At 71.1% G+C, this 56,247-nt stretch carries 51 protein-coding genes and 2 tRNA genes (2 of these 53 cut by a window edge); 15 read left to right on the top strand and 38 right to left on the bottom strand.

Annotated features, from left to right (window positions below; genetic code table 11):
* The 3 genes in view from ehuD to ehuB are tightly spaced (each overlapping or abutting the next) and all read right to left on the bottom strand, a layout consistent with a single transcriptional unit that may run on beyond the window.
* A protein-coding gene (gene ehuD, locus ACZ5VC_RS05495; protein ID WP_469118760.1) for an ectoine/hydroxyectoine ABC transporter permease subunit EhuD crosses the window boundary here: on the bottom strand, window positions 1-486 show its 5' portion. The gene continues 165 nt to the left of window position 1, outside the view; 486 of the gene's 651 nt are visible here — the first part of the coding sequence; its start codon is at window positions 484-486; its stop codon lies beyond the left edge, outside the window.
* The gene (gene ehuC, locus ACZ5VC_RS05490) at window positions 483-1,142 is read right to left on the bottom strand and encodes an ectoine/hydroxyectoine ABC transporter permease subunit EhuC (RefSeq protein WP_469118759.1); all 660 of its coding nucleotides are present in this window, start codon (window positions 1,140-1,142) and stop codon (window positions 483-485) included. Before ehuC ends, ehuD begins: the two co-directional genes overlap by 4 nt.
* On the bottom strand, window positions 1,139-2,014 hold the full coding sequence (gene ehuB / locus ACZ5VC_RS05485; RefSeq protein WP_469118758.1) for an ectoine/hydroxyectoine ABC transporter substrate-binding protein EhuB: 876 nt from the start codon (window positions 2,012-2,014) through the stop codon (window positions 1,139-1,141). Before ehuB ends, ehuC begins: the two co-directional genes overlap by 4 nt.
* A 106-nt stretch (window positions 2,015-2,120) precedes the next feature.
* Here ehuB and ACZ5VC_RS05480 point away from each other — a divergent pair, with 106 nt between their 5' ends.
* Window positions 2,121-3,194, top strand: coding sequence for an LLM class flavin-dependent oxidoreductase (locus ACZ5VC_RS05480; RefSeq protein ID WP_469118757.1), 1,074 nt, complete (start codon window positions 2,121-2,123; stop codon window positions 3,192-3,194).
* Between the two features lie 222 nt (window positions 3,195-3,416).
* Entirely contained in the window at window positions 3,417-5,105 is a 1,689-nt protein-coding gene (locus ACZ5VC_RS05475; protein ID WP_469118756.1) for a glycosyl hydrolase family 18 protein, read from the top strand.
* 196 nt (window positions 5,106-5,301) lie between these two features.
* Here the strand turns inward: ACZ5VC_RS05475 and ACZ5VC_RS05470 are convergent, their stop codons facing one another.
* Window positions 5,302-7,233, bottom strand: coding sequence for a putative bifunctional diguanylate cyclase/phosphodiesterase (locus ACZ5VC_RS05470; RefSeq protein WP_469118755.1), 1,932 nt, complete (start codon window positions 7,231-7,233; stop codon window positions 5,302-5,304).
* A gap of 344 nt (window positions 7,234-7,577) precedes the next feature.
* On the opposite strand from ACZ5VC_RS05470, the gene ACZ5VC_RS05465 reads away from it, so the two are divergent.
* The gene (locus ACZ5VC_RS05465) at window positions 7,578-8,822 is read left to right on the top strand and encodes a M6 family metalloprotease domain-containing protein (RefSeq protein WP_469118948.1); all 1,245 of its coding nucleotides are present in this window, start codon (window positions 7,578-7,580) and stop codon (window positions 8,820-8,822) included.
* 82 nt (window positions 8,823-8,904) lie between these two features.
* Here the strand turns inward: ACZ5VC_RS05465 and ACZ5VC_RS05460 are convergent.
* The 7 genes from ACZ5VC_RS05460 to ACZ5VC_RS05430 form a co-directional block, all read right to left on the bottom strand.
* Window positions 8,905-8,978, bottom strand: a tRNA-Lys gene (locus ACZ5VC_RS05460).
* Entirely contained in the window at window positions 8,969-9,628 is a 660-nt protein-coding gene (locus tag ACZ5VC_RS05455; protein WP_469118754.1) for a bifunctional DNA primase/polymerase, read from the bottom strand. The genes ACZ5VC_RS05460 and ACZ5VC_RS05455 overlap by 10 nt, the downstream gene beginning before the upstream one ends.
* Before the next feature lie 145 nt (window positions 9,629-9,773).
* Complete coding sequence (locus ACZ5VC_RS05450; protein ID WP_468710737.1) at window positions 9,774-10,124, bottom strand: hypothetical protein; 351 nt, start codon at window positions 10,122-10,124, stop codon at window positions 9,774-9,776.
* A gap of 151 nt (window positions 10,125-10,275) precedes the next feature.
* Window positions 10,276-11,604 (bottom strand): AAA family ATPase, encoded by a 1,329-nt coding sequence (locus ACZ5VC_RS05445; RefSeq protein ID WP_469118753.1) that lies wholly within the window; start codon window positions 11,602-11,604, stop codon window positions 10,276-10,278.
* Window positions 11,601-13,193 carry a hypothetical protein gene (locus tag ACZ5VC_RS05440; RefSeq protein WP_469118752.1) on the bottom strand — a complete coding sequence of 531 codons (1,593 nt, stop codon included), beginning with the start codon at window positions 13,191-13,193 and terminating at the stop codon, window positions 11,601-11,603. Before ACZ5VC_RS05440 ends, ACZ5VC_RS05445 begins: the two co-directional genes overlap by 4 nt.
* A gap of 34 nt (window positions 13,194-13,227) precedes the next feature.
* Window positions 13,228-14,421, bottom strand: a complete 1,194-nt coding sequence (locus tag ACZ5VC_RS05435; protein ID WP_469118947.1) for a hypothetical protein — start codon at window positions 14,419-14,421, stop codon at window positions 13,228-13,230.
* Entirely contained in the window at window positions 14,312-15,280 is a 969-nt protein-coding gene (locus ACZ5VC_RS05430; protein ID WP_469118751.1) for a phosphatase PAP2 family protein, read from the bottom strand. The genes ACZ5VC_RS05435 and ACZ5VC_RS05430 overlap by 110 nt, the downstream gene beginning before the upstream one ends.
* 155 nt (window positions 15,281-15,435) lie before the next feature.
* Between ACZ5VC_RS05430 and ACZ5VC_RS05425 the strand changes: the two genes are divergently transcribed.
* On the top strand, window positions 15,436-16,041 hold the full coding sequence (locus ACZ5VC_RS05425; RefSeq protein WP_469118750.1) for a histidine phosphatase family protein: 606 nt from the start codon (window positions 15,436-15,438) through the stop codon (window positions 16,039-16,041).
* 478 nt (window positions 16,042-16,519) lie between these two features.
* Here ACZ5VC_RS05425 and ACZ5VC_RS05420 read toward each other — a convergent pair whose 3' ends face one another.
* Window positions 16,520-17,866, bottom strand: a complete 1,347-nt coding sequence (locus tag ACZ5VC_RS05420) for a tetratricopeptide repeat protein (RefSeq protein WP_469118749.1) — start codon at window positions 17,864-17,866, stop codon at window positions 16,520-16,522.
* A gap of 237 nt (window positions 17,867-18,103) precedes the next feature.
* On the opposite strand from ACZ5VC_RS05420, the gene ACZ5VC_RS05415 reads away from it, so the two are divergent.
* Together ACZ5VC_RS05415 and ACZ5VC_RS05410 are read left to right on the top strand one after the other, a co-directional pair.
* Window positions 18,104-18,574 (top strand): hypothetical protein, encoded by a 471-nt coding sequence (locus tag ACZ5VC_RS05415; RefSeq protein ID WP_469118748.1) that lies wholly within the window; start codon window positions 18,104-18,106, stop codon window positions 18,572-18,574.
* 46 nt (window positions 18,575-18,620) lie between these two features.
* A complete protein-coding gene (locus ACZ5VC_RS05410; RefSeq protein WP_469118747.1) occupies window positions 18,621-19,487 on the top strand; it encodes a spermidine synthase in 867 nt (288 codons plus the stop codon).
* A gap of 33 nt (window positions 19,488-19,520) precedes the next feature.
* Here the strand turns inward: ACZ5VC_RS05410 and ACZ5VC_RS05405 are convergent, their stop codons facing one another.
* A complete protein-coding gene (locus ACZ5VC_RS05405) occupies window positions 19,521-20,078 on the bottom strand; it encodes a hypothetical protein (protein ID WP_469118746.1) in 558 nt (185 codons plus the stop codon).
* Between the two features lie 68 nt (window positions 20,079-20,146).
* On the opposite strand from ACZ5VC_RS05405, the gene ACZ5VC_RS05400 reads away from it, so the two are divergent.
* The 3 genes from ACZ5VC_RS05400 to ACZ5VC_RS05390 all read left to right on the top strand — a co-directional run bounded on the left by ACZ5VC_RS05400 (window position 20,147) and on the right by ACZ5VC_RS05390 (window position 23,913).
* Entirely contained in the window at window positions 20,147-20,857 is a 711-nt protein-coding gene (locus ACZ5VC_RS05400) for a response regulator transcription factor (protein ID WP_469118745.1), read from the top strand.
* Window positions 20,854-22,281, top strand: coding sequence for a sensor histidine kinase (locus tag ACZ5VC_RS05395; RefSeq protein ID WP_469118744.1), 1,428 nt, complete (start codon window positions 20,854-20,856; stop codon window positions 22,279-22,281). The genes ACZ5VC_RS05400 and ACZ5VC_RS05395 overlap by 4 nt, the downstream gene beginning before the upstream one ends.
* 135 nt (window positions 22,282-22,416) lie before the next feature.
* Entirely contained in the window at window positions 22,417-23,913 is a 1,497-nt protein-coding gene (locus ACZ5VC_RS05390) for a glycoside hydrolase family 18 protein (RefSeq protein ID WP_469118743.1), read from the top strand.
* A 116-nt stretch (window positions 23,914-24,029) separates the two neighbouring features.
* On the opposite strand, the gene ACZ5VC_RS05385 is transcribed toward ACZ5VC_RS05390, so the two are convergent.
* From ACZ5VC_RS05385 to ACZ5VC_RS05365, 5 genes are all read right to left on the bottom strand, one after another.
* Window positions 24,030-24,776 carry an alpha/beta fold hydrolase gene (locus ACZ5VC_RS05385; protein ID WP_469118742.1) on the bottom strand — a complete coding sequence of 249 codons (747 nt, stop codon included), beginning with the start codon at window positions 24,774-24,776 and terminating at the stop codon, window positions 24,030-24,032.
* Between the two features lie 77 nt (window positions 24,777-24,853).
* Window positions 24,854-26,266, bottom strand: a complete 1,413-nt coding sequence (locus ACZ5VC_RS05380; protein ID WP_469118741.1) for a GH1 family beta-glucosidase — start codon at window positions 26,264-26,266, stop codon at window positions 24,854-24,856.
* A gap of 130 nt (window positions 26,267-26,396) precedes the next feature.
* Entirely contained in the window at window positions 26,397-27,242 is an 846-nt protein-coding gene (locus ACZ5VC_RS05375) for a carbohydrate ABC transporter permease (RefSeq protein WP_469118740.1), read from the bottom strand.
* 4 nt (window positions 27,243-27,246) lie between these two features.
* On the bottom strand, window positions 27,247-28,242 hold the full coding sequence (locus tag ACZ5VC_RS05370; protein WP_469118946.1) for a carbohydrate ABC transporter permease: 996 nt from the start codon (window positions 28,240-28,242) through the stop codon (window positions 27,247-27,249).
* 106 nt (window positions 28,243-28,348) lie between these two features.
* A complete protein-coding gene (locus ACZ5VC_RS05365; RefSeq protein WP_469118739.1) occupies window positions 28,349-29,683 on the bottom strand; it encodes an ABC transporter substrate-binding protein in 1,335 nt (444 codons plus the stop codon).
* A 249-nt stretch (window positions 29,684-29,932) separates the two neighbouring features.
* Here ACZ5VC_RS05365 and ACZ5VC_RS05360 point away from each other — a divergent pair, with 249 nt between their 5' ends.
* Window positions 29,933-30,955, top strand: a complete 1,023-nt coding sequence (locus ACZ5VC_RS05360) for a LacI family DNA-binding transcriptional regulator (protein ID WP_469118738.1) — start codon at window positions 29,933-29,935, stop codon at window positions 30,953-30,955.
* Between the two features lie 210 nt (window positions 30,956-31,165).
* Here ACZ5VC_RS05360 and ACZ5VC_RS05355 read toward each other — a convergent pair whose 3' ends face one another.
* From ACZ5VC_RS05355 to ACZ5VC_RS05325, 7 genes are all read right to left on the bottom strand, one after another.
* Complete coding sequence (locus tag ACZ5VC_RS05355) at window positions 31,166-31,324, bottom strand: hypothetical protein (protein WP_469118737.1); 159 nt, start codon at window positions 31,322-31,324, stop codon at window positions 31,166-31,168.
* Between the two features lie 74 nt (window positions 31,325-31,398).
* Complete coding sequence (locus tag ACZ5VC_RS05350) at window positions 31,399-31,740, bottom strand: hypothetical protein (protein WP_469118736.1); 342 nt, start codon at window positions 31,738-31,740, stop codon at window positions 31,399-31,401.
* 337 nt (window positions 31,741-32,077) lie between these two features.
* A complete protein-coding gene (locus ACZ5VC_RS05345; RefSeq protein ID WP_469118735.1) occupies window positions 32,078-32,257 on the bottom strand; it encodes a hypothetical protein in 180 nt (59 codons plus the stop codon).
* 305 nt (window positions 32,258-32,562) lie between these two features.
* Window positions 32,563-32,635 (bottom strand) — tRNA-His (locus ACZ5VC_RS05340).
* A 91-nt stretch (window positions 32,636-32,726) separates the two neighbouring features.
* On the bottom strand, window positions 32,727-33,329 hold the full coding sequence (gene orn, locus ACZ5VC_RS05335) for an oligoribonuclease (RefSeq protein ID WP_469118734.1): 603 nt from the start codon (window positions 33,327-33,329) through the stop codon (window positions 32,727-32,729).
* A 99-nt stretch (window positions 33,330-33,428) separates the two neighbouring features.
* On the bottom strand, window positions 33,429-34,637 hold the full coding sequence (locus ACZ5VC_RS05330) for a helix-turn-helix domain-containing protein (RefSeq protein WP_469118733.1): 1,209 nt from the start codon (window positions 34,635-34,637) through the stop codon (window positions 33,429-33,431).
* Window positions 34,638-34,989: 352 nt separating this feature from the next.
* Window positions 34,990-35,370, bottom strand: coding sequence for a hypothetical protein (locus ACZ5VC_RS05325; protein ID WP_469118732.1), 381 nt, complete (start codon window positions 35,368-35,370; stop codon window positions 34,990-34,992).
* Window positions 35,371-35,766: 396 nt separating this feature from the next.
* Between ACZ5VC_RS05325 and ACZ5VC_RS05320 the strand changes: the two genes are divergently transcribed.
* On the top strand, window positions 35,767-36,288 hold the full coding sequence (locus ACZ5VC_RS05320; protein ID WP_469118731.1) for a universal stress protein: 522 nt from the start codon (window positions 35,767-35,769) through the stop codon (window positions 36,286-36,288).
* Window positions 36,289-36,566: 278 nt separating this feature from the next.
* A complete protein-coding gene (locus tag ACZ5VC_RS05315) occupies window positions 36,567-37,133 on the top strand; it encodes an acetate uptake transporter (RefSeq protein ID WP_469118730.1) in 567 nt (188 codons plus the stop codon).
* A gap of 226 nt (window positions 37,134-37,359) precedes the next feature.
* Here the strand turns inward: ACZ5VC_RS05315 and glmS are convergent, their stop codons facing one another.
* On the bottom strand, window positions 37,360-39,177 hold the full coding sequence (gene glmS / locus ACZ5VC_RS05310; RefSeq protein ID WP_469118729.1) for a glutamine--fructose-6-phosphate transaminase (isomerizing): 1,818 nt from the start codon (window positions 39,175-39,177) through the stop codon (window positions 37,360-37,362).
* A 35-nt stretch (window positions 39,178-39,212) separates the two neighbouring features.
* Window positions 39,213-39,488: a hypothetical protein gene (locus ACZ5VC_RS05305; protein ID WP_468710692.1), complete on the bottom strand. Its 276-nt coding sequence runs from the start codon at window positions 39,486-39,488 to the stop codon at window positions 39,213-39,215.
* Between the two features lie 196 nt (window positions 39,489-39,684).
* On the opposite strand from ACZ5VC_RS05305, the gene ACZ5VC_RS05300 reads away from it, so the two are divergent.
* Window positions 39,685-41,298 (top strand): beta-N-acetylhexosaminidase, encoded by a 1,614-nt coding sequence (locus tag ACZ5VC_RS05300; protein ID WP_469118728.1) that lies wholly within the window; start codon window positions 39,685-39,687, stop codon window positions 41,296-41,298.
* A 48-nt stretch (window positions 41,299-41,346) separates the two neighbouring features.
* On the opposite strand, the gene ACZ5VC_RS05295 is transcribed toward ACZ5VC_RS05300, so the two are convergent.
* The 10 genes from ACZ5VC_RS05295 to ACZ5VC_RS05250 all read right to left on the bottom strand — a co-directional run bounded on the left by ACZ5VC_RS05295 (window position 41,347) and on the right by ACZ5VC_RS05250 (window position 54,292).
* Complete coding sequence (locus ACZ5VC_RS05295) at window positions 41,347-43,119, bottom strand: IucA/IucC family protein (protein ID WP_469118727.1); 1,773 nt, start codon at window positions 43,117-43,119, stop codon at window positions 41,347-41,349.
* On the bottom strand, window positions 43,116-43,664 hold the full coding sequence (locus tag ACZ5VC_RS05290) for a GNAT family N-acetyltransferase (protein WP_469118726.1): 549 nt from the start codon (window positions 43,662-43,664) through the stop codon (window positions 43,116-43,118). The genes ACZ5VC_RS05295 and ACZ5VC_RS05290 overlap by 4 nt, the downstream gene beginning before the upstream one ends.
* A complete protein-coding gene (locus ACZ5VC_RS05285) occupies window positions 43,661-44,923 on the bottom strand; it encodes a lysine N(6)-hydroxylase/L-ornithine N(5)-oxygenase family protein (protein ID WP_469118725.1) in 1,263 nt (420 codons plus the stop codon). The genes ACZ5VC_RS05290 and ACZ5VC_RS05285 overlap by 4 nt, the downstream gene beginning before the upstream one ends.
* Window positions 44,907-46,349: a pyridoxal phosphate-dependent decarboxylase family protein gene (locus ACZ5VC_RS05280; protein ID WP_469118724.1), complete on the bottom strand. Its 1,443-nt coding sequence runs from the start codon at window positions 46,347-46,349 to the stop codon at window positions 44,907-44,909. Before ACZ5VC_RS05280 ends, ACZ5VC_RS05285 begins: the two co-directional genes overlap by 17 nt.
* Before the next feature lie 156 nt (window positions 46,350-46,505).
* Complete coding sequence (locus ACZ5VC_RS05275; RefSeq protein WP_469118723.1) at window positions 46,506-47,345, bottom strand: siderophore-interacting protein; 840 nt, start codon at window positions 47,343-47,345, stop codon at window positions 46,506-46,508.
* Window positions 47,346-47,348: 3 nt separating this feature from the next.
* Window positions 47,349-48,389: an ABC transporter substrate-binding protein gene (locus tag ACZ5VC_RS05270; protein WP_469118722.1), complete on the bottom strand. Its 1,041-nt coding sequence runs from the start codon at window positions 48,387-48,389 to the stop codon at window positions 47,349-47,351.
* Window positions 48,390-48,578: 189 nt separating this feature from the next.
* The gene (locus tag ACZ5VC_RS05265) at window positions 48,579-49,745 is read right to left on the bottom strand and encodes an acyl-CoA dehydrogenase family protein (RefSeq protein ID WP_469118721.1); all 1,167 of its coding nucleotides are present in this window, start codon (window positions 49,743-49,745) and stop codon (window positions 48,579-48,581) included.
* Between the two features lie 7 nt (window positions 49,746-49,752).
* Window positions 49,753-50,712, bottom strand: coding sequence for a hydroxymethylglutaryl-CoA lyase (locus ACZ5VC_RS05260; RefSeq protein ID WP_469118720.1), 960 nt, complete (start codon window positions 50,710-50,712; stop codon window positions 49,753-49,755).
* Window positions 50,709-52,667 carry an acetyl/propionyl/methylcrotonyl-CoA carboxylase subunit alpha gene (locus ACZ5VC_RS05255; RefSeq protein ID WP_469118719.1) on the bottom strand — a complete coding sequence of 653 codons (1,959 nt, stop codon included), beginning with the start codon at window positions 52,665-52,667 and terminating at the stop codon, window positions 50,709-50,711. Before ACZ5VC_RS05255 ends, ACZ5VC_RS05260 begins: the two co-directional genes overlap by 4 nt.
* Window positions 52,668-52,675: 8 nt before the next feature.
* Window positions 52,676-54,292: a carboxyl transferase domain-containing protein gene (locus ACZ5VC_RS05250; RefSeq protein WP_469118718.1), complete on the bottom strand. Its 1,617-nt coding sequence runs from the start codon at window positions 54,290-54,292 to the stop codon at window positions 52,676-52,678.
* An 83-nt stretch (window positions 54,293-54,375) separates the two neighbouring features.
* Here ACZ5VC_RS05250 and ACZ5VC_RS05245 point away from each other — a divergent pair, with 83 nt between their 5' ends.
* Together ACZ5VC_RS05245 and ACZ5VC_RS05240 are read left to right on the top strand one after the other, a co-directional pair.
* Complete coding sequence (locus ACZ5VC_RS05245; RefSeq protein ID WP_469118717.1) at window positions 54,376-54,954, top strand: SACE_7040 family transcriptional regulator; 579 nt, start codon at window positions 54,376-54,378, stop codon at window positions 54,952-54,954.
* A 71-nt stretch (window positions 54,955-55,025) separates the two neighbouring features.
* Complete coding sequence (locus ACZ5VC_RS05240; RefSeq protein ID WP_468710672.1) at window positions 55,026-55,793, top strand: phosphatase; 768 nt, start codon at window positions 55,026-55,028, stop codon at window positions 55,791-55,793.
* 75 nt (window positions 55,794-55,868) lie between these two features.
* On the opposite strand, the gene ACZ5VC_RS05235 is transcribed toward ACZ5VC_RS05240, so the two are convergent.
* On the bottom strand, window positions 55,869-56,247 hold the end of the coding sequence (locus ACZ5VC_RS05235; RefSeq protein WP_469118716.1) for a cation diffusion facilitator family transporter. The gene runs 599 nt beyond the window's last position; the window shows 379 of its 978 coding nt (coding positions 600-978); its start codon lies off the right edge, out of view; the stop codon is at window positions 55,869-55,871.

The following is a 56,247-nucleotide window of genomic DNA, read 5'->3' as shown; positions in this document are numbered from 1 at the left end:
CAGCGGCGTGTCCTTCAGCATGGCGATCACGTAGTTGCCGAGCGCGGGCGCGATCCGGCGCAGGGCCTGCGGCAGGATCACCCCGAGCCAGGTGCGGTGCAGGGGCAGGCTCAGTGCCCGTGCGGCCTCCCACTGCCCGACAGGTACGGCGTCGATGCCGGCGCGGTAGACCTGCGCGGTGTAGGTCGAGTAGTGCAGGCCGATGGCGAGGGTGCCGGTCGTCAGCGCGGAGAACTGCACGCCCCACTCCGGCAGGACGAAGAAGAGGAAGAAGAGCTGCACCAGCAGGGGGGTGGTGCGGATGAACTCGGTGGCGACATGAATCGGCCACCGCACGAACCGGGACGGAGCCCGGAAGCCGAGCGCCCAGACCAGCCCGAGCGTGAACGAGATGAGCGAGCCGAGCACCAGGACCTGAAGCGTGACCTGGACGCCGTCCCAGAAACGTGGCATGAAGTCCGCCACCGCGGACCAGTCCCAGTTCACTTCGCCACCACCCCCAGGTTGGCCTTGGTCTTCCGTTCGAGGGCCTTCATCGAGCGTGTGAGGACGAACGCGATCACGAAGTAGATCACCAGGGTCACCGTGTAGATACCGGCGCTCTCCTGGGTGGCGAGCCGCACCAGATAGGCGGCGAAGGACACATCGCCGACGCCGAGCAGCGACACCAGCGCCGTGCCCTTGAGCAGCTCGACCAGCAGGTTGCAGAAGGGCGGGATCATCTCGGGCACGGCCTGCGGCAGCAGGACCAGCCGCATCCGCTGCCAGGGCGTGAAGCTGAGCGCGACACCCGCCTCCCGCTGGGCCTGGGGTACGGACTTCAGGGCGCCGCGGACGACCTCGGCGCCGTACGCCCCGTACGACAGGCCGAGCGCGAGGATCGCCGCCCACATCGGGACGAGCTGCCAGCCCAGGAGCGGCGGCACGACGAAGAACAGCCAGAACATCAGGATCAGCGCGGAGGTGCCGCGGAAGATCTCGGTGTAGAGGCCCGCGGCGAAGCGGACGGCGCGCGAGCTGTGAGTGCGGGCGATGCCGACCGTGAAGGCGACGAGCGCGGCGAGGGCGGCGCTGCCGACGAGCAGCTGGAGGGTGATCCAGATGCCGGGGAGGATCCAGTTCTGCCAGAGTCCGGCGGTCATCGGCACAGCTCCTCGGCGGTGAGCGTGGTCATCTCTGCCTGGGTGAAGCCGAACCTGCGCAGGATCCGGAAGAGTTCGCCGCTCTTCTTCATCCGGTGGATCTCGGCGTTGAAGGCGTCGCGGAGGGCGGTGTCGGTCGGGCGGAAGGCGAAGCCGCCGCCGTCGATCTTCTTCTTCCCGTCGACGACGGCGGCGAAGGGCTCGGTGGCCTCGGCCCGGCTGCTCTTGCGCACCACCTCGCGGGTGGTGAGCGCGGTCCCGGCGAAGACGTCGACCCGGCCGGTCTCGACCGCGTTCAGGCCGGCGACCTGGTCCTGGAGGATGACGATGTCCTTCTCGGGGTATCCGGCGGCCATGGCGTACTCGATCTCCGCGTATCCGCTGCCGGTGGCGAACCTCGCCCCGCTGCGGACCACGTCCTCGTACGAGCGCAGGTTCTTCGGGTTGCCCTTGCGGACGATGAAGGAGTCGAGCATCTGGTACTCGGGATCGGAGAAGATCACCTGCTCGCAGCGCTGCTTGTTGATGTACATCCCGGCCGACACGACGTCGAACTGCTGGGAGTTCAGGCCGGGTATCAGTGAGGCGAAGTCGGTGGCCACCGGCTGGACACGGGTGATGCCGAGTCTCTGGAAGACGACCTTGGCCAGTTCCGGCGCCTCCCCGGTGAAGGCACCCTGGGCGTCGACATATCCGTAGGGGACCTCCCCGGCTATGCCCAGGCGCACCGTGCGCTGCGATCTGAGCCGGTCGAGCGCGTCACCGGAGGCGACCCGGGAACATCCGGCCGCGCCGATCGCGGCGGCCGTGCCGAGGAGCAGCGTGCGGCGCTGGAGGTGGTGCGTCGTTCTCGTACGAGCTGTTCGAGCCATGGGCGCGCGGCTACCCGGGGGTCGGCGGACCATGCCAGGAATAAACGGAGACACCCTCCTGTTGTCGGACGTTGTACGTACTTCATGCGCAGGAAGGTCTTCACCGGTGAGCGACGCGATTCGAGGCACGGCGAACGGCACCGCACCCGTTCCCCTGTCCGTACTGGACCTGGTCACCGTCGGCAGCGGACGGACCGCCACCCAGGCGCTGGCCACCAGCGTCGAGATCGCCCGGCTCGCCGAGCGGCGCGGCTTTCACCGTCACTGGGTCGCCGAGCACCACTCCATGCCGGGCGTCGCCTCCTCCTCGCCGGCCGTGATCCTGGCGCACCTGGCCGCCCACACCGAGCGCATCCGGCTCGGCTCGGGCGGGGTGATGCTGCCCAACCACGCCCCGCTGGTGATCGCCGAGCAGTTCGGCACGCTCGAGGCGCTCGCCCCGGGCCGGATCGACCTGGGCCTGGGCCGCGCGCCCGGGACGGACGGCGCGACGGCTGCCGCGCTGCGCCGCACGGACCGTCCGCACGAAGGCGCCGACGACTTTCCCGAGCAGCTCGCGGAGCTGACCCGGTTCCTGGACGACGACTTCCCGGACGGGCATCCGTACGCCCGGATCCACGCGGTGCCCGGGCCGGTCCAGGGGCCGTCGGGCCGTCCGCCGATCTGGCTGCTGGGCTCGTCCGGCTTCAGCGCCCGGCTGGCCGGTGTCCTCGGTCTGCCCTTCGCCTTCGCGCACCACTTCTCGGCGCAGAACACCGTTCCGGCGCTCGACCTTTACCGGGACTCCTTCCGGCCCTCGGCCGTACTGGACGCGCCGTACGCACTGATCGGCGTCTCGGCGCTTGCGTCGGACGACGAGAAGGAGGCCCGTCGGCAGGTGATGACCGGCGCCCTGTCGATGATCCGGCTGCGGACGGGCCGGCCGGGTCTGGTGCCGACACCGGAGGAGACCGAGGCGTACGCCTTCACCTCCCTGGAGCGGGAGTTCGTGGACGGCTGGCTGAAGAACATCGTGCACGGCACGGCGGACGCGGTCCGCGCCGGCCTGGACGAGCTGCAGAAGCGGACGGGCGCGGACGAGCTGATGATCACGGCGAACGCACACGGCTCCGAGGCCCGTGTACGTTCCTACGAACTCATCGCCGACGCCTATGACTTGCCCGGAGTGGTCCAGTCCTGAATTGCCCCGCACAAGATCCCTAAGGGAGCCTTAAACCGCTCGTCACCGATGGTGGCGGGCGGTTCTTTTGTGTGCCTCGGTGCCTCCGCACCTCTCTGACAAGGGCTTTCTTGCGCAAATTGGTCTAGTCCTCATTTTGGTTCAGACCATTGACCGGGTGTTCGTCCGACGGCTATCACTTCTCCAACTCCTGTACCGCGCATCCCCCTTCGGAGGCCGCTCGTGCACCGCCGCAGACCCCTCACCGCCGCGCTCGCCACCACGGCACTCGCCGCCGGCGCGCTGGCCGCCTTCGCCGGCATCGGCCCCGCCCAGGCGGCCGCCACCGCATCCACGTCCGGGGGCGTCAAGATCGCCTACTACGACCAGTGGAGCGTGTACGGCAACGCCTTCTACCCCAAGCACCTCGACACCCGGGGCATCGCGGGCAAGCTGGACGTCATCAACTACTCGTTCGGCAACATCCACCCCACGGACCTGACCTGCTTCGAGGCGAACAAGGCGGCCGGCGACGACAACAACCCCAACGCCGGTGACGGCGCGGGTGACTCGTACGCCGACTACCAGAAGTCCTTCTCGGCGGCGGACAGCGTCGACGGCGTCGCCGACAAGTGGGACCAGCCGATCGTGGGTGTCTTCAACCAGTTCAAGGAGCTGAAGGCGAAGTACCCCAAGCTGAAGATCAACATCTCGCTGGGCGGCTGGACCTACTCCAAGTACTTCTCCGACGCGGCGAAGACGGACGCGAGCCGCAAGAAGTTCGTCGCCTCCTGCGTCAAGCAGTACATCGCCGGCGACCTGCCGGTCGAGGGCGGCTACGGCGGCGCGGGCAGCGCGGCGGGGATCTTCGACGGCATCGACATCGACTGGGAGTACCCGGGGTCGAGCGGCGGCCACCTCGGCAACCACTACGCGCCCGAGGACAAGCAGAACTTCACCCTGCTCCTCGCCGAGTTCCGCAAGCAGCTCGACGCGTACGGAACCGCCAACGGCGGCAAGAAGTACCTGCTGACGGCGGCCCTCCCGGCCGGCCAGGACAAGATCAAGTACATCGAGACGGACAAGATCGGCGCGTACCTCGACTACGCGAACATCATGACGTACGACATGCACGGCGCCTGGGACGGTGACGGGCCGACGTACCACCAGTCGCCGCTCTACTCGGGCGCGAACGACCCGACCGACCCGATCGCTCCCGGCACCGAGAAGTACTCCATCGACAACGCGATCGACGCGTGGATCGACGGCAAGCCGGCGTACGGCATCGCGGGCGGCTTCCCGGCCAACAAGCTGACCCTCGGGTACGAGTTCTACTACCGCGGCTGGAAGGGCGTCCCGGCCGGCACGAAGAACGGCCTGGCCCAGCCCGCCACCGGCGCGTCGGCGGTCCGCCCGGTCAGCCAGCAGGCGGGCATCGCGCACTACAAGGAGCTCGGCGGCATCGTCGACAACACGGCCACCACCTTCTGGGACGACGACGCCAAGGCGTCCTACTTCTACAAGGACGGCGAGTTCTTCACCGGTCTCGACAAGCGCGCCATCCAGGCCCGGGCGGACTATGCCCACCAGCGCGGTCTGGCGGGCGCGATGATGTACTCGCTGCTCGGTCTGGATGCCAACACGACGCTGCTCAACGACATCGTGACGGCGGTCGGCTCCTCCCCGACGGACCCGACCACCCCGCCCACGACCCCGCCGACCACTCCGCCCACCACGCCTCCGACGACACCCCCGACCACTCCTCCGACGACGGGCTGCACGGCCCCGGCGTACGTGGCCGGCACGGTCTACAACAACGGCAACCAGGTTTCCCACAAGGGCCACACCTGGAAGGCCAAGTGGTGGACCCAGAACGAGGAGCCCGGGACGACCGGCGAATGGGGAGTCTGGCTGGACCTCGGCGCCTGCTGACGCGGCCGTGCGTGGAGCCCCTGTCCCACCCGTGACCGCCGCACGCGGGAACGCCCCCGCATGACCACTGCCCCCGCCCGGAATCACCTTCCGGCCGGGGGCAGTTCCATGCGATCGCCTTCGCCGCTGCCGCTGCCGCTGCCGCTGCCGCTGCCGCTGCCGCTGCCGCCGGCGCTCGGTGCCGTACGCCGTGCGGTCACACCGACAGCGGACAGACCCCGATCATGCCCGCGATCCGCTCCGGGGCGACCGCGCGTGAGTAGAGCCAGCCCTGGCCCGTGTCGCAGCCGATGCGGCGCAGCCGGGTCGCCTGGCCCGAGGTCTCGACGCACTCCGCCGTGACGGTCAGGCCCAGCCGGTGGGCCAGCTGCACCAGGGCCTCCACGATCAGCTCGTCCGCCGGGTTCGCGTGCGCCTCGTCCTGGAAACCGCGGACGAACGAGCCGTCGAGCTTGAGGACCGAGACCGGCAGACGGCTCAGATAGGCAAGGTTCGAGTAACCCGTGCCGAAGTCGTCGATGGCGATCTGGACGCCCATGTCGCTCAGCGCCTGGAGCGCCTGGAGCGGCCGGCCGGCCGAGCCCATCACCGCGGACTCGGTGAGCTCCAGCTGCAGCAGATGCGGCGCGAGGCCCGTCTCGGCCAGGATGCCGGCGACGTCCGCCACCAGGTCGGAGTCCCACACCTGGCGTACGGCCACGTTGACGCTCACGAAGATCGGCCGGTCGCCCGGGTGGTCCTGCTGCCACTGGCGGGCCTGGCGGCACGCCGTCCGCAGAACCCAGCGGCCGAGCTGGACGATCGACCCGTCCTCTTCAGCAATTCCGATGAACCGATTCGGCGCAAGCGTTCCGAACTGCGGGTGGTTCCACCGGACCAGCGCCTCGACGCCCCGTACCGAACCGTCCGCCATCCCCACCAGCGGCTGGTACTCCAGCGCGAACTCCCCACGCTCCACTGCCGGTCGCAGCGTGGAGGACAGCGCCTGCCGGGTCATGCGGTGTGCGTTGCGCTCGGGGTCGAAGAGTGTCCAGCGGGCCTTCCCGTCCGCCTTCGCCCAGTACAGCGTGGTGTCCGCGGCCTGCATCAGCCCCGTCGCGGTCGTCCCGCTCGCATCCCTTTCCACCACACCGATGGACGCCGACACCGACAGGCGCTGCCCGGCCAGGTCGAACGGCCGCTGGAGCGCGCAGAGCACTGACTGCGCGAGATCCGCGACCTGTTCCGTGCCCGTCGAGTCCTCGACGAGGATGGCGAATTCGTCGCCGCCCAGGCGCGCCACCAGATGGCCCCCGCCGCTGCGGGCGTATCCGTCGCTGTCGGCGCACTCGGCGAGCCGGGCGGCGACGGCGGCGAGCAGCCGGTCGCCCACGCGGTGGCCGAGGGTGTCGTTGACCGCCTTGAAGCCGTCGAGATCGAGATAGCACAGGCCGATCCGCCCTGTTCCGCCATGCCCGTACGACTGATGCGATGCGTCGGGCCGGGGCGGCTGCCCCGGGTCTCCCGACTGCGCTGCCAGGTCCGGCCGGCCGGGCCGGCGCGACTGGCAGTTCTCCAGCGCGGCCGTGAGGCGCTCGAAGAACAGCGTCCGGTTCGGCAGCCGGGTCACCGGGTCGTGCATCTGCAAGTGGCGCAGCCTGGCCTGGAGTTCGCGGCGGTCGCTGATGTCCGTGATCGACAGCAGCACCCGGCGGCTGTCCGGTACGGGCGCCACTGTGATCTCCGCCCACAGCGACCGCCCGTCGGGGTGCTTGAGCCGGCGCGTGCAGCGGAACCGGGAGCGCCGGCCCCGGAGCACTTCGCGGTACGCGTGCCAGGTCCGGCCGTCCGAGGCGAGGTCGACGAGGTCGGCGGCGGCCTGCTCGTGGAGCGAGGCGGGTTCGGTGCCCAGGAGCGTGGCGAGCGCGTCGTTCGCGGCGACCACGACTCCGTCCTGGTCGATCACGGCCATGGCGAGGTGCGCGGCGCGGAAGGCGGCGCCGTAGTCACGCAGTTCGGCGGCGCTGCGGCCCACCCTCTCCCGCACGGACGGTTCATGACGCTCCGTAACCGTCGGCAGGGTGGCGCCGGGGGGCGTTCCGGCCGCGGGAACGGCCGCGGGTCCCGGTCCTTCGAAGGTTCCGCTCACCACTCGCTCCCGCAGTGCAGTTGGGTCGTACGGATGTGGTCGGAATGGTCGGCCAAGGAAAGTGTGCCGATCATAGAGGCTGCCCCGGCGGCCATTCCAGCTCCATCGCGGCGGGGGAGCGGGGCGGACGGCCCGAAGGGCCATCCGAGGGAACCCGGCCGATCGTTTCTGCACGGGTGTGGCCCGGGCTCGGTACCAGGCTGACCGATTGTGACTTTCCGTGAGCTGTTGCTGTGCCACGTCGTGTCGCGTCCTCACCCGAGTGGGGCAGCGGAACAGGGCGTAACACCACAAACCATCACAAGGTGGGTGGCGAGCCCCGCATTCGGCAGCCGGAGGTCTACGTGGAGGGACAGCAGACACCCGAGGGAGTGGACCGACCGCGTCTGCGTGCGGGCGCGGCGGCCTTCACCTCCTTGATCGCGCTCGCCGCGACCGGCCTGGTCGCGGGCCCCGCGGAGGGCGCCGCGTCGGCGGGGCCCTGTGCCCTGCCGCGCACCCCGGCCCACCACTCGCTGGGTGTGGACACCTGGAACACGTCCTACGCCAAGCCCGCCCGGACCCTCAACGCGGTCATGATCTTCCTGTCCTTCCCGGACTCGACCCCGATGATCTCTCCCAAGGAGCTCGTCGCCGACTACTTCCCGGAGACCAGCCGCTTCTTCCTGCGCGCGTCCTACGGCCGGTTCGCCCTGCGCCCGCATCCGCGGGCGGAGTGGATCCGGATGCCGAAGGCCTCCACCGCCTACGACATACAGCGCGACTGGTCGCTGGAGCGGCGGACCACCTATCTCCGCGACGCCGTGGCGGCCGCCGACCCGAAGGTCGACTTCTCCCGCTACGACGTCGTGTACCTGGTCGCCGACCCCGACGCGCCCGGCGTCGACTCCGACGCCACGAAGGTCGTGAACCTCGACCGGCCGCTCAGCGCGGACGGTACGGATCTGCGGCGGGTCGTCACCGTCTTCGAGCGGCACCCCCCGGACCGCAATGTCCTCGCGCACGAGACCGGGCACGTCTTCGACCTGCCGGACCTCTACCACCGGCCGACGGACGGCAAGGGCGACTGGGACACCCACGTGGGGGACTGGGACGTCATGGGCAGCCAGTTCGGGCTCGCCCCGGATCTCTTCGGCTGGCACAAGTGGAAGCTGGGCTGGCTGGACCGGCGCCAGGTCCGCTGCGTCCAGAGGGCAGGCACCAGCATGTTCACCCTGGAGCCGCTGGCGGCCGCCCCCGCGCCCGGCGGCTCGGTCGGCACCAGGATGGCCGTGGTGCGGACCGGGGCGGGCAGCGCCCTGGCCATCGAGGCGCGCGGCTCGACCGGCAACGACGAGGAGACCTGCACCGAGGGCGTACTGATCTACCGCGTCCGCAACGAGACCGCGTCCGGCGAGGGGCCGATCCAGGTGGTCGACACGCATCCGAGGACCGAGGCCTGCTGGGACCGCTCGGTGTATCCGCCGCTCGCCGACGCGCCGCTGGCCGAGGGGGAGACGTTCACGGTGCCGGGGACCCGGACACGGGTGGAGGTGGCGGACCGGACGGCGACCGGGGCCTGGACCGTCAAGATCACGGTCCAGGACTGACCCGAGAGGGTCACCGGTCCGACCTCGAGATCGAGCGGGTACGAAAAAGCCCCCCGCTTCCGCGAGGGGCCTTTTCCGTCTGTGCGCCGCCAGGGACTCGAACCCCGGACCCGCTGATTAAGAGTCAGCTGCTCTAACCAACTGAGCTAGCGGCGCCTGCTGACGTCGTAGACCTTAGCATCCTGATCGGCGGGAGGAAAAATCGATATCCGCACGTCGGCGGCGGACGCCGCACGGACGGCCCGGACGCAGGCCCAGAGCACCACCTCGGGTCCCGGAAGCCAGGGATGGCGGGTGTCGGGGGCGACCACCCAGCGCGGCTCGGCCGGGGTGCGGGGCGTCAGCGACGGGATGGTCACGGCGTCCCCGGTCCCGTGGCAGAGGATCGGCGGTACGGCTTCGCCCCACTCCTCCCAGTGGAGGAGGGACGGTAACCGCTGGGCCGTTCCCGGGGCGGCGAAGAGCAGCATCCGGCCGCGGTGGAGGGCGACCGGGCCGGACCCGGGGCCTTCCGACCAGAGCCGGTCCAGCATCCGGCGGCCGAAGATCGACTCCACGTTCACCACGTCGAAGGCCGTGCCGCAGGGCAGGACCGTGGGGGTGCCGGGCCGGTTCTCCCACAGGGTCAGGGTGGAGCGGGGGTGGGACGAGGCGGACGCGAGCCAGTCGGCGCCGGCGGCCGTGACCTGCTCGGTGTGGTGCCGGCCCTCCTCGCGGAGCAGCCGGAAGACGTCCAGCCGTCGTCGCTCGTCGGTGTCGCCGTGGGCCGGGCTCAGGGGGGATTCGTCTCGCAGCCATGCGCTCATGGCATTTACATGTACCGGGAGTGACAGCACCGTTTCGTAGAGTTGACGAAAACCCGGACACGGCGAGGTGCGGAGGAGTATCTTTCGCCCCGGCATATGCCAGAACACTTGTCCACTGGCGAGGAACCGGCCGGGCCGGGACCGGCTAGCGCTCGTCGGGCCGGTCGCCGCCGAGCAGGTCCTGGCCGAACTCGATCATCTTCCGGGCGTAGTCCTCGGTCCACTCCGCCCGCTCGGCGATGTCCGCCGGGGTCAGCCGGTCGAACCGGCGCGGGTCGCCCAGCTGCGCCGCCGCCATGGCCTGGAACTCCGTCGCCCGGTCCGTCGCCGCGCGGAACGCCAGCGTCAGCTCGGTCGCCCTGGCCAGCAGCTCGCGCGGGTCCTCGATCGACTCCAGGTCGAAGAAGTGCTCGGGGTCGGCGGTGGCCTCGGCAGGCTCGAAGATCAGCGGCGCGGGTTTCAGTCGCCGCTGCTCGCTCCGCTCGGGTTCCGCCATCTCAAGCTCCTCCTCGCACGACACGGCCCGAGGTCCGGACCACCCTCCATTGTCCCTTGCTGCGCAAGGGGGGCCCAGCTTCAGGGGGCGCACGCCTCCCGGTTCACGCGGGCGTCCCGCTCAAGGCGTCCAGCTCAAGCGGGCGTCACGCTCATGGCGCCCAGCTCACGCGGTGCTCCGCCAGACGGGACAGCACCGCGTGGTTCGCCTCCCAGCCGTCCGGGAACTTCACGGTCACACCCAGCTGCACCGGCTCCGTCGACGGGTGCTCGTCGAGCAGGTCCGCGACGCCGGCGCGGCACACCACGATGCAGGCGTGGCGGTGGCGCGAGGCCAGGACGCACAGTCGGCCCGTCTCCAGGTGGAACGCCGTCGCGTCCGGGCGCCCGGAGAGCGGGTGGAGGACGACGGTGACGTCGTACTCCCTGCCCTGGAGACGGTTGGCGGTGTCCACCGTCACACCCGTCACGCCCAGTTCCGCGAGCGCGGCCCGTACCGCCGCCGCCTGGTCGCGGTGGGCCGTGCCGACCGCGATCCGGTCCGGCGTGAGGGGTGCGGGGTCCGGGGAACGCTCACTGGTGGCCGCTCCGCCACGGTCCAGGAGGCGGCGCACCACCAGGGCCACCGCCCGGACCGCTTCGGGGTCCGTACGCGGGGTGTGCCGGGCGGGCAGCTCCAGCAGGCCCCAGCCCGCCTCGGCCGCCTCGTCGATCACCCGGTCCGGGCCCGAGCCGTCCGAAGGAACACCGAAGGACAGACGCCGGTCGCCGTGGTCCGTCCCGCTGCGGAAGGGCGTGTACGGGTAGAACGCGTCGGAGACGAGCTGCGCCGCCGACGCCGGAAGCCGCCAGGACACCGGCAGCCGGTGCTGCGGCAGCTCCGGATTGTGGGCGAGCAGCGTGGAGACCGCGCTGGCGGACGGATTGTAGGAGAGCCCCGCCCACTGGTCGGCGCCCACCACGCTGAAGGGGTCCAGCTGGCCCGGGTCGCCCACGAACAGCGCCCGCTCGAACAGCCCGGCCACCGCGAGCAGCGCGTCCGAGCGCATCTGGTACGCCTCGTCGACGATCGCGTGCGGCCAGGGATCCACGCCCTTCACATGGGCCCACTTGGCGGCGGTCGAGATCACCACGCCCAGCCCGCCGAGATCACCGGCCTTCGCGGACTTCCGTACGTTCTCCAGGTCGTCGAGGGCTTTGTCGTACGGGTCGGAGTCATTGCTGTGCAGCCGCCCGATCGGTAGCCCGGGCCGCTTCTCGGCAAGCCGCAGGACCAGGTCGTCCACCTGGGCGTTGGTCTGCGCGATCACCATCAGCGGGCGTCCCGCGTCGGCCAGTTCGAGCGCGGCCCGCACCACGAGCGTCGACTTGCCGGCGCCGGGCGGGGAGTCGACGACGACGCCCCGGGCACTCCCGCGCAGGGTGTTCTCGAGAATCTCGGCGGTGGCCCGCGCAGCCTCCGCGCCGGGATCGAACGTCACAGCAGGTCCTCCGGGGTCACGGGGTCGGGGCTCTCGCCGGCGTCGGAGCCGGAGGGAGGGCCGCCGTGCGTCCAGGGCGTCTCCTCCGGCTCCGGAAGCTTCGGGCCACCGCGCTGGTCGTGCTCGAACAGCGTCCAGGCGAGCCGCTCGCCCTTCTCCGGAACCGTCCCTTCCGCCGGGTCCCTTGACCGGCCCATCCGGTCGAGCAGCCGCAGCACCGGAGCACCGTCCTCGTCCCACCGGACGAACTCCGCCGTCTGCGGCTTCCCGTCCAGCGAGCGGTACACCTTCACCGAAGGACCCAGATGCGGCTGGTCGTCCGTGCGCACGGTCAGCAGCGGCCGCGGCGAGGGGCGCTTCGACTCCGTCCACGCCATCGTCACCTCGACGACCTCCGCGAGGAACGCCTCGCCTGACAGCCTGCGCCCGGCCAGCACCAGCGGATCGTCCAGCGCCTCCTGGGCCTCCAACTGCGCCTGCGCCGCCTCGCGCGACGCCAGCTTCCGAGCGGCCGTCACCGCGTCGTCGCGTCGCGGCTGCGGCGGCTCACCGGCGAGGACCCGGTCGCGGTGGCCGGTGAACGACCACCGGTCCCGGGTCCACCGGTCAGCCACCCGAGCCCCCGCCGGAAGCGCGCGCAGCAGGTCCAGACCCCGCCACACCGCGTCCCAGGTGGGCCTGAGCTGGGTCATCAGCAGACGGCGGATCTCCCGCTCGGCCGCCGACAGTTCGCCCAGAGACCGGTCCCCCTCCAGACCGTCCTCGGCGGCGGCCAGCGCCTGCCGGGCCCGGTCGTACCGCTCGATCGCGGGCGCGAGCAGCCGGTTGTCGAACGCCGGGTCCGTCGCCGGACCGGCCGGCGGGCACACCAACTGGCCGTGCCGGTCCCGGCCGAGCTCCGCCCGCAGCGCCGCCTCGGCCCCCGACTCGTCCTCGGCCGCGTCGATCCAGGCGAGCAGCGCCCCCAGATGCTGGTCCTCCAGCGACGACTGCCCCGTCGCCCAGTGCCGGTTGAGCAGATCCGTCGCCGACAGCAGCAGCGACGAGCCCGGCACACGCGCCCGCTCCCCGAAGTGCGTCAGCCAGCGCCCGAGCAGCGGCACGCGCGGCGGCGCCGGGTAGGGCGTGTCCGGGTCCTGCTCGGCCGTCCGCCGGAACCGCATCGAGCGGCCCAGCAGCCGTACGTATTCGACGCCCGCACGGCTCGGCACGATCAACTGCGGCGCGTCCGCGCACAGCTCGACCTCGACCTTGACCTTCTTGCCCGTCTCCGGGTCCGTCTCGGCCCTCTCGGCTGCCTCCACGTCGTCGCCGTACCCGTCGATGTACGGCAGGACCTCCTCCGCGAGATCCGCCAGGAACGCGAACCGCAGATCCCGGTCGCGCGGCTGCGCCACGGCGAGGAACCGGGGCGCCTCACGGTCGGTCCCGACCAGCGCGCCCAGCGGCGCCCCGGCCTCACCGGCCGTGGTCAGCGGTACGAACACCAGGGGCCGGTCCGACAGATGTCGGTGGCGGACCGTGGTCAGCGGCTGTGCCCGTCCCGACTCGACGGCCTCAAGTCGCGCCAGGGTTCCGATCAGCGACATGCGCGCACCTCCACGGGAGTTCGGGAAGCCTCGGTCAGCACGGGCATTCGACCGTCTCCTTCGGTGTCCGCGCCGGTGCGTCCGCCAGGGCCTCGGCCCGCAGGCCCGCCGCCCGGCGCAGCGCCGCCACCGCCGGGTCGTCCGGGTCCCCGGCCTCGCCGCGCGCGGCGGAGAGCACCGCGCCCACGGTCGTCAGCCCGCCCAGCTCGGCACGGACCGACCGGCCGAGGGTCTCCACCGCGCCCGCCGCACGCGCCCGGTCGCGGCAGTGGAACGCCAGCTCGCAGGCGGACAGGCACTCCGGCGCGTAGGAGTGCGGCACCGACTCGACCGCGGCCGTCAGTTCGTCGGCCGAACACGCCTCCAGATCGAACGTCGTCCCGGGCGGCAGCGCGTCGGCGATGTCCTCGACCCTCGTCAGCCGGGCCAGCTGCCGACGGGTCACCGACAACTGCTTGCGCACGTCGACGACCGAGGCGGTCGGCAGGTTGGAGAAGTCCTTGGGGCACACCAGCAGCACCGAGTGCCCCACCGTCGCGCCCTCCGTCAGGGCGGCGACCCGCTCCAGGGCCAGGACGTACACCGCGGCCTGGCGGGCAGCCGCGCCCACCTTCGACGCGTCAGCCGACCCGTCGATCATCGGGAACGACTTGATCTCCACGACCGTCCAGCGGCCGTCCGGACGCACCACCACCGCGTCCGGCTCCAGATAGGCGGGGGAGCCCGCCACCTCCAGGGCCAGCATCGGGTGGTCGAGCAGCGCCCAGCCGCCGGCCGCCGTGGCCTCGCGCAGCGCCAGCGCCGTCCGGGCCGCGCGGCCCTCCGGTCCGGCCGCCGTCAGATCCGGCACGGCGACGTCGCCCGGATCCTCGGGGCCGAGCAGCCGCAGCAGCTCCCGGCCGCCGTCCGCCTTCACTCTGGCCTCGAAGGCGTTGCCGCGCATGAACGCGAACTGGGACTGTCCGAAGGCCCCCGGCGAACCGAGCGCCTCGGCCAGCGCCGACTTGTCGACACCCGCCCCGTCGAGCAGGGCGCGCCGCCGGCATCCGGGGTTGGCGGCGAGCGCCGCCAGCGCGCGGGCGTCCAGCGGATGCGGGACGGCGGCGGGGCCGCGCAGCTCAGCGAGCCTTCCCCACGCTCTCGGCTTCGCCTGAGCTGGGGAGGCCCCATGCCGGAGAGTCGTCTGCGGCGGCACTGTCGTCCGCGGAGGACGAGGTCCGCTGCCCAGGGATTCGCTCACCCGCGGAAGTCTCGCATCCGGCACTGACAATCGGGGACGCCACCGTCACACGGCCACCCGGCACGCGGGTCCGCACCCGGTCCACGAGCCGGGTCACGGGCCCGGCCAGCAGCAGTCCGAGCCCCATGACGGCGACGCCCGCGACCGCGTCCAGGAAGTAGTGGTTCGCCGTGCCCATGACCACAATCACGGTCAGCAGCGGGTAGGTGACGCCGAGGCCTTTGAACAGCGGCGTCCTCCCGTACCGCCACAGCATCACCCCGCACCACAGCGCCCAGCCGACGTGCAGGCTCGGCATCGCCGCGTACTGGTTGGTCATGCCGCCGAGACCGCGCGGGGCGCTCGCCTCGCCACCCCACCAGCCGTAGGCGCTGAACTGGGCCATGGTGTCGACGAATCCATGGCCGGCGGCGAGGAGGCGGGGAGGACAGGTGGGGAGCAGGGTGAAGCCGACGAGGCCGCAGAGGGTGGAGAGCATCAGCCAGGTGCGGGCGGCCCGGTAGCGGGTGGGGCGGCGGCGGAAGAGCCAGATCAGGATGGCCGGGGTGACCAGATAGTGCAGGGAGGCGTAGGCGAAGTCGGCGGGTATACCGAGGGCCGGGGTGCCGGTGAAGAGCCGGTTGAGCGGATGCTCGGCGTTGAGGTGGAGGCTCTTCTCCACGCGCAGGATCGCCAGGCCGTTGTCCACGGCCGTGGAGACGTCGCCCCGGGCCAGCAGCCGGCCGCACGAGTACGCCGCGTACACGACGGCTATGAGCAGCAGTTCGGCCCACCAGCGGGGGCGGAACCGCGCGAGCGCGAGCGCGGGGGCTGACGAGGATGCGGGCGCTGTCGCAGGCTGTGGCATCCGGACGTTCCCCCAACGAGTTGCTCATGCGGCCCTGGCCCCCTGAGGGACGCAGAGATCTTCGCTCAGGTTGCCCGTGGATGCCCGTCGTTTACGTGCGCGATGCGTGCGCGATGATGGACGGGCACCGAATGTGAACCTCAGGGAGAGCCTCCATGGCACCGCGCATCCTGCTCGCCCGGCACGGCCAGACCGAGTGGTCGCTGCTCGGAAAACACACCGGCAGGACCGACATTCCCCTCCTTGACGAGGGCCGCCGCGGCGCCAAGCTCCTTGGCGAGCGGCTGCACCGGGCGCCCTGGGACGGCCTGCCCGACGTCGAGGTCCGCACCAGCCCCCTGTCCCGGGCCCGTGTCACCTGCGAGCTGGCCGGTTTCGGCGACCGGGCCGAGGACTGGGACGCGCTGATGGAGTGGGACTACGGCGCGTACGAGGGGATGGCCCCCGACGAGATCCACGCGATCCGCCCGGGCTGGCTGATCTGGCGCGACGGGGTCCCGGACGGCGAGACCATGGCCGAGCTGTCGGCCCGCGCCGACGAGGTCGTGACCTGGGCCCGCTCAGCCGAGCGCGACGGCCGCGACCTCCTGGTCTTCGCCCACGGCCACATCCTCCGCTCCATCGCCGCGCGCTGGCTCGGCGAGGACGTCTCCTTCGCCTCCCGCATCCGACTGGACCCCACGAGCCTCTCCATCCTGAGCTGGGCCTACGGCGCCCCGGCGATCGAACGCTGGAACGACACGGGCCACCTGGAGGGATAGCCCCCGGGCGGGCACCGGCGCGGCGTGCGCGGCCGCGGTGCCGCCTGGGCACCCTGCCGCGCACCCGCGCACCCGCGCACCCGCGCACCGGCTCCCCCGGGTTGCCTACGGGAGCCCGAACGGCTTCGTACCGCGCCGCATGGTCCGGGCGAGCGCCGCTACGGCTGCCCGGCCATGAATCCCCGGTGGGATCCCTCCCGTTGGCCGAGCGCCGCCCAGGCGTAGTGCCGCCGCGCGCGCTGCGCACGCGCGCCGCCTGCGTGGCCTCGGGCAGCCGGCACGGGCGGGACCCGGCACGGCGATCGCGGCCACGGTGCCGCCTCGGCACACTGCCTCGCGACGGCACCGCCGGGACGCACGTGCGCTCCCTGCGCCCGCCGGGCGTCTGGCCGACGGCGTCGTCGGCGTCAGGGCCCCGGCCCGAAGCGGCGTCGGTCACCCCGGGCGCGCCCGGTCCAGTAACCACCCGCCCCGACCGCTACGCGTCGATCGACGCCCGGCGGTCCAGGAACGAGGACACGCCCGGGGCGCCGCGTTGGGCCGACAGGACCTCGACCGTGTCCGAGAGCATCGCGCGGATGCGGCTGGACTGGACCTCGTCCAGCAGGTCCAGGACACGGTGGCCCGCCACCGCCGCCTCCTCGGGGGAACCGCCGCGGGCGAGGTCCGCCGCGAGCTGGGCGCGGTACAGCGCGAGGTTGCGGGCGAAGTGGGGGTTCTGCAGGACCGTCGCCCGATGGGCGTGCCGGGCCGCGCGGCCCCACTCGCCCAGCTTCGACCAGCACTGCGCCTCCAGTGCCTCCAGCTCGGGCTCGCCGAAGAACGACATCCACTCGGGGTCCGCGTCGTCGGCGCCCCGCTCGAACAGCGTGTGCGCCCGGCCCAACGCCTGCTCGCAGGCGCTCCGGTCACCGAGGCCCGCCCACGCGCCGGCCTCCCGCAGGGACAGCAGCGACAGCAGCCGGGCCGACGGCAGGTGCCGGGCCGCCCGCTGCCCGGCCTGCGCGGCCCGCACCGCCTCCCGGTACCGGCCCGCGTCCCTGGCCAGGAACGACGTATTGCAGAAAGCATGCGCCTCAAGAGCCGGATCACCGGCCATGCGCGCGGTGGCCAGGGCCTCCGCGTAGTGCGAGCGGGCGTCTTCGAAGCGGCCCGAGTCATGGGCGAGCCACCCTACGGAGATGGCCAGTTCCCCCGCGCCGGCGTGAAGCCGGTCGGCCGTCGAACGGCGGGTCGTGGTGCCCGCGTCGAGCAGTGCGTACGCGGCCCGCAGGGGCTCCGCGGCCCTCCGGTACAGGCCTTCGGCGCCATGGCGGTCGTCGAGCAGCCGGATCTGGCGCACCGCCTCCTCGACGGCGTCCACCTCCGCCTCGCCGATTCTGCGCTGGGCCGGGATCTGGCCGGTGAACTGGGCGGAGCCGGCGGCGAGGATGCCGCCGAACCCCAGCGAGGCCGCCGCCACGGTGGCGGTCCCACTCGTCATGAATGCGCGACGCAGCACGTCGCTCTCCTCATCGTTCCGGATCGAAGGGGGCGGCGCGGCGGCCGTGGTGCGCGCACCGCGGCCGCGTACGGTCTCCCGCGCCGAGAAGCCCAGGTCCGCCAGGGTCAGACCGGGGAACATATGCAGGAACACCCGCTCGTACGCGTAGTTGGGACAGCGGATTTCGCCCGCCTCCACGCGTCCGATGTAACGGGCGTCGCAGGCGACCTGCTCGCCGATCTCCCGGGCGGCGCGGCGGACCACCGCGGCGAACTCCGCCGGGGAGTGCTGCCCGCGCAGTCTGCGAAAGGCGAGATTGGGAACTGCCCGTGACATCGCCATGGCCGAGCCCTCTCCTGTGCTGCCGGTGTTCCGGCGGGCAAGAACGTACCTGCTGTGACCGAATGCTCACGCAGTGTTTAGCTACAAACGGGATATCTCACCCGCGATCTGCCATGAACTGCCATCCTTTGCGGCGGCGTGCCGCCGTAGCTGTTGACGCCCCCGAACGTTGAACCATGTGGAGAGACGGAACGTGTCTCCATCAAGCGAGGAGGGGATCCCTTGTTGGAGGTCGGCATGGAGACCAGCCCGCGAACCGATGGCGGATCGCGTACGACTGCCCAGCACTGGCCCACTCCGGACGCGTCCGCGTCGCCGGCCGGTGCCGAGGGCGAGCCCTGTGACCTGGTGACGGTCCCGGCCCGCCAGGGCCTGGAGGCCGTCGACATCCTGCGCCGGGGCGGCGCTCCCGCCGTCGGCCCGGTGCTCCACGACGGGGCCTGCGACACCCTCGGCTTTCTGGTGCCGCCCGGCACCGCCGAGGGCTGGGACGTGCCGGGCAGCGCCTGCACCCAGACCTCGGGCCGCGGCCTGCGGATCCCCGACCTGCCGGACCTTCCGGAAGGCCCCGGGACGCCCGCCACGTCCGAGGCGTCCGGCTGGCTGCTGCCGCCCGACGACACCGGGGCGGTGACGGACCCGGTGGTCCTGCGCGAGGCACTGGACGAGGCCGCCCGCATGATCGAAGCCGCCGACAACTGCCGCTGAATCTCCGGCGGCGCGCCCCCGTGGCTCACGGGCCGATAATGGGCACGTGGCAAGGAACAAGCAGCGTGGCCGGGCGGCGGCCGTCGAGTCGGTCGTCGAGACCGTGGACGGCGGGCTCGCCGAACTCATACCCGACCGCGAGCGGCCCCGTGGCTGGACCCTGCTCATCGACGGCGCCCCGCAGTCCCATGTCGACCTCGACGATCCCGCCCATCTCGAATTCGCGTACCAGCGCCGCCTCGGCCACATCGCCGACCTCGTGGCCCCGCCCGGCCGGCCCCTGCAGGTCGTCCATCTCGGCGGCGGTGCCTTCACGCTCGCCCGGTACGTCGCCGCCACCCGGCCCCGCTCCACCCAGCAGATCGTCGAGGTGGACGGCGCCCTGGTCCAGCTGGTCCGGCGCAGGCTGCCCCTGGACTCCGCCGCCCGGGTCAGGGTGCGCTCCGGGGACGCCCGCGACGGGCTCGGCCGGATCCAGGACGGCTGGGCGGATCTCGTCATCGCCGACGTGTTCAGCGGGGCCCGTACCCCCGCGCATCTGACCAGTACGGAGTTCCTGGCCGAGGTCCGCCGCGTACTGAAGCCCGGCGGGCACTATGCGGCCAACCTCGCCGACGGCCCGCCGCTCGCCCACCTTCGCGGCCAGATCGCCACCGCCGCGGCCGTCTTCCCCGAACTCGCCCTGGCCGCCGACCCGACCGTCCTGCGAGGCCGTCGCTTCGGCAACGCCGTCCTGCTCGCCTCCGATGTTCCGCTTCCGGTCGCCGAGCTGACGCGCAGGGTCGCCAGCGATCCGCACGCCGGACGGGTCGAACACGGGCGGGCGCTCAGCGACTTCACCGGCGGTGCGAGCGTGGTCACCGACGCGAGTGCCAAGCCCTCGCCCGTACCGCCCGACTCGGCCTTCCGCTGACGACGGCCGGCCGGCCCCGCCCAGCGCCGGCACTCAGCGCTCGTCGATCTCGACCCTCGGCGCGGTGTCGTGCCAGACGCAGAAGACCGAGATCTCCCGGCCGTCCTGGGTGAAGGTCACCCGGATCCACGTCGGCTGCTTCCAGACCTGCATCTGCCACCCGGAGGAGGGCGTCGCCGAGACCAACTCGGCCGCCCGCGTCCCCATGTCGAAGACCACCCGGCCGCCGTCGACGGTGTAGCTCTTCACCTCACCGCCGCTCGACGGGGTCGCGTCCGCGCCACGGGACGGCTTGTGCGACGGGGAGGGCGAGGCGGACGGCTTGCGGCTTCTGCCCGGCTTCGCCGACGGCGTGCCCGAGGGGGACTTCGCGGGTGTGGACTCGGGGGGCCGGGGCCGCCGGGTGGAGGACGACAGCGGGCGCGCGCCCTGGGAGGTCGGGCTGTCGGCCGTGATCGGCAGGGCGGTGGGCGGGTCGTACGCGGTGCCCGACATCACGGTGTGGACACCCCACCACGAGAGCGTGACCGCCGCGCCCGTGGCGAGCGACCACGCCAAGACGTGAACAAGTCCTCTACGCATCCGGGCCATAGTGCACCACGGGTCACATCGGCGTCCCAGGGGGTTCCGCATCCCCCGTATGGCGTACGGTGCCGCCCATGGCAAGTGTGCTCGTGGTCGAGGACGACCAGTTCGTGCGCTCCGCCCTCATCCGGCACTTGACCGCGCTTCCGGGGGAATCCCACACCGTACGGAGCGTCGGCACGGCCCTCGAGGCGCTGCGCGAGGTGGCCCATTTCCGTTTCGACGTGGTCATCCTCGACCTCGGTCTGCCCGACCTGGACGGGGCCGAGGCGCTCAAGATGCTGCGCGGAATCACCGACGTACCCGTGATCATCGCGACCGCGCGGGACGACGAGGCGGAGATCGTACGGCTGTTGAACGACGGCGCTGACGACTACCTCACCAAGCCCTTCTCGGTGGAGCATCTGTCCGCGCGGATGGCCGCGGTGCTGCGCAGGTCCCGGGTTGCCACCGGTGACGTACCGCCGTCGCGGGTGATCCAGGTCGGCGGGCTCTCCATCGATCCGCTGCGGCGCCAGGCCGAACTGGACGGGGTACGACTGGACCTGACCCGGCGCGAGTTCGACCTGCTGGCGTTCCTGGCGGGGCGGCCCGGCGTGGTGGTGCCGCGCAAGGAGCTGCTCGCCGAGGTGTGGCAGCAGTCGTACGGCGACGACCAGACCATCGATGTCCATCTGTCATGGCTGCGCCGGAAATTGGGGGAAACGGCGGCCAAGCCCCGTTATCTACATACCCTGAGGGGAGTGGGAGTGAAGCTGGAACCGCCGGCCGGGAGTCCGCGATGAGGTGGGCGCTGGTCAAGGTGGCCCTCGCCGTCACCGCGATGGTCGTCGTGGCCTTCGCCGTGCCGCTCGGGCTCGTCATCAAGGAGATGGCCCGTGACCGGGCCGTCACCAACGCCGAACGGCAGGCCGCCGCCATCGGCCCCAGCCTCTCCATCACCACCGACCGCGGCCAGCTGGACCGGGCCGTCGCCTCCACCGCGGCCGGGGCCGCCGGGCGGATGGCGGTGCACATTCCGGCGCCGGACGAGCCGGGAGGCCAGGCGCTGGAGATCGGCACGGGCCGGGCCGCGCCGAAGGACCTGGAGACCGTGCAGCGGCTCCCTCGGGCGTCGATCACGGAGGTGGAGGGCGGCTCCGCGCTGCTCCAGCCGATCGCGCTCGGCAGCGGCCAGATCGCGATCGTCGAGGTCTTCGTGCCCGAGGGTGAGGTCTCCAACGGGGTGGCCACCGCCTGGCTGGTCCTCGCCGGCGTCGGTGTCGCGCTGATCGTCGGCTCCGTGGCGGTCGCCGACCGGCTCGGCGTACGAATGGTCCAGCCCGCCCAACGGCTCGCGGGCGCCGCCCACGACCTCGGCGAGGGCAGGCTCGGGGCGCGCGTCCCCGAGGAGGGGCCGCCGGAGCTGCGGTCGGCCGCGATCGCCTTCAACTCCATGGCCGACCAGGTCGTCCAGCTGCTCGCGAACGAACGGGAGCTGGCGGCGGACCTCTCGCACCGGCTGCGCACCCCGCTGACCGTGCTGCGGCTGAATGCCGCCTCGCTGGGGGAAGGGCCGGCCGCCGACCAGACGCGCGCCGCCGTCGAACAGCTGGAGCGGGAAGTCGACACGATCATCCGCACCGCGCGCGAGGCGAAGCCGCAGACCCGTCCCCTGACCGCGTCGGGGATGCCCCAGCCGACGGGGCCCGGCGCCGGCTGCGACGTCTCCGAAGTCGTACGGGAGCGCATGGACTTCTGGTCCGCGCTCGCCGAGGACGAGGGCCGCAAGGTGCGGGTCGCGGGCATCGACCGCCCGGTACGCATCCCGGTCGCCCGGCCCGAACTGGTCGCCGCCATCGACGCGTTGCTCGGCAACGTCTTCCGCCACACCCCCGAGGGCACCGCCTTCGCGGTCGACGTCCACAACGGCGACGACGCCGTGATCGTCCTCGTCTCGGACGCGGGGCCGGGCATCGCCGACCCGGAGGCCGCCATGACGCGCGGCAACAGCGGGGCCAGGGACGGCTCGACGGGTCTCGGCCTGGACATAGTGCGCCGGGTCGCCGAGTCGACCGGCGGAGACGTACGGATCGGGCACTCGGTGCTCGGCGGTACGGAGGTGCGGATCTGGATCGGCCTGGGGTCTGACGGGCGGCAGGGTACCGAGGGGCGGCGCGGGCACCGGGTCGGGCGGCGCCCGGTCCGTCGCAGAGGTCTGAACCATTAATCGGTCCCGATGGCTCCCTTAAGCGGACCCTAAGCTTCCCAACCGCCGCCCCGAAGCGGCCTTTTGTCCGTTTCGCTGTCGCTAGCGTGCTGCCCGTTCAACCCCCCACCCCCGTAACGCAGAGGCAGGGCACCGATGGGCACCAGGACCGGCACGAGTTCGCACCGGCGCAGGACGAGCGGCAGGACGAAGGCGGTCGGCGCGGTCGTGGCGGCCGCGGTGATCGGCGGCGCGGCGTTCGCGCTCACCGGTACCGCGCAGGCCGCGGCCGTCGGCGCCGCGTACACGAAGACCAGCTCCTGGACCGGCGGCTACACCGGTCAGTACGTCATCACCAATGAGACGGACAAGGCCCAGTCGGACTGGACGCTGGAATTCGACCTGCCGGCCGGCACGACCATCGGCTCTCTTTGGAACGGTGAGCACACCGTCTCAGGGCGGCATGTGACCGTGAAGCCCGCGAGCTGGAACAAGCAGCTCGCACCCGGCGCGTCCGTCACCGTCGGGTTCGTGACCTCGGCCTCCGGCGCGGCGGGCGACCCGTCCGGCTGTCTCATCAACAAGGCCGCCTGCTCGGTCGACGAGGGCGGCACCCCGCAGCCCAGCGGCCGCCCCACCGAGAAGCCGACCGCCACGCCCACGCCCACCTCGAAGCCGACGGCCAAGCCGACCCCGACCCCCACCGCGACGGCCACCGCCACGCCGACCCCCACGGCTCCGACGACACCGCCCGCCTCCGGCGGTGCCGGGTTCGCCCCGTACATCGACACCTCGCTGTACCCGGCGTACGACATGGTCGCCACCGCCGCCGCCACGGGTGTGAAGGAGTTCAACCTCGCCTTCATCACCTCCGGTGGCTCCTGCGCCCCGCTGTGGGGCGGGGTCACCGACCTGGGGAGCGACAAGGTCGCGGCCCAGATAGGCGCACTGCGCGCCAAGGGCGGTGACGTCCGCGTCTCGTTCGGTGGCGCCGCGGGTCACGAACTGGCCCTGAACTGCGCGTCCGCCGACGACCTGGCGAAGGCGTACGGCAAGGTCGTCGACCAGTACGACCTCACCAAGGTGGACTTCGACATCGAGGGCGCGGCGCTGCCCGACGCCGCCGCCAACACCCGCCGCTCGCAGGCCATCGCGCAGCTCCAGAAGTCCCACCCGGGGCTGGACGTCTCCTTCACGCTGCCGGTGATGCCCGAGGGCCTGACGCAGCCCGGCGTGGACCTGCTCGCCGATGCCAAGAAGAACGGCGTGAAGATCGCCGCCGTCAACATCATGGCCATGGACTACGGGCCGGCGTACAGCGGTGACATGGGCACGTACGCCATCCAGGCGGCGACAGCCACCCAGGCACAGATCAAGGGGGTCCTCGGTCTGTCCGACGCGGCCGCCTGGAAGGCCGTCGCGGTGACTCCGATGATCGGCGTGAACGACGTCACGACCGAGGTCTTCAAGGTCGAGGACGCGACGCAGCTGGTCGACTTCGCGAAGTCGAAGGGGCTGGGCTGGCTGTCGATGTGGTCCTCGACGCGGGACAAGCAGTGCGCGGGAGGCGCGGTGAACCACGCGGACGCCACCTGCAGTTCGATCCTCCAGCAGCCGCAGGCCTTCACGAAGGCGTTCGCCGCCTACAAGTAGAGCGCCGCGCGGTTCGAGACCCTCGCGCCCCCCACACCGCGTGCCCCGGCCGAGCCCACCCCCCACCCGGCCGGGGCACGCCCCCGTTCCCCCTCGCGGTGGCCGGGGCGCCGGGATCAGTTCTCGACCTCCCGCAGGAAGTCGGTGATCAGCTTCCCCCACTGGTCCGGGTTCTCCGCGAACGGCAGGTGCCCGGTGGCCAGTTCGGTCAGTCGTGCGCCGGGGATGCCGGCCGCCACCTCGCGGTGCCTGGCCGGGGGCACGAGCCGGTCCTCGGTCGTGGAGATCACCAGGGTGGGTACACCGATGCTGGCGAGGTCCTCGCGTACGTCGGCCCGGGTGACCAGGTCGACCTGCTCGGCGGTGCCCGGCGGGGCGGTCTCGCCCGTGGCGCGGATGGTGTCCTCCAAGACGTCGGCGGGCAGCGACTCCAGTACTCCGGCGCTCAGGCAGAGCGGGACCATGAACCGGCCCAGGAGTTCGTACTGTCCCGTGGCGAACAGGTCCCGCCATACGAGGGCGGCCTGGCGCAGGGTGTGGTCGGCGTACGCGAAGGGCGCGGTCAGGACGAGGGCGGTGACGCGCTCGGGGTGACGGGTGGCGACCCGGACGGCGACCGCGCTGCCGAGCGAGTAACCCGAGAGTGCGAACCGGCCCAGGCCTTCGGCGTCGGCCGCGGCGACCAACCGGTCCGCGAGCTCGTCGAGTCCGAGGGGCACGGGGGAGCGGGGCGCGTCTCCGGAGCCCGGATGGTCGACGCCCGCGACGCGCCGTCCGTCGGACAGGGTCTCCAGGATCGGGCCGTAGTTGGCGGCGAGATCGCCGCCGGCGCCATGGGCGAGGAGGAGGGCAGAGGTGGACATGGATCCCCCAGAAATCTGTAGTGACCGTTATGGAATGACCGTATCAGATTTCATAACGGCCACTACATAAAGCATTCTCACTCCGTGGGCGGCTCCGGCAGCACGCCCGAGCGCGCGAGCCGCGCGTACCAGTGGGCGCTCGACTTCGGTGTGCGGGCCTGGGTGGCGTAGTCGACATGGACCGCGCCGAAGCGCTTGCCGTAGCCGTAGGACCATTCGAAGTTGTCCAACAGCGACCAGAGGAAGTAGCCGCGGACGTCCGCGCCCTCCGCCATGGCCCGGTGAACGGCGGCCAGATGGGCGTGCACATAGCGGATCCGGTCGGGGTCGTGGACCGTGCCGTCGGCGGACGGCTTGTCGGGATACGCGGCGCCGTTCTCGGTGATCACCAGCGGCAGGCCCGGCGCCTCCAGGGTGTAGCGCAGCAGCAGGTCGTACAGGCCGCTGGGGTCGATGCTCCAGCCCATGTCGGTGACGTCGCCCGGCGGTTGGTGGAAGGCCACTGACCCGGCGGCCGGCCAGGGCGAATGGTCGGACGAGCCGTGGCCGTCATGACGGTCCGCGGGCTCGTTGTCACTGGCGGCCGATACAACTGACGGTGCGTAGTAGTTGATGCCGAGCGAGTCCAGGGGGTGTCGGATGACGGCCGGATCGTCGTCGTGGACGAAGGACCAGTCGGTGAGGCGTGCGGTGTCCTCGATCAGGTCCTCGGGGTACGCGCCGTGGAGCAGCGGGCCGGTGAAGATCCGGTTCGCGAGCGCGTCGATACGGCGCTGGGCGTCCAGGTCCGCCGGACTCTGGGTCCTGGCCCTGACGGCACTGGGGTTGAGGCTGATGGAGAGCTGGGCGCCGGAGGGGAGCGCCGAGCGGAGCGTCTGGGCGGCCAGACCGTGGCCCAGGTTCAAATGGTGGGCGGCGCGCAGGGCCGCGACCGGGTCGGTGCGGCCGGGGGCGTGGACGCCGGAGCCGTATCCGAGAAAGGCGCTGCACCAGGGCTCGTTGAGGGTGGTCCAGCGCTGGACGCGGTCGCCGAGGGCGTCGGCGACGATACCGGCGTAGTCGGCGAAGCGGCACGCGGTCTCCCGCTCCGGCCAGCCGCCGGCCGACTCCAGCTCCTGGGGCAGGTCCCAGTGGTAGAGGGTGAGAACCGGCTCGATGGAGTGTGCGAGCAGATCGTCGACGAGGGCCCGGTAGAAGTCCAGGCCGCGCTGCTGGGCAGGGCCCCGGCCGGTGGGCTGGACGCGCGGCCAGGACACCGAGAAGCGGTAGGCGTTGAGGCCGAGATCCGCCATCAGCCGGACGTCGTCGGCACGGCGGTGGAAGTGGTCGGTGGCGAGGTCGCCGGTGTCGCCGTTCTCGGTCCTGCCGGGCGTGTGACTGAAGGTGTCCCAGATGGAGGGCGTGCGCCCGCCTTCGGCCACCGCGCCTTCGACCTGGTACGCGGCGGTGGCGGTGCCCCAAAGAAAGCCGTCCGGAAAGCTGACGGGCATGGTCGTCGACTCCCAACGCGAGAGGGATGAAGGAATGGAGGAATGACTGGGGAGGTGAGGTGACCTGAGGTTGAGGTGAGTCCGGAGCCCGGAAGGACGGCGAAGGCAGTCGGCGACGGGAGCGGCGGGGTCAGCCCTTGACCGCGCCCTGCATGATGCCGCCGACGATCTGCTTGCCGAAGATCACGAAGGCGATGAGCAGCGGCAGCGTGCCGAGCAGCGCGCCGGCCATGATCACCGACTGGTCGGGGATGTACCCCCGGCCCAGACCGGTCAGCGCCACCTGCACGGTCGGACTGCCGTTCTGGGTGAGCGCGATGATCGGCCAGAAGAAGTCGTTCCAGGCCATGACGAAGGCGAGCATGCCGAGGACCGCCATCGCCGGGCGGGCCACGGGAAACACCACATGCCACACCACGCGCCAGCTGCTCGCGCCGTCCATGCGGGCAGCCTCGATCAGCTCGGTCGGCAGCGCCTCCACCAGGTACTGCCGCATGAAGAACACGCCGAACGCGCTCACCAGGGTCGGCAGGACGACCGACTGCAGCCGGTCCGTCCAGGAGAGTTCGGCGATCAGCATGTAGAGCGGTACGACGCTGAGCTGCGGCGGCACCATCATCGTGCCGATCACCATCAGCAGAAGGAGGTTCTTGAGGCGGAAGCGCAGCTTGGCGAAGGCGAAACCGGCCAGCGTCGAGAAGAGAACCGTCCCCGCCGCGACCGAGGTCGCCACCACCGTGGTGTTGAGCAGGGCCGTGCCCATGCTGGCGTCGGTCCAGGCGGTACCGAGGTTCTTGAAGAGGTTCCCGCCGAACCAGAACGGCGGCGGGGTCTGGGCGAGCCGGGTGTTCGTCCGGGAGGCAGCGATCGCCGTCCACACCAGGGGAAGAAGGGAGCCGGCGGTGACGACGATCAGTACGGCGTAGGTGAGGCGGCCGGCGTACAGCTGACGGCCGGCGCGCTTGGTGTGCAGCATCTCGTCAGACCCCCTGGGAACTCGTGCGCAGACGGCGGCCTATCAGCCAGTTGACCGCCCCCACCAGCAGCAGGATCAGGAACATCGCCCAGGCGATCGCGGAGGCCCGGCCCAGGTGGAGGTTCACCCAGCCCTGCTCGTACAGATACAGCCCGAGCGTCTGGAACTGGTGCTCGGAGCCACCGGTCGCGCCCGCGCTGCCGTTGAACAGCAGCGGCTCGCCGAACAGCTGGGTCGCGCCGATCGTCGAGACGACACAGGTGAAGAGGATCGTCGGCCGCAGCGAGGGGAGGGTGACATGTCTGAACTGCTGGAAACGGGACGCGCCGTCCAGGGCGGCCGACTCGTACAGATCGTTCGGGATCGCCTGCATCGCCGCCAGATAGATCAGCGCGTTGTATCCCGTCCAGCGCCACACGACGATCGTGGACACCGCGATCTGCGAGGTCCAGCGACCGTTCTGCCAGTCGACGGCGTCCAGACCGACCAGCCCGAGGCCCCAGTTGACCATCCCGTAGTCGCGCCCGAAGAGCAGCACGAACACGAGCGTCGCGGCGGCGACCGAGGTGGCGTACGGAGTGAGGACCGCGACCCGGAAGAACGTCGAGCCGCGCAGCTTGAAGTTGAGCAGATGCGCGATGCCCAGGGCCATCAGCAGCTGCGGCACGGTGGAGAGCAGCCCGATGGTGACCGTGTTGGTCAGCGCGTTCCAGAAGAACTCGTCCTCGAGGAGCCGGGAGAAGTTCCGCAGCCCCACCCACTCCATGTCGGTCGGCGCGGTGAGCTCCACCCTGTGCAGGGAGGCCCAGCCCGTGTAGAGGAGCGGGAACAGCCCGAAGGCCGCGAAGAAGAGGAAGAAGGGAGCGACGAGGGCGTACGGACTCCAGCGCATGTCGCGCCGGTACCAGCGGCTGCGCCGGGCCCGCCGCCGCTCTTCGGCCGCCCGGTCGCCCGCCGCGCCCTCCCCCTTGAGGGAAGGCGCCGCGGCGTCACTCGCCATGCCGGCGCTGCCCGCGTCCGTCGCCACCTCGCCCGCGTCCGTCACATCGGTCACGTCGGCCATGGCGTTCTCCGATCGTCGGGCGGCTCCGGCCGCCGGCCGCCGCTCACCGGTCCAGCGCGTTGTCGATCGCCTTCACCGCGGCGTTCCAGCCGTCCTCGGGGGACCTGCCCTTCTGGTCGACCTGGAGCATCCCGATGTCCGCCAGATTCTGGGCGATGACCAGGTCCTTGGGGCCGACGACGGTCACCGGGATGCCCTCGGCGGCCTTCGAGAAGATCCGGCCGATCGGCGCGTTGCCGAAGTACGCGTGCTGGGCGCCGGAGACGGCCGGAAGGTCGTAGGCGGCGGACGCGCTCGGGAAGCTCCCGCGTGCCGCGAAGAGCTTCGCCTGCTGCTCGGGCGCCGTCAGCCAGGCCGCGAGCTTCGCCGCCTCCGCCTTGTTCTTCCCGGCCGACGGGACCACGAGGAAGGAACCGCCCCAGTTGCTGGGCCGGGGAGCGGACGCCACGTCCCACTTGTCCTTGCCGGCCGGCCCCGTCTTGTCCTGGATGTAGCCGAGCATCCAGGCCGGGCAGGAGACGGTGGCGAAGGTCCCGTTCGCGTAGCCCTGGTCCCACGTCGGGGTGAACTGCTGGAGTTTGCCGGTCAGCCCCTCGGTGGCGAAGGACGCCGCGATGTTCCAGGCCTGCTTCACGGCGGGATTGGTCTTGTAGACGACCGTGCCGTCCTCGTCGTAGAACCGCCGTGCGCTGCTTCCGGTGATCGCCGCCATCACACCGGACGCGGAGTCCACGAACGCCGTGCCCTCGGGGGCCTTCTCCCGGTAGCGCTTGCCGGCCTCGAGATACTTCGTCCAGTCGCCGGCCCACAGTCTGCCGACCGCCTCACGGTCGGTGGGCAGCCCCGCCTTGGCGAAGAGGTCCTTGCGGTAGCAGATGCCCTGGGGGCCGATGTCGGTGCCGAGGCCGACGGTCCTGCCGTCCCTGGTGGTTGCCTGTGCCCACTTCCACGGAAGGAAGCCGTCCTTCCGCACCCCCTCGGCCTTGGAGAGGTCCTCCAGTTTGCCGGCCTGGGTGGCGGTGATCTCCGCGATGTTGTTGACCTCGACGGCCTGGATGTCGGCGAGGCCGCTGCCGCTGCCGAGATGGGTGAGCAGCTGCGGGTAGTAGTTCTCGTTGCGCTCGATGGAGGTCTGCTTGATCACGACGTTCTTGTTGAGCTTCATGTACGCGTCGTAGAGGCCGGCCTCCTTGAGGCCGAAGGCACCGAAGACGCCGACGGTGAGGGTGACCTTTCCGGTGCTGTCACCGCTTCCCTGCGGAGCCCGCGCGGAGGGGTCGTCCGCGTCCTCGGCGCAGCCGGCCAGCAGCCCGGCCCCGAGCGCCGCGACGACCGCGATGACCACCCCCCGGCGTGCTGTGCGGGTACGTGTGCGCATCGCATCCTCCTAGTACCGAATGTGCCGATTCTGTACGGGCAAGGTGTCATGGGAGCGCTCCCACGCCATCTGCCGGAAGGGTGCTGTCTGGCGGAGGGGCTGTCAAGACGAGCGGACGGATTCGTTGCGCGCCGACCGGCCCGGGTCAACCCCGTGCTGCCGGGCGCCCGTTGGGGTCACTTCCTGAAAAGCGGTCACAGCCTCTACGTTTGGCCGGACCATCACCACATCCGACGGGAGGCCGAGGCGATGAGCGGACGGCGCACCGGCATGCCCACGCTGGAGGAGGTCGCGATCAGGGCGGGGGTCGGCCGCGGCACGGTCTCCCGCGTGATCAACGGCTCTCCCAGGGTGAGCGCACACGCGAGAGCCGCCGTGGAGCGAGCCGTCACCGAGCTGGGGTACGTGCCGAACCGGGCGGCCCGGGCGCTCGCCGGCAGCCGTACGGACGCCATCGCGCTGGTCATCCCCGAGACCGAGGCCCGGCTCTTCGCCGAGCCGTACTTCCTGGACATCATCCGCGGTGTCGCCGCCGAACTCTCCGACGCGGACAAACAGTTGCTGCTGACGCTGATCCGTACGGAAAAGGAGCGCCGGCGGTTCGCGCAGTACCTCGCCGCCCACCGGGTCGACGGCGTCCTGCTGGTCTCCGTCCATGGCGACGATCCACTGCCGGACCTGGTGGAGGAACTCCGGCTGCCCGCGGTGCTCAATGGGCGCCGGTCGGAGGCGGAGAGGCTGGCCTACGTCGACTCCGACAACACGGGAGCGGGCCGCTCGGCCGTGGACCACCTGGCCGGGCGGGGGCGGCGTGGGATCGCCACCATCACGGGCCCGACCGACATGTACGCCGCCCGCTGCCGCCTCGACGGTTACCGCCGGGGCGTCGAGGCCGCGGGCCTGGCGCCGGACGACGGTCTGGTCGCGGTGGCGGACTTCACGGAGGAGGGCGGCCGCCGGGCCATGCGCGAGCTGCTCGCCCGCCGTCCCCGTCTGGACGCGGTCTTCGCGGCCTCCGACGTGATGGCGGCGGGCGCCCGCTCGGTGCTGCGGGAGGCGGGCCGCCGGGTCCCCGACGACGTGGCCGTGGTCGGCGTCGACGACTCCGCGGTGGCCCGCCACATGGATCCGCCGCTGACCAGCGTCCGCCAGCCGATCGAGGAGATGGGCCGCACGATGGCCCGCACGCTCCTCCAGGAAATCGGATCACGCTCGGCCCTCCCGCCGCAGCTGGTGCTGCCGACGGAGCTGGTGGTGCGGGAGTCGTCCTGAGATCCGGTCGAGGCCGCCGAGTACGCCCGACGGTGGATCGACAACAGCCGGGGCCGGCTCGCCCCGATACCGGTAAGCGGCTGGCGGACGCGCTCCTGCGCCAAGGCACCTTCGACTGGGCAGGTGGGGGCGCGCCTGGCGTCTCCCGAAGCCTGGGGGGCTGGACTGGGAGCGCCCCGGCCGGCGGGGGGTGTCGGCCGGGGCGGTCAGTCAGTGGCGGTAGTCGGGATCGTCCGCACCACTGGGGAGGTCGGTGTAGCCGGCGCTCCAGTGGTTCACCCAGCCGCACACGCCGCACGCATAGCGGCCGCTGAGCCCGGCGATGCGCGTGCCGCACTGTGCGCAGTCGGTCTCCGTGATGTCCGGCATCAAGTCGACCATCGGCGGGTCTACCGGCTGTACTACCGCTTTCATCTCAGGAGTGGGGCTGGGTCGGCGGGTGTTCATGCCCGCAGGTTACCCGGGTGGGCTCCGGGGCGACCCCGGTCATCCATCCACAGTTGCCGCACAGCCATCCGCCAGTGGGGGTCTGCTGTGTGCTGGCGCCGCAGCTTGGACACTGCATGTGATCCTCCAGTTGTGTGCGTGTAGGTGTATCCGCTGTTCCAGCCGCAGGCCATGGAGCCGAACCACCGGCCGAGGTTGTCCTCGTAGGTGGCCGCTCCACAGTTGGGGCAGGTCATGGTGTTCTCCAGAAGGGGCCAGCGGGTGATGCCGACGGCGAGAAGAACGAGCACGGCGGCGACGATCCCGAGGTACATGGCTTCGTGCTGCCAGTCGCTCATCGGGCGTCGGGGCGAACAGGCCCGGGCGTCAGGGGTGGCAGCCCGGGCCGGCCGACGAACGCGGCCTCGCGCTGCTGAGCGCGGTGTCCCTGGATCTCCCGCAGCATGTCCCGCGCGGCCTGCGCGAGGTGGTGGGCGTAGGACCAGGTGCCCAGCGGCCCGTCCGCGGGCCCGTCGGCGGCGAGCTTCCGCCACGTCTCAAGGGCAGTCAGGCCGCGCCCCTCTCGCTGACATTTCTCGAAAATGCAGCAGCCCGACGCTGGCCGGACAAGGGGCGGATCCGGACATGGCGAAAGCGCCCCCTCCCGCCCGTAGGCGAGAGGGGCGTTGTGCTGAGTCAGGAGACGCCGTACCACTGGGAGCCCCAGCCGGTATTGATCGTGCTGGTGGACTGGGATGCCATGGTGAGGGACGTAGGCAGGGAGGTGCGGTCGTCAATGCCGGTGAGTCCATCCACATGGCGGGTGGCGTAGGCCACGAGCGGCATGTCGCCTGGGGTCTCGTCAGGCTCCATCACTGACCCCCGCCCCTTCACCGAGCCGTAAGGCCAGTGCTGCCCATGGGTGTTGACGAGCCCTTGAACGCTTCGGCAGAGGCTTCGTCTTCAAAGCGCTCCGACGCCTTCTCGCGCGTACGGCCACCTCCCTCGATCCATCGAACCTGGAGGTGCTGGCCCCGTTCCTCTGGGGGCGCCGTTGGATGTATGCCGTGACGGAGAAGGGAAGGGCGTTCCTGGGGGTCGGGAACCCCATGGGACCCCCGCAGAAAACAAAAAATCATGCCCCTGACCTGTCTTCCCAGGTCAGGGGCATGATCGTTCAGGGTGAGTAACGGGACTCGAACCCGCGACATCCTGGACCACAACCAGGTGCTCTACCAGCTGAGCTATACCCACCACGACCGGTCTTTTTCCTGACCGGCCGAGAAAAAGTGTACAGGGTCCGAGAGGGTGCTCGCGCCCGCATTGGTGCGGGCGCGAGTGGCCCTCACTCGGTGGGCAGGACGTGCCGGGCCGCGATTCCCTTCGCGGTCTCCGAGTCGGGGCCGGGCTGCGGCACGAAGATCGCCTCACGGTAGTAGCGCAGCTCGGCGATGGATTCGCGGATGTCGGCCAGGGCCCGGTGGTTGCCGTTCTTCTCCGGACTGTTGAAGTACGCCCTCGGGTACCAGCGGCGGGCCAGCTCCTTGACCGAGGAGACATCGACGATCCGGTAGTGGAGGTACTCCTCCAGCGCCGGCATGTCCCGGGTGAGGAAGCCGCGGTCGGTGCCGACCGAGTTCCCGCACAGCGGGGCCTTGCCGGGCTCCTTGACGTGTTCACGTACGTACGCCAGGACCTGGGCCTCGGCGTCGGCGAGCGTGGTGCCTCCCGCCAGCACGTCGAGGAGGCCCGAGGCGGTGTGCATCTGGCGCACCACGTCGGGCATCGTTTCCAGTGCTCGCTCCGGCGGGCGGATCACGATGTCCACGCCTTCGCCGAGCACGTTCAGGTCCGAGTCGGTGACCAGTGCGGCCACCTCGATGAGTGCGTCGTCCGTCAGCGAGAGCCCGGTCATCTCGCAGTCGATCCACACCATGCGGTCGTTCATGCGTCCTACCTTAGGCCGACCGGCGGCCGGGGGCGCCGCCCCCGACCGCCGGTACATCTCACGCCGGACCCGCGCCCGGCCCGATCCACAAGACAGGCCCTATGTCGCGCTCCGCTGGCCGGGCAGGCCCGACCGGCCGGAGGCGTACAGGTCCGCGTGCGGCTTGCCCGGCTCCGAGGACGTCAGGACGCCCCCGCCCGGGCCCGCCGGGAGCGCCGCGGCCGCGCGCCTCGCCGCGGGCGAGACCTGCGGCGGCACGATCGGCTCCGTCAGCCCCGAGCCCGTGGGCTCGCCCTGCGGGCGCCTGGCCCGGTAGGCGGCCCGGTAGGCCGCGGGCGAGGAGCCCAGCTGGCGCCGGAAGTGCCCGCGCAGCGCGACGGGGGAGCGGAAGCCGCACCGGCCCGCCACCTCGTCCACCGAGTAGTCGGACGTCTCCAGGAGTCGCTGCGCCTGCAGCACCCGCTGGGTGATCAGCCACTGGAGCGGGGCGGATCCCGTCAGCGAGCGGAAGCGGCGGTCGAACGTGCGCCGGGACATGTACGCGCGCGCGGCCAGGGTCTCCACGTCGAATTGCTCGTGGAGGTGCTCCAGCGCCCAGGCGACGACCTCGGCCAGCGGGTCGGCGCCGATCTCTTCTGGTAAAGACCTGTCGAGATAGCGCTCCTGACCGCCACTGCGCCGCGGCGGGACGACCAGCCGGCGCGCCAGGGCGCCCGCGGCCTCCGTGCCGTGGTCGGTCCGCACGATGTGCAGACAGAGATCGATTCCGGCCGCGGTGCCGGCGGAGGTCAGCACGTCCCCGTCGTCGACGAAGAGCTCCCGCGGGTCCACATGGACCGACGGATAGCGCTTGGCGAGGGTCGGCGCGTACATCCAGTGCGTCGTCGCCGGGCGGCCGTCGAGCAGTCCCGCGGCGGCGAGCACGAAAGCGCCGGTGCACAGCCCGACGATGCGGGCGCCCTCTTCATGCGCCCGGCGCAGCGCGTCGAGCGCCTCCGGCGGTGGCGGCGAGGTGATCGACCGCCATGCCGGTACGACGACAGTGCCGGCCCGGCCGATCGCCTCGAGGCCGTACGGCGCGGTGAGTTCGAGGCCCCCTGTGGTCCGCAGCGGGCCCTCTTCACCGGCGCACACCAGCAGCCGATAGCGGGGAACTCCCGCGTCCTGCCGGTCGATTCCGAACACCGAGAGCGGGATGGAGCTCTCAAAAATGGGGCCACCGCTGAACAGCAGCACTGCGACGACTTCGCGACGGCGGCGTCCGGACAATTTCCGGACGGCCTCCGGTGCGGCGGAGTCCTGGCTCATGACGCTAAGCCCCCCTCGGTGTTCGCGTCTCCCTGGTCCTGTCGCTCCTGCACGTTTCCCCTCGGTTTTGCACGAGACCCCAGTCTTCGATACTCATGATCGAATCTACTGCGTCCGATGGCGCCGGCGTGACAAGTTCAGCAACCGGCACATTGTCGACAAGGCAACTTGGCGCGAAGCATTCGATCACGAAGCGTTCCACTCCCGGGGCGCCCAGGGAAGTGGGCGTTTCGCGCATGGCCCGTCCCCGTAGGGTGCGAAGGACCGCCTCAGGGCTTTATTGCCTGGTCGCACGGGGGTTGACGGGCCGTTTCGGCAAGGACGCGCCGATGTCCTGAACTTGGCTGAAAACCTACGGGTGCGTGTGTACGAAGCTGTCAGTCTCCTGACGCGCTCCGGGGGCGTTCCCGGTGCCGTGGCGAGCTCCCCGATGCGCCCCGGGGCCCGTACGGGAATGCCGGGTGCGCGACCCGGGCGGCTCGGCGGGCCCGGCCGGAGGGTCGGCGAGCAGCCGCGCGGACCCGCGCTCGGAGCGGCGCAGCAGCAGCCGGCAGACCGCGGTCACGGCGGCGAGACCGAGTGCCGTCACGGTCGCCCCGCCGACGGAGGTCCCGTAGACGACGAGGACGACCGGGACCACTCCGCAGCTGAACGCTCCCCAGCGCACGACGTCACCCGCCGACTCGGACGCGGCGTACGCGGGCGTGGGCGGGGCGGTCGGTGATGCGGGCACGGGGGCGTCTCCCTGGGTAGTGACCTGGTTCGGTTCGGTGCGCGGGCCATGGCCAACGAGGGGTGAAACGTTCCGGTCACTGAGCGGGCGGCCGTTTGGTCCTTCTTGTCACTATGCGTCACCTATTCATCGGTTATCGGTACCGTGCCGGGGTGCCCTACCCCTGCGGCACCCCCTCGTGAGCCCTGCGGGGACGCCTGTAGGGCACAACCGGCATTGCCATCCCGGGCGGGCTCGTGCATGCTCCCTGGGACGCCCTGTGCGGGCGAGGAGTGCCGCCGTACCCTTGGGGGTATGGGGTTGGGAAGATGATTCCCGGACACCGCTCCGCCGCCAACCGTTGTTCTGCCCTTCCGCCTTTCCCTTCCCACGAGGATCTTCTTCGCCGAGACACCGATGGCCGGTCACGAATTCTTCGAACCCGCGGACCGCAGGCAGGTCGCCGATCCCACGGTGGACCCCCTCGCGGCGGAACAGACACGTCACTCCTGCGATCCGGCGTTCCGGCACGGAGTGGTCGTCGGCTTCGACGGCTCGACGTCCAGTGAGCGCGCGCTCGCCTATGCCATCGGCATGGCCCGCAGGTCCGGCTCCGGCCTGATCATCGTGCATGTGGCCAATCGGCTGCCCACCACCGTCTGGGCGGGCTGCGAGCCGCCGGTCTTCGTCGACGTCCCGGATCACCGCACGGAGGTCCTCGGGCTCGAACTCGCCTGCGCGGACTATCTCGCCGAAGTGCCGTGGATCCTCGTGGAGCGCGGCGGCGACATCTGTCACGAGCTGGAGGAGGTCGGCCGGGAGTACTCGGCCGACGCGATCGTGGTCGGCTCCACGCACGGGATCGTCGGCCGGATCTTCGGCTCGGTGGCCGGGCGGCTCGCGCGGCGCGCGAAGCGCCCGGTCGTCGTCATTCCGTAGCCCCCGCGTTCCGTAGCCCCCGCGTTCCGTAGCCCCCGCGTTCCGTAGCCCCCGCGGCGGTCGACCGCCCCTCCCGTAATCCCGTGGCGGCCGTTCCGTATCCGTCTTGTCATCCTGCGGTGGTTTGAGCGTCCTCGCAGGTGAGAGACCGTCAATTCCTTTGCGCAGCAGGCCAATCTACTCGCGCGTAGAGGTGGATTGTGCGTTTGTGAAGGGTACATAAGGGTCGCTGGGAAGCAGCACAGGAGCAGCACAACTGCAGATGAAGGGAGCCCGCCGTGGACAACGACGTCTCTGCGGGGAACACCACCTCCACCCTCGGACACCTCGCGCTCGGACTGACCCTGTTGGCATTCGGCATCGGCACCACCGGTGTCCTCGACGGAGTAGCGGCGTCCGACGCCGCCGCTCTCGCGACCTGGGTCGGCGGGGTCGCGCTGTTCATAGCCGGCCTGCTGGAGTTCCGCGCGGGCAACGGCGGTACGGGTACGGCCTATTCGGGCCTCGGCGCCTTCTGGTTCACCTGGGGCACCGGCGTCGGCGCCCACGCGTCGGCCGAGGCGAGCGGACTGTTCCTGCTGCTGTGGGCGCTCCTCGCGCTCACCCTGACCGCCGCGTCGGCGGGCAGCGGAGTGTTCGGACAGGGCGTGTACGGCCTGCTGTTCGTCTCGCTGCTGCTCCTCGGCGTCGGGTCCCTGGTGGACAACGGCGGGCTGGCCAAGGCCGGCGGCTGGGTCGGGGCGGTGGCGGGCCTCGCGGCCTGGTACGGCGCGACGGCGGCCGTCGCCAAGTGGCCCACGTCCCTCGGGCGGGTCGGCCGCCGTCGGGCGGCGGCCACCGGCTGAGCAGGCCCCCGACCAGGCCCCGAAGGGGGGCCCGGAGAAGGCCATGAGGCCGGCGCATTGGGCGGCGCCGGCCGTACGGAAAAGCGGTCCCTGTGCGTAGGTGGCACGCACAGGGACCGCTTTGTGTCCGGTCCGGCCCTCCGGGGACAGGCCGGAGGGCCGCTCGGCTTCCCGGGGACAGGCCGGGGAGCCACCGGAGGTCCGTTTCGACCGCCGGCCGGGGGTCCTACTCGACCGTGACGGACTTCGCGAGGTTCCGCGGCTTGTCGATGTCACGGCCCATGGCCTTGGCCGTGTGGTAGGCGAAGAGCTGGAGCGGGATGCCCATCAGGATCGGGTCCAGCTCGTCCTCGTTCTTCGGGACGACGATGGTGTGGTCGGCCTTCTCCTGGACCTGGTGGGCGACGGCGAGGATCCGGCCGCTGCGGGCCTTGATCTCCTCCAGCGCCGCGCGGTTCTTCTCCAGCAGGTCGTCGTCCGGCACGATCGCGACGGTCGGCAGCGCGGGCTCGATCAGTGCGAGGGGGCCGTGCTTGAGCTCGGAGGCCGGGTAGGCCTCCGCGTGGATGTAGCTGATCTCCTTGAGCTTCAGCGACGCCTCACGGGCCACCGGGTAACCGCGCACCCGGCCGATGAACATCATCGAGTTGGCGCCGGCGTAGAGCTCGGCCAGCTTCTGGATCTCGGCCTCGTTCTCCAGCATCTCGGTGATCTGGCCCGGCAGCTTGCGCAGACCGGCGATGATCCGCTTGCCGTCGGCCACCGACAGGTCGCGGATGCGGCCGAGGTGCAGGGCGAGCAGGCCGAAGGCGACGACCGTGTTGGTGAAGCACTTGGTGGAGACGACGCAGACCTCGGGGCCGGCGTGGACGTACACGCCGCCGTCGGTCTCGCGGGCGATGGCGGAGCCCACCACGTTCACGACACCCAGGACGCGGGCGCCCTTGCGCTTGAGCTCCTGGACGGCCGCCAGCACGTCATAGGTCTCACCGGACTGGGAGACGGCGATGTAGAGGGTGTCGGGGTCCACGACCGGGTTGCGGTAGCGGAACTCGGAGGCCGGCTCGGCGTCCGCGGGGATGCGGGCCAGCTCCTCGATCATCTGGGCGCCGATCTGGCCGGCGTGGTACGAGGTGCCACAGCCGAGGATCTTGACCCGGCGGATGCCGCGCGCCTCGCGGGCGTCCAGGTTCAGGCCGCCCAGGTGCACGGTGGAGAAGCGGTCGTCGATGCGGCCGCGCAGGACGCGGTCCACGGCGTCGGGCTGCTCCGAGATCTCCTTGTGCATGTACGTGTCGTGGCCGCCCATGTCGTACGACTCGGCCTCCCACTCCACGGTGGTCGGCGTCGCCGTCGTGCGGGAGCCCTCGGTGGTGTACGTACGGAAGTCGTCGGCCTTGAGGGTCGCCATCTCGCCGTCCTCGAGGGTGACGACCTGGCGGGTGTGGGTGACCAGGGCGGCGACGTCGGAGGCGACGAACATCTCCTTCTCGCCGATGCCGAGGACGACCGGCGAGCCGTTGCGGGCGACGACGATGCGGTCGTTGAAGTCGGCGTGCATCACCGCGAGGCCGTACGTGCCCTCGACGTGGCGGAGGGCCTCGCGGACCTTCTCCTCCAGCGTCTCGGCCTGCGAGCGGGCGATGAGGTGGGTCAGGACCTCGGTGTCGGTCTCGGAGAGGAAGACGGTCCCCTCGGCCTCTAGCTTCACGCGCAGCTCGGAGGCGTTGTCGATGATGCCGTTGTGCACCACGGCGACCTTGTTGTCGCCGGAGAGGTGCGGGTGCGCGTTCTCGTCGCTCGGGGCGCCGTGGGTGGCCCAGCGGGTGTGCGCGATGCCGGTGGTGCCGGTGAAGCGCTTGGGGACACGGGCCTCCAGGTCGCGGACCCGGCCCTTGGCCTTGACCATCTTCAGGCCGGTCGACTTGGGGCTGGTGATCACCACGCCCGCGGAGTCGTAACCCCGGTACTCCAGCCGCTGCAGGCCTTCCAGCAGCAGCGGAGCCACATCACGCTTGCCGATGTAACCGACGATTCCGCACATAGAGTCTTTGCCCCTCCGAGTTCTTGGGTGTGTGCTCAGCCGTAGACGATGCGGCGCAGCTGCCGGAGCGAGAGCTCCGGGGGCGCCACGGCGCGGTGCGGCAGCTCGGCCGCGATCCGCTCGAAGATCGAGGCGTTCACATCGCCGCCGGACTGCAGCTCGCGGTGGCGGCGGCGGACGAACTCCTCGGTCGTCTCGTCGAAGTACGCCAGCACGTCGAGCACCACCCGGGCGGCCTCACCGCGCTGGAGCGCGGTGCTGCGCACCAGGTGGTCGACGAGGTCGTCATGCGACGGGCGGCGTTCGAGCACCCGTAGATACTGAGGTGTAGGTGGCGCGCTTTGCAAGAATTCTGCCCGATTCCGGGCAGGGCTCTGGAAAGGTATGGGCCTTCGAAGGTCTGAATTGGTCTACACCCTTGACCCACCGTGTGACGCACGGTACGGATGGTGACCGTTCGGTTGCGCAAGCCCACAGTTGTGACGCCCGTGGAAAGGGACCCAGCTTGTGAGACAGCACAGAACGTTCCCCCGCCTCTTCGGTTCGCTGCTGCTCGTCGCGGCGGCCGGCGTCTTCGCCGTCGGAGCCGCCCCGTCCGGGCCCGCCGCCTCCGGGGTGCCCGCCACCCGGCCCCTCGGGCAGGTCGTGCCCGCGCCGTCCGCCGTGAGCCCCGGTGGATCCCCGTACACCCTCACGGCCGCGACCCGTATCCGCGTCGACGACGACAGCGGTGAGACCCGCGCGATCGCCGGCCACCTCGCCCAGGTGCTGCGGCCCTCCACCGGCTACCCGCTGCCCGTCACCGACGACGACGGCCGGGACGGCATCCGGCTGCGGCTCAGCGGCCGCGAGAAGGCGCTGGGTGACGAGGGCTACCGGCTGGAGTCCGGGCCGCGCGGGGTGACCATCACCGCCCGCGAACCCGCGGGCCTCTTCCACGGCGTCCAGACCCTCCGCCAGCAGCTGCCCGCGTCCGTCGAGAAGGACAGCCGCCAGCCCGGCCCCTGGACGGTCGCGGGCGGCACGATCACCGACGTCCCGCGCTTCGCCTACCGGGGCGCCATGCTCGACGTCTCCCGGCACTTCTTCACCGTCGGACAGGTCAAGCGCTACATCGACCAGCTGGCGCTCTACAAGCTCAACAAGCTGCATCTGCATCTGAGCGACGACCAGGGCTGGCGGATCGCCGTCGACTCCTGGCCCCGGCTCGCCACCCACGGCGGCTCCACCCAGGTCGGCGGCGGCCCCGGCGGCTTCTACACCAAGGCCGACTACAAGGAGATCCTGCGGTACGCCGCCTCCCGCCACCTGGAGGTCGTCCCGGAGATCGACCTGCCGGGCCACACCAACGCCGCCCTCGCCTCGTACGCCGAGCTGAACTGCGACGGCGTCGCCCCTCCCCTCTACACGGGCACCGAGGTGGGCTTCAGCTCGCTGTGCGTCCCGAAGCCGGTCACCTACGACTTCGTCGACGACGTCATCCGTGAGCTGGCCGCGCTCACCCCCGGCCGGTACCTCCACATCGGCGGCGACGAGGCGCACTCCACCAGCCACGAGGACTACGCCGCCTTCATGGACAGGGTCCAGCCGATCGTCGCGAAGTACGGCAAGACCGTCGTCGGCTGGCACCAGCTCACCGGGGCGACACCGGCCAAGGGCGCGCTCGCGCAGTACTGGGGTCTGGACGGCACCAGCGCGGCGGAGAAGGCGCAGGTCGCGAAGGCCGCGCAGAACGGCACCGGACTGATCCTGTCGCCCGCCGACCGGGTCTACCTCGACATGAAGTACACCAAGGACACCCCGTTGGGTCTGGCCTGGGCCGGATACGTCGAGGTGCGGAAGTCCTACGACTGGGACCCCGCGACCTATCTGCCCGGCGCGCCCGCGTCGGCGGTCGAGGGAGTCGAAGCGCCGCTCTGGTCGGAGACCCTCTCGACCAGCGCGCACATCGAGTACATGGCCTTCCCGCGCCTGCCCGGGGTCGCGGAGCTGGGCTGGTCACCGGCATCCACGCACGACTGGGAGGCGTACAAGGTGCGCCTGGGGGCCCAGGGGCCGAGGTTCGAGGCGCTGGGGATCGGTTTCTACCGCTCGCCGCAGGTGCCGTGGGCCGTTCGATAGGCGCCGATGGGGGCCCGGCGGAGGACCGTACTCCGCCGGGCGCCCGGTCTAGCGGGCGAACCGGGCGATCGGGTTCGCCAGGGTGCCGACGAGCTGGAGCGCGCCGGACGGGTCGGCCAGGTCCACCATCTGCTTGTTGTTCCGCAGCTGGAGCCGGTTCAGGCAGGACAGCGCGAACTCCTCGGTGAACATGTCGTACCGCGCGAACTTCTCCGCCAGCTCCGGCACCGCCCGCTGGTACGAGGTGACGCACTCGGCGACGGTCTCCCAGAAGCTGTGCTCGTCGAGGACGCCCTCCGAGGCGAGCGTCGCCGCAAGGAAGCGGAAGAAACAGTCGAAGACGTCGGTGAGGACCGACAGGAGCTTCATGTCCTCGGGGACCTCGGCGCGGATGCGCTCCACCGACGGCGGCAGGACCGCGTCGGGGTCCATCACGCAGATCTCCTCGGCGATGTCCTTGAAGATCGCCCGGGCCACCGCGCCCTGCTCGTCGAGGACCAGGATCACGTTCTCGCCGTGCGGCATGAAGACCAGGTCGTACGCGTAGAAGCAGTGCAGCACCGGCAGCAGATAGGCGTCCAGATATCGGCGCAGCCACGCGGCGGGGTCCAGGCCCGACTCCTTGACCAGCGCGCCCGCGAACGAGGCGCCGTCGTGGTCGACATGGAGCAGGGAGGCCATGGTGGCGAGCCGCTCGCCGTCCTTGAGGGACGGGACGGGGCTCTCGCGCCACAGCGCGGCGAGCATCTTGCGGTACGGCGAGTACCGGTCGGTGGCGGCTTCGTACTCGAGGTGGCGGTAACCGACCGCCGCGCGCTCGCGGATGATCGAGAAGCGTGCGGCCCCAAGAATGCCGTCGCGCTCGATCAGCGTGGCCAGCCAGTCGTTGATGGCGGGCGTCGCCTCCATGTAGGCCGCCGAAAGGCCGCGCATGAAGCCCATGTTGAGCACCGACAGCGCCGTTTTGACGTAGTGCTTGGCCGGATCGCTCGTGTTGAAGAAAGTCCGGATCGACTGCTGGGCCAGATAGGCGTCGTCGCCCTCGCCCAGGAAGACCAGGCGCTGCTGGGCGACCTCGGCGGCGAAGGTGACCGACAGCTTGTTCCACCACTGCCAGGGGTGCACGGGCACGAGCAGGTAGTCGGCGAGGTCCAGGCCCCGCTCGGCGAGCGTACCGGCGAAGCCGTCCACGGCCCCGTCGCCGAGTTCGGCCCGGATGAAGCTCTCGTACTCGATCCCGGCGCCGGCGGTGAAGGTGGTGCGCTCACGGCGGGCGGCCAGCCAGATCAGCCGGATCTCCGTCGCCGTCTCGGGGGCGTATGCGCGGTACTCGTCGACGCCGAAACCGAGCCGGCCGTTGTTGGCGACGAAGCAGGGGTGGCCCTCGGTCATGCCGGTCTCGACGGCCTGGAAGTCCGCCCGGGCGAGCTCGGCGGAGGGGACGGGCGCCTTGGTCGCCTTGTAGGCGGTGCCGGCGAGGGTGGAGGAGATCTCCTCCAGATAGACCGGCAGGACCTCGTCGGACAGGCCCAGGGCGCCGCGCAGCTCGATGATGAACTGCAGCGCGTCCAGGGGGAGGCGCTCGCTGCCCCGGTGGCGGCTGATCGACTCCGGGTGGACCTGCCAGTGGTCCAGGGCGAACCGGGCGGCGCTGAAGCGGTACTCGGTCGAGCCGTCGTCGCTCACCACCCGGTAGCGGTCCTCGCCCAGCGGCTCGGGCGTCAGCAGCCGCTCATGGGCGAACTCGGCGAGGCCCTTGCGGATCAGCTGCCGGGTGGCGGTGGCCCAGCGCTCGGGCGTGAGGTGCGCGACGGGGTTCACCGGGTCACCCCCACGGCCGCCTCGAACGCGGCGCGGGTACAGAAGCTGAGCAGGGCCTTCTTCTCCGGCTTCTGGATCTCGCGCTCGGGGACGAAACCGACGGCCTCGTTGAGCGCGTGCACGGCGGTGTTCCGTACGTCCGGCTCGACGACGATCCGCTCGGTCGCCGGGTCCGCGAAGAGCTCGGTCATCACGGCGGTGATCACGCCGCGGGTGAAGCCGTGCACGGGAGTGTCGGTCGGCGCGACCAGGAAGTGCATGCCGACATCGCCCTGCCGCTTCTCGTACAGCCCGGCCAGCTCCACCTCGGCCGGGTCGTAGCGCTCCATGAGGAAGGCGGGCTCGCCGTCGTGGAGACCGATGAAGGCGTCGTGGTGGGGGTGGGCCGCTATCGCCATGTACTCCCGCTCGACGTCCTGGAGCGCGGCGCCCTGCATCATCCAGAAGGAGGCCTTGGGGTGCGTGACCCACGGGTGGATCAGCTCGGCGTCGGTGAGCGGGTCGAGGGGCCGGACCGCGAAGGTCCCGAGGGTGGTGGTGCTCATACGGCGAACTCCTGGAACGCGATCGACTTCTCTACGGGGTAGTACTCGGAGCCCAGCAGCTCACGGATGATGTAGGCGTTGCGGTAGGCGCCCATGCCCAGGTCGGGCGAGGTGATCGAGTGCGTGTGCACGCCGGCGTTCTGCAGGAAGACGCCGCGGCCCGTCTCGTCGATCGAGTAGTTGCGGGCCACGTCGAAGCGCCCCTGGGCGTCCCATCTGAGCCGGTCGCGGACCGGCTCCAGGAAGGCGGGCGTGGCGTACTTGTAGCCGGTGGCGAGGATCAGGCCCTCGGTCTGGATCTCGAAGTCCTTGCCCTGCTCCTCCTGGCGGAGTCCCAGGGTGTAGGTGCCGTTGTCGTACGAGGCGGTGTGCAGCGCGGAGTTGGTGAGCAGCCGGGTGGGGACGGGGCCGCCGAGGTTCTTCTGGTAGAGCAGGTCGAAGATGGCGTCGATCAGTTCGCCGTCGATGCCCTTGAAGAGGCCCTTCTGCTGGGTCTCCAGGCGGTAGCGGGTGGCCTCGGGGAGGGCGTGGAAATAGTCCACGTACTCGGGCGAGGTCATCTCCAGGGTGAGCTTGGTGTACTCCAGCGGGAAGAAGCGCGGCGAGCGGGTGACCCAGTTCAGCCGGTAGCCGTGGACGTCGATCTCGGAGAGCAGGTCGTAGTAGATCTCCGCGGCGCTCTGGCCGCTGCCGACCAGGGTGATCGACTCCTTGGCCTGGAGGGCGTCCTTCCACTGGAGGTAGCGGGAGTTGTGCAGGAAGTCGCCGCCGAGGTCCCGGCACGCGTCGGGGATGTACGGCGGGGTGCCGGTGCCCAGCACCAGTCGCGGCGCCCGGAACGATTCGCCACCCTCGGTGGCGACCGTGTAGAGCTCGTCCGTCTCGTCGTACGTCACGGCCGTGACCGTGGTCGAGAAGCGGACGCAGCTCAGTTTGGCGGCGGCCCAGCGGCAGTAGTCGTTGTACTCGGTCCGCAGGGGATAGAAGTTCTCGCGGATGTAGAAGGAGTACAGGCGGCCCTTCTCCTTCAGGTAGCTGAGGAAGGAGTACGGGGACGTCGGGTCGGCGAGCGTGACCAGGTCCGACATGAACGGCGTCTGGAGGTGGGCGCCTTCGAGGAACATGCCCGCGTGCCATTCGAAGTCCGGCTTGGACTCCAGGAAGAGACCGTTGAGCTCGTCGATCGGCTCGGTGAGGCAGGCGAGGCCGAGGTTGAACGGCCCGAGGCCGATGCCGATGAAATCAAGAGGCGTGGACAAGGGTCTCTCCCAGGTACTGCTCGGCGTGGCCGGCTATCAGATCGAGGACGGCGGTGATGTCGTGCACGGTCGTCTCGGGGTTGAGCAGGGTGAACTTCAGGTATTGGCGGCCGTCGACCTTGGTGCCCGCCACGACGGCCTCGCCGGACGCGAACAGCGCCTTGCGGGCGTGGAGGTTGGCGCGGTCGATCTCGGCGGGCGAGGTGACGTCCTCGGGGATGTAGCGGAAGACCAGGGTCGACAGCGACGGACGGACGACCACGTCGTAGCGCGGGTCGGCGGCGAGGACGTCCCAGCCGGCCCCGGCCAGGTCGCAGACCTCGTCGAAGAGCTGTCCGACACCGTCGGCGCCCATCACGCGCAGCGTCATCCACAGCTTGAGGGCGTCGAAGCGGCGGGTGGTCTGCAGGGACTTGTCGACCTGGTTGGGGATCTGCTCCGTGACCGCGCGGCGCGGGTTGAGGTAGTCCGCGTGGTAGGTGGCGTGCCTCAGCGTCGCCCCGTCCCGTACCAGCACGGCCGACGAACTCACTGGCTGGAAGAAGGACTTGTGGTAGTCGACCGTGACCGAGTCGGCGCGCTCGATGCCGTCCAGAAGGTGCCGGCGGGTGCGGGAGGCGAGCAGTCCGCAGCCGTAGGCGGCGTCCACATGCATCCAGGCGCCGTACTCGGCGGCCAGCGCGGCGATCTCCGGCAGCGGGTCGATGGAGCCGAAGTCGGTGGTGCCCGCCGTGGCGACGATCGCCATCGGGACCAGGCCCTCGGCGCGGCAGCGCGCCAGCTCGGCGGCGAGGACGACGGACTGCATGCGCTTGTCGCGGTCGCAGGGGATGGAGACGACGGCCTGGCGGCCGAGTCCGAGGAGCGTCGCGGACTTCTGGACGCTGAAGTGGCTGCACTCGGAGGAGAAGATCCGCAGTCTCGACAGGTCGTCCGTCTTGGCCTCCTCGCGGGCGAGCAGCAGCGCATGGAGGTTGGACTGGGTGCCGCCGCTGGTGAAGATGCCGTCGGCCGCGCTGCCGAGGCCGATGCGCCCGGCGGTCCAGTCGATCAACTTGCGCTCGATCAGCGTGCCGCCCGCGCTCTGGTCCCAGGTGTCGAGCGAGGAGTTGACCGCGGAGAGGACCGCCTCGCCGAGGACGGCGGGGATGACGACCGGGCAGTTGAGGTGTCCCAGGTAGCGGGGGTGGTGGAAGTACACGGCGTCCCGCAGATAGACGCGCTCCAGCTCGTCGAGGGCGGCGGAGGTGTCGCCGAGCGGCTGGTCGAGGTCGACGGCGGAGACGACGGGCGCCAGCTCGGCGGGCGTGATTCCGGTGAACGGCCGCCGGGTCGAGGCGAGTTTGTTCGCCACCCGCTCGACGCCTTCGGTGACGGAGCGCCGGTAGCTCTCCGCCGTCGTGTCATTGAGCAGGTGCGAGCGCATGCACGGTCCTCCTGGGGACGGGGACGGGGCCGCTCCTCCGGACAGGAAGAGGGGGCGAGGGGGGCTTACGAAGTAAGGTTAGCCTAACCTAACTTCGACCGGCAATGACCCCTCGCCCCCTCGGGGGCACAGCTGTTCGGCGGTGCTCGCCGACTCCTACGAGTCGTCCTCGGGCGTCTCGCGCAGGACGTCCTCGCTCAGTCCTTTGCGCCAGTAGCCCACGAACGTCACCCGGCGGCGGTCCAGTTGACGCTCCCGCACGAAGTGGCGGCGCAGCGCCTTCACCGAGCCCGACTCGCCGGCGATCCATACGTACGGAGCCGCGCCCGGCAGTCGCGCGACGCTCACCGCGTCCACGGCGCTGGGGGCGCCCTCCTCGCGGACCAGCCAGGTGACAGTGGCGTCGGCCTCGGTGGCGAGCTCCACGCGGTCCTCGGCGTACGGGACTTCGAGGAAGACCTGCGCCCGGGTCTCGGCCGGCAGCCATTCCAGGATCGCGGAAGCGGCCGGAAGCGCCGTCTCGTCCGCCCAGATCACCACGGAGTCGGCATCCTCGGGCAGGTGGAAACGCACGCCGGTGTTCTCCGCGACCGCCGGTCCGAGAACCACCACCCGGTTGCCCTTCGAGGCCTGCTGGGCCCAGCGGCAGGCCGGGCCGCCGTCCTCGTGGAGGGCGAAGTCGATGTCGACCTCCCCGGACTCGGCGCGCTGCTCCCGCACGGTGTACGAGCGCATCACGGCCCGCACGTCGTCCGGCATCGCGCGCCAGGCGCCCAGGACGCCGTACAGGTCGTCGTAGTCGATGGGCGGAAGGACCGGGTCGCTCTGGCCGGGATGGGGCAGGAAGAGGGAGAGGCTCTGGTCGCGGCCCCCGGAGACGAAGTCCTTGAGGTCCTCGCCGGTGAAGGTGATCCGGACCAGCGACGGGCCGAGCCGCCTCGTCCGGTCGACCTGCAGGGCGAAGAAGCGGAACGGGGCGGTCACGGCAGTCGTCATCTGTCAGGCAACCTTCTTGGCGTTCTCGATGGCCTTGGCGAGGTCCTCGAGGATCGGGGCGCACTTGGCGTACGAGTAGATGGGCTCGGTGACACGCGGCACGACCTGCCCGGCCTTGACGGCGGGGAGCTGGGCCCAGGTCGGCTTGCCCGTGAGGTCGGCGGGCTGGATGGCGACGCTCCGGTTGTCCATCATGATGATGTCGGCCGGGTACTTGTCGATGTTCTCCCAGCTCAGCTCCTCGAAGAAGCCCTGCGCGTTCACCTTCGGGGTCACGAACTTCACGCCGAGCTCCGCGAAGTACTGGGTGTCCGCGGACATCTTGGCGAGCGAGACGTAGAACAGCTCCTGGCTGGCGGAACCGATCATGACCTTGATCTCCGGCTTCGACTTGGCGGCCGCGCGCAGCCGCGCGGCGGCCTTCTCGAAGCGGGCCTTGGCCTCGACGGTCTTCTTGTCCTTGAGGTCCGCGCCGAGGGACTCGGCCAGCTGTGCGTGGCGCTCGAGGGCCTTCGGGACGGTGACGTTGACGGCCCACAGGCCGACGCTCGGCGCGAGCTTGAGGATCTTGGCGGCGGACTGGTCCGGCACGTACCACAGCTTGTTGGGCTCCCAGAGCGCCGAGACCAGCAGCTCCGGCTCGAGCTTGACGTACTCCTCGATGTTGAACTCGCCCCAGGCGTTGCCGAGGACCTTGACCTTCTTCACATCGAGGTCGCCGGCCTGGATGTCCGGCTTCACCTCGCCGGTCTTGGCGTCCTTGACGGTCGTCGGTCCGAAGACGCCCTTGACCTCGATGCCGTAGTCGTACAGGGCGGCGGCGGTGCCGGTGAAGGCGACGATGTTCTTCGGGACGGACTTGGCCTCGACGGCCTTGCCGCGGTCGTCGGTGAACTTCCACGGGCCGGTCTTCTCGCCGGCGGCGGCGCCGTCCTCGGCGTCCTTGCTTCCGCAGGCGGTGAGCGCGGCACCGAGCCCGAGGGCGCTGCCCGCGGCGAGCAGGCCGCGTCGGGTGAGGTGGGTGGCTCGGGCGTTGCTGGGCATGACGGAGTCGCTTTCGGTACGAGCCGTGGCCGGCCTGGGCAAGTCGAAGGTAGGTTAGCCTAACCTCACGTGGATCAGTAGGGGTGGGACGCCCCCACTGCCGGGGCTCGTGCTGGGCCCGAACGCGGAAGTGCCCGCCGCCCCGAGGGGCGGCGGGCACACGCGTGCGTCGCGAAAACGCGGTGGGCGTCAGGAAGGCAGCCCCAACTCGCGGGCGATCAGCATCCGCTGCACCTCACTCGTTCCCTCGCCGATCTCCAGGATCTTGGAGTCGCGCCACATCCGGGCCACCGGGTACTCGTTCATGAAGCCGTAGCCGCCGTGGATCTGCGTGGCGTCACGGGCGTTGTCCACGGCGACCGTCGACGAGTACAGCTTCGCCAGGGCGGCCTCCTTCTTGAACGGCTCGCCGAGCACCAGACGCGAGGCCGCGTCCCGCCAGCCGACCCGGGCCATGTGCGCCCGCATCTCCATGTCGGCGATCTTGAACTGGATGGCCTGGTTGTCGCCGATCGGACGCCCGAAGGCGTGACGCTCCTTGGCGTACTTCACCGACTCGTCCACGCAGCCCTGCGCGAGACCCGTCGCCAGCGCCGAGATCGCGATCCGGCCCTCGTCGAGAATCCGGAGGAACTGGGCATAGCCCCGGCCCTCCTCGCCGAGCAGGTTCTCGCCCGGCACGCGGACGTCGTCGAAGGACAGCTCGCGGGTGTCCGACGCGTTCCACCCCACCTTGGAGTACGGGGCGGCGACCGTGAACCCGGGGGTGCCGGACGGCACGATGATCGAGGAGATCAGCGGGCGGCCGTCCGCCTTGCGGCCGGTGACGGCGGTGACCGTGACCAGACCGGTGATGTCCGTGCCCGAGTTGGTGATGAAGCACTTCGAGCCGTTGATCACCCACTCTCCGGTCGCCTCGTCGCGCACGGCCGTCGTCCGCGTGCCGCCCGCGTCGGAGCCCGCTCCCGGCTCGGTCAGACCGAACGCGCCCAGGATCTCCCCGGAGCACATCCGCGGCAGCCACTCCCGCTTCTGCTCCTCCGTGCCGAAGCGGTAGACCGGCATGGCGCCCAGCGAGACCCCGGCCTCCAGGGTGATGGCGACGGACGAGTCGACCCGGGCGAGCTCCTCCAGGGCGATGCCGAGGGCGAGATAGTCACCGCCCATGCCGCCGTACTCCTCCGGGAAGGGCAGGCCGAACAGGCCCATGCGGCCCATTTCGCGGATGATCTCGTACGGGAACTCGTGCCGCTCGTAGAAGTCGCCGATCTTCGGCGCGATCACGTCGTGGGCGAACTCCTCGACGGTACGGCGCAGTTCCTCGTGCTCGGACGAGAGCCGGTGGTCCAGGGACATGGGACGGTCACTCCTTGTGAGAGTCCGCCGCGAGGGCGCGGACGGTGCGGGAGGGGCTGGGTCGGCCCAGTTGTTCGGCCATCCACACGCTGGTGGCGGTGAGCCGGCCGAGGTCGACACCGGTGTCGATGCCGAGGCCCTGGAGCATCCACACGAGGTCTTCGGTGGCGAGGTTCCCGGTGGCGCTCTTCGCGTACGGGCAGCCGCCGAGGCCGCCCGCGGAGGCGTCCACGGTGGTCACGCCGTGCCGGAGCGCCGTGAGGGTGTTGGAGAGGGCCTGGCCATAGGTGTCGTGGAAGTGCACGGCGAGACGGGAGGTCGCGACCCCCGCCTCGTTCAGCGCGGAGAGCAGGCTCTCGACATGACCGGGGGTCGCCACGCCGATGGTGTCGCCGAGGCTCAGCTCGTCGCAGCCCATCTCGGCGAGCGCCCTGGTGACCCGGACGACCTGCTCCACCGGGACCGCGCCCTCCCAGGGGTCGCCGAAGCACATCGACAGATAGCCCCGCACGGTCAGACCCTGCTCTACGGCCCGCGTGACGACCGGCTCGAACATGGCGAGCGCCTCGTCGACGGTCCGGTTGAGATTGGCCTTGGCGAACGACTCGGTGGCGCTGGCGAACACGGCCACCTCACGGGCGCCGAGAGCCAGCGCCCGGTCCAGCCCGCGCTCGTTGGGCACGAGGACGGGCAGCCGCACACCGAGCCGCCGCACCGGATCGAGCAGCGGGAACAGCTGCTCGGCGTCGGCGAGCTGGGGCACCCACTTGGGGTGGACGAAGCTCGTCGCCTCCACGGTCGTCAGGCCCGCGTCGGCGAGGCGCCGGACGAACTCGGCCTTCACCTCGGTCGGGACGACCGTCTTCTCGTTCTGCAGACCGTCCCGGGCGCCGACCTCGTGGATACGGACACGGGCCGGCAGCCCCGGGGCGGGCACGGTCATGGGAAGTCCGAGGCCGGTGGTCATGCTTCCTCCGTCGGATCACTCGGGGTCACCACGGCGAGGATCTGGTCCATGGCGACGGTGCTGCCGGGCGTGACGTCCAGCTCGGTGACGGTCCCGGCGTGCGGCGCGGAGATGACGTGCTCCATCTTCATCGCCTCCACCACCAGCAGGCTCTGCCCGGCGGCGACCTCGTCGCCGACCGCCACCTTCACGACCGTCACGGTGCCGGGCATGGGCGCCGCGAGCGTGTCGGCGCCCGCGTGGGCGGCGCCGGTGAGGGAAGCGGCGACCGGATCGTGGTCCTGGACGTGCCAGGAGTCGCCGTCCCGCCCGAGCCATACGCCGTCCGGCGATGCGGCCTTGTGGAAGGAGTGGACGACACCGTCCAGATGGACGGTGACCCGGTCCGCCTCCACATCGGCCTTGCGCACCGGGCCCTGGTGCGTGACGGGTTCGAGGCCCGGCACGCGGAACCAGTGGACCAGCGGCGCCGGTTCACCGCCCGTACGCCAGCCGTTCGGCACCGAGAAGGGGTCGGTCCAGCCGTCGACCGCGGCCGGGGCGAGGGCCGCCTCGCGGACCGCCGCCGCCGCGGCGTACACCTCGGGCGGTACGCCGTCCGGCACCAGGGCGTCCGCCTCGCGCTCGACCAGGCCCGTGTCCAGGTCGCCCGAGACGACCGCGGGGTGGGCCAGCAGCCTGCGCAGGAAGCCCGCGTTGGTCGGGACGCCGAGCGTGACCGTCGACGCCAGGGCCGCGCGGAGCTTGCGCAGGGCGGTCGCGCGGTCGGGGCCGTAGGCGATGACCTTCGACAGCATCGGGTCGTAGAGGCTGCCGACCTCCGTGCCCTCGGCCAGGCCGGAGTCGGTGCGGACGCCGTCGCCCTGCGGCTCGCGCAGGGACAGCACCGTGCCGCCCGACGGCAGGAACCCCCGGGAGGGGTCCTCGGCGCAGATCCGCGCCTCGATGGCGTGGCCGGTGAGCGCGATGTCCTCCTGGGTGAACGGCAACCGCTCACCGGAGGCGACCCGCAGCTGCCACTCCACCAGGTCCAGGCCGGTGACGAGCTCGGTCACCGGGTGCTCGACCTGGAGCCGGGTGTTCATCTCCATGAAGTAGTACGAGGACGGGTCGTTGCCCGGGACGATGAACTCCACCGTCCCCGCGCCCACATACCCGCACGAGCGGGCCGCCTGCACGGCCGCCTCACCCATCGCCGCCCGGGTCTTCTCGTCCAGCAGGACCGACGGCGCCTCCTCGATGATCTTCTGGTGGCGGCGCTGGAGGGAGCACTCGCGCTCGCCCAGATGCAGGACGTTCCCCAGCCCGTCGGCCAGGACCTGGATCTCGATGTGGCGCGGGCGGTCGATCCACCGCTCGACGAGGAGGGTGTCGTCGCCGAAGGACGACCGGGCCTCGCGGCGGGCCGCCGCGATCTCGTCCAGCAGTTCCGACTCGACGCGGGTGAGCCGCATGCCCTTGCCGCCGCCGCCCGCCGAGGGCTTCAGCAGCACCGGCATACCGATCTCGCGGGCGGCCTCGGCCAGTTGGTCGTCCGTCAGACCGGATCCGGAGGAGCCCGGGACGACCGGAACCCCGGCCGCCTTCACCGTCTCCTTCGCCCGGATCTTGTCACCCATCAGCGAGATCGCCGGCGCGGGCGGGCCGATGAAGGCCAGACCGGCGTCCGCGCACGCCTGCGCGAAGACCGCGTTCTCGGCGAGGAAGCCGTACCCCGGGTGGACCGCCTGCGCGCCCGAGCGCGCCGCGGCGTCGAGGAGCCGCTCGACGGACAGATAGCTCTCACCCGCGGGCGGCGGGCCGATCCGCACCGCGGTGTCCGCCTCCCTGACGTGCCGGGCGTCGGCGTCCGCGTCACTGAAGACGGCGACCGACCGCACGCCCAGGGCCCGCAGTGTGCGGATGACGCGGACCGCGATCTCGCCCCGGTTGGCCACAAGGACTGTGTCGAACATGGATCCCCTCACATCCGGAAGACGCCGAAGCCGGCGGCTTCCAGCGGCGCGTTGGCACAGGCGGTCAGAGCCAGGCCCAGCACCTGCCGGGTCTCCAGCGGATCGATCACGCCGTCGTCCCACAGGCGGGCCGTGGCGTAGTAGGCATTGCCCTGGTGCTCGTACTGCTCGCGGATCGGCGCCTTGAAGGCGTCCTCGTCCTCGGCGGGCCAGGTCTCGCCGCGCGCCTCCAGCTGGTCGCGCTTGACCGTCGCGAGGACCGAGGCCGCCTGCTCGCCGCCCATCACCGAGATCTTGGCGTTGGGCCACATCCACAGGAAGCGGGGCGAGTAGGCCCGGCCGCACATCGAGTAGTTGCCCGCGCCGTACGACCCGCCGACCACCACCGTCAGCTTCGGCACGCGCGTGCACGCCACGGCCGTCACCATCTTGGCGCCGTGCTTGGCGATGCCCCCTGCCTCATAGTCCCGCCCCACCATGAAGCCGGAGATGTTCTGCAGGAAGAGCAGCGGAATGCCGCGCTGGTCGCACAGCTCGATGAAGTGGGCGCCCTTCTGGGCGGATTCGGAGAACAGGATGCCGTTGTTGGCGACGATCCCCACCGGGTGGCCGTGGATCCGGGCGAAGCCGGTGACCAGCGTCTGCCCGAACTCCGCCTTGAACTCGGCGAACCGGGAGCCGTCGGTGATCCGGGAGATGACCTCTCGCGCGTCGTACGGCGTCCGGGAGTCGACCGGCACCGCGCCGTACAGCCCGGCCGGGTCCACCTTGGGCTCCTCGACCGGCTGCACGGACCACGGCAGCGGGCCGCGCGCGGGGAGGGTCGAGACGATGGTGCGGACGATCCGCAGGGCGTGCGCGTCGTCCTCCGCGAGATGGTCGGTGACACCGGACGTACGGGAGTGGACCTCGCCGCCGCCCAGCTCCTCGGCCGTGACGACCTCACCGGTCGCGGCCTTCACCAGCGGCGGGCCGCCGAGGAAGATCGTGCCCTGGTTGCGGACGATCACGGCCTCGTCGCTCATCGCGGGCACATAGGCGCCGCCGGCCGTGCACGAGCCGAGGACGGCGGCGATCTGCGGGATTCCCGCGCCGGACATCCGGGCCTGGTTGTAGAAGATCCGGCCGAAGTGCTCACGGTCCGGGAAGACCTCGTCCTGCATGGGCAGGAAGGCGCCTCCCGAGTCGACCAGATAGACACAGGGGAGGCGGTTCTCCAGGGCGACCTCCTGGGCACGGAGGTGCTTCTTGACCGTCATGGGGTAGTACGTGCCGCCCTTGACGGTCGCGTCATTGGCGACGACCACGACCTCCCGGCCGCTCACCCGGCCGATACCCGCGATGACGCCGGCGGCCGGTGCCTGCCCGCCGTACATCCCCTCCGCCGCGAGCGGCGCCAGTTCCAGGAACGGTGATCCGGGATCCAGGAGGGTGTCCACGCGGTCCCGCGGCAGCAGCTTCCCGCGCGCGGTGTGCCGGGCGCGGGCCTTCTCGCCGCCGCCGAGGCGGGCCGCGGCGAGCTTCGCGCGCAGCGTGTCGGCCAGCTCGCGGTGTGCCGCCTCATTGGCCTGCCAGGCGTCCGACGCGGGATCGGCCGCGCTCGCCAGCACAGGTGCCTGCTGCATTCTGAAGCGCTCCCTTGTTAATGAGCGTTAACGCATTTCCTCCAGGTTAACGAGCGCTAACCGCGTTGTCTAGAATCAGTCCCATGAGCACCCGTACCGACGCACCCACCCGCCGCGAGCAGATCCTCAAGGAGGCCGCCCGTCTCTTCGCCGAGCGCGGCTTCCACGGAGTGGGCGTCGACGAGATAGGGGCAGCGGTCGGCATCAGCGGCCCCGGGCTCTACCGGCACTTCCCCGGCAAGGACGCGATGCTCGCGGAGCTGCTGGTGGGCATCAGCGAGCGGTTGCTCGACGGGGGCCGCCGCCGGGTGGAGGAGTCGGACGGGGACCCGCACGCCCTCCTCGCCGCGCTGATCGACGGACACATCGACTTCGCGCTCGACGACCGCCCCCTCATCACCCTGCACGACCGCGAGCTGGACCGCCTGCGGGACGCGGACCGCAAGCGCGTCCGGCAGCTCCAGCGGCAGTACGTCGAGCTGTGGGTGACAGTGGTGCGGGAGCTGTACCCGGCGCCCTCGGAGGCGGAGGCCAGAGCGGCGGTGCACGCCGTGTTCGGACTGCTCAACTCGACGCCGCACCTCGGGGCCGGGCGGGGCGTCACCGAAGGGGTGCTCCAGCGTCTGGCGCACGGGGCGTTCGGGGCCCTGGCGGCCGGCTGAGCGCCCCGGCCCGTCGTCCACGAGGCGGAACATCGCTGCCGCGCGCCCAACGGCCCGGCAGAATGGGGACCATGCCGATACCCAGCCGCGCAGCCCTTGTCGAGCACCTCGTCCGCACCCGTATCGCCGGAGACGTCGCCACCCCCCGCGACAACAACCTCTCCCACTACCGCAAGCTCGCCAACGGCGACCGCCACTACTGGCTGGGCCTCGAACTGGGCGACCGCTGGACCGACGAGCAGGACGTGCTCGCCGTCATGGCCGAACGGTGCGGCGTCAACGACGACCCCGCGCACCGCGCCGGGCAGGACACCATCGACCCCGAGCTGACCGTCGACGCCCTCGACCGGATGGCCGCGCGGCTGCGCAAGGCCGCCGCCGGGAAGCAGCGGGTGCTGTTCGCGACCGGGCACCCGGGCGCGCTGATCGACGTCCACAGCAGAACCGCCTCCGCGCTGCGGGCCGCCGGGTGCGACATCGTGCGGATCCCGGGCGGACTGACCGCCGACGAGGGGTACGTCGTGCAGTTCGCCGACGTCGCCGTCTTCGAGCGCGGCGCCTCCCTCTGGCACACGCATTCACCCGAACCGATGAACGCGATCCTCGACCACCTCGACGTGCAGCCCGACCTGGTCGTCGCCGACCACGGCTGGGCGGGGCGCGCGGGCCAGCGGGGCATCGACTCCATGGGGTACGCGGACAGCAACGACCCGGCGCTCTTCCTCGCCGAGGCGGAGGGCACCCTGCAGGTCACCATCCCGCTCGACGACCATGTCGTGGACCCGCGCTACTACGAGCCCATGACGGACTACCTGCTGGACGCGGCCGGGCTGCTCTGACGGGAGCGGCGGGGGCCCCGGCGGGACGCTCCCGCCGGCCGCGGATCCGGGCTGCGCCCGGATCCCCCGCAGCGCTCACCCTTCCGCGGGCCCTCTGCCGGCCACCCCTGGGGTCGGATCCAGATACACCCTTCGGACCGCCGGAAAGCGCTCGCGGAGCTGGGCCTCCGCCTCGTCGCAGGCCCACTCCACCTGCTCCGCCGACGCCACGTCGCGGAAGTCGACCTTCGCGGCGATCAGGACCTCGTCCGGGCCCTGGATCAGCGTCGTCAGCTCCAGTACGCCGGTGATGTGCGGCACGGACAGGATCTCCTCGACCACTGCCTCGCGCATCGGCCGCGGCAGCGGGCGCCCGATCAGCAGCTCCGCGTTGGAGCGGCCCAGCACCCACGCCACGTACACGAGCAGCGCGCCGATCAGGATCGAGGCGACGCCGTCCCACACGCCCGAGCCG

The organism is Streptomyces sp. NPDC033174 (assembly GCF_055577795.1).
This window is presented reverse-complemented; position numbering and strand designations above follow the sequence as displayed.

Excerpts from the sequence above, each read along its gene's own strand:
- ehuC (WP_469118759.1), bottom strand. The coding sequence starts at position 1,142 with ATGACCGCCGGACTCTGGCAGAACTGGATCCTCCCCGGCATCTGGATC.
- ehuB (WP_469118758.1), bottom strand. The coding sequence starts at position 2,014 with ATGGCTCGAACAGCTCGTACGAGAACGACGCACCACCTCCAGCGCCGC.
- ACZ5VC_RS05455 (WP_469118754.1), bottom strand. The coding sequence starts at position 9,628 with ATGAGCGCATGGCTGCGAGACGAATCCCCCCTGAGCCCGGCCCACGGC.
- ACZ5VC_RS05450 (WP_468710737.1), bottom strand. The coding sequence starts at position 10,124 with ATGGCGGAACCCGAGCGGAGCGAGCAGCGGCGACTGAAACCCGCGCCG.
- ACZ5VC_RS05440 (WP_469118752.1), bottom strand. The coding sequence starts at position 13,193 with ATGTCGCTGATCGGAACCCTGGCGCGACTTGAGGCCGTCGAGTCGGGA.
- ACZ5VC_RS05430 (WP_469118751.1), bottom strand. The coding sequence starts at position 15,280 with ATGCCACAGCCTGCGACAGCGCCCGCATCCTCGTCAGCCCCCGCGCTC.
- ACZ5VC_RS05425 (WP_469118750.1), top strand. The coding sequence starts at position 15,436 with ATGGCACCGCGCATCCTGCTCGCCCGGCACGGCCAGACCGAGTGGTCG.
- ACZ5VC_RS05420 (WP_469118749.1), bottom strand. The coding sequence starts at position 17,866 with ATGGCGATGTCACGGGCAGTTCCCAATCTCGCCTTTCGCAGACTGCGC.
- ACZ5VC_RS05415 (WP_469118748.1), top strand. The coding sequence starts at position 18,104 with ATGGAGACCAGCCCGCGAACCGATGGCGGATCGCGTACGACTGCCCAG.
- ACZ5VC_RS05405 (WP_469118746.1), bottom strand. The coding sequence starts at position 20,078 with ATGGCCCGGATGCGTAGAGGACTTGTTCACGTCTTGGCGTGGTCGCTC.
- ACZ5VC_RS05400 (WP_469118745.1), top strand. The coding sequence starts at position 20,147 with ATGGCAAGTGTGCTCGTGGTCGAGGACGACCAGTTCGTGCGCTCCGCC.
- ACZ5VC_RS05395 (WP_469118744.1), top strand. The coding sequence starts at position 20,854 with ATGAGGTGGGCGCTGGTCAAGGTGGCCCTCGCCGTCACCGCGATGGTC.
- ACZ5VC_RS05390 (WP_469118743.1), top strand. The coding sequence starts at position 22,417 with ATGGGCACCAGGACCGGCACGAGTTCGCACCGGCGCAGGACGAGCGGC.
- ACZ5VC_RS05385 (WP_469118742.1), bottom strand. The coding sequence starts at position 24,776 with ATGTCCACCTCTGCCCTCCTCCTCGCCCATGGCGCCGGCGGCGATCTC.
- ACZ5VC_RS05380 (WP_469118741.1), bottom strand. The coding sequence starts at position 26,266 with ATGCCCGTCAGCTTTCCGGACGGCTTTCTTTGGGGCACCGCCACCGCC.
- ACZ5VC_RS05375 (WP_469118740.1), bottom strand. The coding sequence starts at position 27,242 with ATGCTGCACACCAAGCGCGCCGGCCGTCAGCTGTACGCCGGCCGCCTC.
- ACZ5VC_RS05370 (WP_469118946.1), bottom strand. The coding sequence starts at position 28,242 with ATGGCGAGTGACGCCGCGGCGCCTTCCCTCAAGGGGGAGGGCGCGGCG.
- ACZ5VC_RS05365 (WP_469118739.1), bottom strand. The coding sequence starts at position 29,683 with ATGCGCACACGTACCCGCACAGCACGCCGGGGGGTGGTCATCGCGGTC.
- ACZ5VC_RS05360 (WP_469118738.1), top strand. The coding sequence starts at position 29,933 with ATGAGCGGACGGCGCACCGGCATGCCCACGCTGGAGGAGGTCGCGATC.
- ACZ5VC_RS05355 (WP_469118737.1), bottom strand. The coding sequence starts at position 31,324 with ATGCCGGACATCACGGAGACCGACTGCGCACAGTGCGGCACGCGCATC.
- ACZ5VC_RS05350 (WP_469118736.1), bottom strand. The coding sequence starts at position 31,740 with ATGAGCGACTGGCAGCACGAAGCCATGTACCTCGGGATCGTCGCCGCC.
- orn (WP_469118734.1), bottom strand. The coding sequence starts at position 33,329 with ATGAACGACCGCATGGTGTGGATCGACTGCGAGATGACCGGGCTCTCG.
- ACZ5VC_RS05330 (WP_469118733.1), bottom strand. The coding sequence starts at position 34,637 with ATGAGCCAGGACTCCGCCGCACCGGAGGCCGTCCGGAAATTGTCCGGA.
- ACZ5VC_RS05320 (WP_469118731.1), top strand. The coding sequence starts at position 35,767 with ATGGCCGGTCACGAATTCTTCGAACCCGCGGACCGCAGGCAGGTCGCC.
- glmS (WP_469118729.1), bottom strand. The coding sequence starts at position 39,177 with ATGTGCGGAATCGTCGGTTACATCGGCAAGCGTGATGTGGCTCCGCTG.
- ACZ5VC_RS05290 (WP_469118726.1), bottom strand. The coding sequence starts at position 43,664 with ATGAGCACCACCACCCTCGGGACCTTCGCGGTCCGGCCCCTCGACCCG.
- ACZ5VC_RS05280 (WP_469118724.1), bottom strand. The coding sequence starts at position 46,349 with ATGCGCTCGCACCTGCTCAATGACACGACGGCGGAGAGCTACCGGCGC.
- ACZ5VC_RS05275 (WP_469118723.1), bottom strand. The coding sequence starts at position 47,345 with ATGACGACTGCCGTGACCGCCCCGTTCCGCTTCTTCGCCCTGCAGGTC.
- ACZ5VC_RS05270 (WP_469118722.1), bottom strand. The coding sequence starts at position 48,389 with ATGCCCAGCAACGCCCGAGCCACCCACCTCACCCGACGCGGCCTGCTC.
- ACZ5VC_RS05265 (WP_469118721.1), bottom strand. The coding sequence starts at position 49,745 with ATGTCCCTGGACCACCGGCTCTCGTCCGAGCACGAGGAACTGCGCCGT.
- ACZ5VC_RS05260 (WP_469118720.1), bottom strand. The coding sequence starts at position 50,712 with ATGACCACCGGCCTCGGACTTCCCATGACCGTGCCCGCCCCGGGGCTG.
- ACZ5VC_RS05255 (WP_469118719.1), bottom strand. The coding sequence starts at position 52,667 with ATGTTCGACACAGTCCTTGTGGCCAACCGGGGCGAGATCGCGGTCCGC.
- ACZ5VC_RS05250 (WP_469118718.1), bottom strand. The coding sequence starts at position 54,292 with ATGCAGCAGGCACCTGTGCTGGCGAGCGCGGCCGATCCCGCGTCGGAC.
- ACZ5VC_RS05245 (WP_469118717.1), top strand. The coding sequence starts at position 54,376 with ATGAGCACCCGTACCGACGCACCCACCCGCCGCGAGCAGATCCTCAAG.
- ACZ5VC_RS05240 (WP_468710672.1), top strand. The coding sequence starts at position 55,026 with ATGCCGATACCCAGCCGCGCAGCCCTTGTCGAGCACCTCGTCCGCACC.